This is a genomic window from Salmonella sp. WC3, assembly GCF_042932255.1.
Lineage (GTDB): Bacteria > Pseudomonadota > Gammaproteobacteria > Enterobacterales > Enterobacteriaceae > Salmonella > Salmonella enterica.
On sequence record NZ_CP170629.1, the window covers coordinates 800,707 to 858,377 of the forward strand.

Sequence of the window (57,671 nt, forward strand, 5' to 3'; positions counted from 1 at the left end):
GGCGAATTTCATCAGTTTGCGAAGTTCATATGGCGTTCCGGTTGCCGAGCCTGAGATACTGCGATCGCCGGCAATTAATGTAAACGCCGGTACGGGCAGCGGCTTCAATACGGCCCCAACGGTATGGAAGTTACCGCCATACGTCAGAGCTTCGAAGTAGGGCTGCCAGTCGAGATCGACGTTGACCGTGTTAATAATGAGATCGAACTGACCCGCCAGTGCTTTTAACGCTTCCGGATCGCGGCTGTTCACCACGTTATTGGCCCCCATCGCCAGCACCTCCTGCTCTTTCGATGGATTGGAGCTGAACGCGGTGACTTCGCAGCCCATTGCGTGTAACAGCTTTATGGCGATATGCCCAAGCCCGCCGATACCGATGACGCCAACGCGGCTGGTAGCAGTAATATGGTGCATCAGTAGCGGTTTAAAGACCGTAATGCCGCCACATAACAGCGGGCCTGCGGACGCCATATCCATATTCTCCGGAAGAGGAATTACCCACTGCCAGCCTGCGCGAAGCTTCTCGGCAAAACCGCCACGATTGAGGATAGTGGGCACTGCGCCTTCCTGGCAGTTAATTTGATTGCCGCTGATACAGGCATCGCAGTGTCCGCAGCTGCGCGCCGTCCAGCCGATTCCAACGCGCTGGCCGACTTTTAGCCCCTTATCCTGTGCCGCGCTGCCGAGCGCGGCTACCCGACCGATGACCTCATGTCCGGCAACCAGAGGGTATTGAGAGAACCCCCATTCATTGTCGATCATTGACAGATCGGAATGGCAGATCCCGCAGTAGTCGACCCGTACCTCGACATCTTCCGGTTGGAGTTCTCCCGCGTCATATTCATAGAGTTCGAGTTCGCCGCCCGCCTCTTTGGCGGCATAGCTTTTTATTATCGTCATTGTGCTTCCCTTAATGTGGTGTTGAACTGAAAAGTGTAGAGCATGGAGGCAAGGGACGCCCGGCGTTAATCTGCTGAAGAAGGCGGGAAGTAGCCTGATTATTCTATTTAATACTCAACGCTGCTGAAATTTTCAGCACTTAGCGAAACAGGTGTACGCTCGTGCTTGCATGGCGGCGTATGACAGGTATAATCCACAACGTTTTCCGCATACCTCTTCAGTGCCGAAGTGGCGAAATCGGTAGACGCAGTTGATTCAAAATCAACCGTAGAAATACGTGCCGGTTCGAGTCCGGCCTTCGGCACCATACAAAGCTTTTTTCAAGTCTACTTACGTCTACTTTAGTCCATAAAAACAGTAAGTTAAGCAGGTTTCTGGCTTTTCTTAGTCTGTCCACGTCTACTCAATTCCTTGAACATATACCAACTGATGATGGTATAACTGATGGTATTCCCGGTTCGATTGATTTTGGTACCAACACTGGAGGTATCAACTGATGGCTCTCACCGATATCAAAGTTAGGACTACCAAGCCCTCCGACAAACCCTTCAAACTCACCGATGGGCAGGGTATGCACCTGCTGATCAATCCCAATGGTTCAAAATACTGGCGACTCCAATACCGTTTCGATGGCAAACAGAAAGTTTTAGCATTGGGTGTTTATCCAATGGTCTCTCTTGGTGAAGCTCGCAGGAAACGAGATGAGGCCAAAAAGTTGGTATCTGATGGTATCGACCCTTCCGAGAAGAAAAAGGCCGACAAGATCGAGCAAAGTGAAGCTTTGACATTCGAGGCTGTCGCAAGGGATTGGCATACTGCCTGTAAAAGGAAATGGTCTGATTCCCACAGCGAGAGAGTTCTAAAAAGCATGGAAGATGGTCTCTTTACTGCCATTGGTAAAAGAAAAATATCCGAGCTTAATACCAGAGATCTTCTTGCCCCTATCAAGGCTGTTGAAGCTTCCGGGCGATTGGAAGTTGCTTCCCGCCTACAGCAAAGAACAACAGCAGTAATGCGATATGCTGTCCAGAACGGGCTGATAGATTACAACCCTGCTCAGGAGATGGCAGGAGCTATTGCCGTAGCCAAACGAACCCACAGGCCAGCTTTGCCATTCGAACGATTCTCAGAACTCTTAGAACGAATTGATAACTTCAAAGGTAGGAAACTCACGAAGTTAGCCGTAAAGCTGACATTGCTCATTTTCATTCGTTCCAGTGAACTCAGATTCGCAAGATGGTCGGAGATCGACTTTGAAAATGCGATGTGGACTATCCCTGGAGAACGCGAGCCATTGCCAGGGGTCAAACATTCGCACCGTGGTTCGAAAATGCGAACTCCACATCTTGTTCCTTTGAGTTGTCAGGCATTGGATGTGCTGACAGAAATCAAAGAGATCAGTGGTGACCATGAACTCGTGTTTATTGGCGATCATAATTTCCGCAAACCTATGAGCGAGAATACAGTTAATAAAGCTTTGCGAGCTATGGGCTACGACACTACTGTTGAAGTCTGTGGACATGGATTCAGGGCTATGGCTTGTAGTGCCTTGATTGAATCCGGCTTGTGGTCGAAAGATGCTGTTGAACGGCAAATGAGCCATCAGGAGCGGAACTCAGTTCGCGCTGCTTATATACATAAAGCAGAGCACCTTGATGAACGAAAGTTAATGCTTCAATGGTGGGCCGATTACCTTGACCTTCTTAGAATACGACAAGTTTCACCATTTGATTTTAAAAAGATTTAACTATGAATAAGTAGTTAATTAATCGCTCTCCCTTATCAATGTTGTTAAGGGAGAGTTAATTCAAATAAGTAGTGTTAACTCATTCAAGCTTTGAATACAGTGGAGGGATTAATGAAAGTGGTAAGTCCTTATGAGGAAATAAGAAACTGGTTTAGTCTCGATAACTATGATCAGGTAAAATCACTTACAATTAAAGAACTGCATAAAGAGCTTGTCTTTAGAGAAGTAATTTTCGATAGCATAAATTTTGAATGGGAAGTAGATAATCAAAATTTAAAAAACATCCTCGAAGGTAATCCCATTTTAAGCAGGAAAGAAAATTATTATGACCAATATGTTAGGGGGCAAAGGCATGTTGCACAGGTTAGTTTTGGTGATATAAAGAAATTAGAGAAAAAGTTAATAATGTTTAGTATGGATTTTTTTGAAGAGAATGGCGATTTCAAAAAGGAGTTGAACAAGAAACCTATAACAAAAACCATGAGAGACTTTTTCCTAAACCAAAATAGCAGCAAGATGTATGTATCCTTTGATTTGGGGTTATCAAGCGATGAAGAGATTATAACAGCTTTACAAACGATGCTACCAGATCTAAGGAAAGACTATGGGATTGATCCAGTAAAAACAGAAAAAATTGGACTGGCAAAAATAAGAAAACTTGTCGATTACAATATCATTCCAATGATGGATTTATTGATTTGGTCAAAATACAAAAAAGTAAAAATCTCAAATATGATCTTGTCTCGTGTGTTGTATCCTGATTTCACTAAGGAGATTAGAGGCGAAGATCACATTAAAGATACAGACAGACCCGTTGCAGAGAGGTCATTGAATGGAGAAACAACCCGTAGTCTGGAACATTTTATCAGCAAAAACAGCCATCTTCTCAACATACCGATTTCAGAACTCGGCTCTTTCTAGTTGTAAATCAGCATGTTAATTGTCAAGGGGAAGGTGATAATATTTTTCTTCCCCGGAATTTCTCTCAATTCTTCCCTCATCTAACGTTTCAGTTATCAGCACTCCCTTCATAGATACGAATCTGTGTGGCTAATATCTCCGTAACGGAAGCGGAGGAGACAGCCAAATGAATACAACCAATCAAAGCTTAATTCGTTTACCAGAAGTCTTGAAACGAACTGGTTTCGGCAAGGCCTGGATCTATCGTCTGATCAGTGAAGGTCGGTTTCCGGCACCAGTGAAGATCGGAGTTCGTGCCGTTGCTTTTGTCGAGAGTGAAGTTGACGAGTGGATTCAATCAGTTATCGAATCAAGCAGAATTAATATTGCTTAATTAAACCTGGGAGAGATTTTTATGAATATCGAAGAGTTTGTGAGTGAAGATAACCATATGTGCAATTTATGCGGAGATCTGTTTTACAAGATCTTTGACCCAGAAGTAATTTATGACTTACCCAATAACGAGTTTAATAAAGAAATCATTTACTGGCTCAGTCAGTACCTTGTAGGAAATTTGAGAGAACCTTTAGACTCGATCTCTGAGCTTAATGCTTACAAACAGATATATGTTTACGAGACCTGGTTCTCGTTAATTAAATGCCCTGATGAAATGAAACTCTTGGCGAAGCGGATAATTCTATATCTATTGGATTAAGAAATTTTTATGAAAATGTAAAGTTTAGCTGAATATTTTTGCTTAAAACTTTACAGAATAACTTACATTATTTTTAAGATCGTTTATTCGCAAGGCAGTGAGATAGTTTTCGAGGTATTAGGTGTACATAATAACAACTAGATCTACCAGATGATAATTTGACAGGAATAATCGTCTATCTCACTGTTTTAATTTAAATAAATATCTTAATCGATCCAAATAAATTTGTAAATCTACGAAATGCTTATTATTAATATATTGGAATTATACTTTTTGTAAGGTTTAGGAGGAAAATATGAGCAGTATTTGTGTAGATTCGTTTATGTTGGAAAATGGTGAGAGGTATTGTCATGTTGTAGATAAAAAAACTGGTGAGCCATTGTATTATCCAAATTTGTATATAACAACACAAGTCAGAAATCGGTCAGAGTCTATATCAACAATGAAAGTTATTGCCGGTAGCATTTCATTGTTATATCGATTCTTTATGAGGAAAGAGATCAATATTGATGAAAGAATTCAGAAATGGATATTTCTGGCTCCTCATGAAATTGATGATTTGATTGAGTTTGCTTCATTCAATTTTAAAAGTGGCGGAGATAATGATTTTCGTGTTTCGAATGTCAAAAAACCAACTAAGTATTTTCGGATTACAACGATAGCTAACTATCTGGAATGGTTATGTAAAATACTTCTTTCTCATACAGGTCAGAAAGATACAATCAAAGAGATACTTGTTTTCATTAACAACATAAAAAGAAAGAAACCAAGAAACAATGACAAATATATTATGGATATCGAAAAGAGCTTAGACAAAGCACAACTGGATTCTTTGTTTAGCATACTTTCGCCAGGGAGTAACTTGAACCCATTTACGGAAAAAGTGCAAAAAAGAAACAATCTAATATTTCTTCTATTACATTGCTTTGGTTTGAGAGCAGGTGAACTTTTGAATCTGCGTATTGGCGATATAGATTTTGCAGAATCAACAATCGCAATAAGAAGGAGAGCAAATGATAAAACAGAGCCACGAGTTTATCAGCCATTAGTGAAGACTTGCGAGAGAAAATTAATTGCTGACACAAAACTCATATATGAAATTTCAGATTATATTTTGAATGATCGTAGGAAAGTTAAAAATTCTAATAAGCATGATTTTCTGTTTATTACCTATAAGGAAGGGAAGACCCAAGGGCAACCTCTGTCATTTTCCTCATACCATAAGATAGTGAGTGTTGTTCGCCAATCATCCTCACTTCTAAGTGGATTAACAGGTCATAAACTACGACACACATGGAATTATGAGTTCTCAAAAACAATAGACAAGGCCCAAGATATATCCGATGAAAAAGAACAGCAAATCCGTTCTTATCTCATGGGATGGCGACCTGGTTCAGATACTTCAATAATTTATAATCGCAGGCATATTTTTGAACTATCGAAAAAAACTGCACTTGAACAACAAGAGCAACTATTCAAAGGAGGATTTGATGAATAATTTAATTAAATGTAACTCTGATAAAATGTCTTTGCATGAACATAAAATCGTCACTTCGATTGAAAACGATGGAATCAACATTAGAGAATTGATATGTGTCATGAATGAAAAATTGGTTTGTGGATTTGTATATACAGTACAATATTATTTTAATAGCAACAGCTATTTGTATGTAAAAAGTATCGTTAGAAATATGGAGAGTCTTATCCGTAAACTATCTCCTACTCATATTGATGATAAGGTTCTAATTGAATATCAAAATAAGCAATCATCAAAAGCCCCAGCATCATTTCGTGTTTTACGACCATTTTTGATTAAATGGTTTGAGTTTGGATATCCTGGAATAGATGAAAGTGCTGTAGAATTATTAAAGCATTTTGACCTAAAAATAAAAAAAGCTGGTCAGTCTGTGTTACAAGATGATCCAACAGGGGGCCCACTAACTAAAGAGGAACATACTTCCTTGATCAGGGCTATGAATCATGCATATAGAATAGGTGTACTGTCACTGTCAGATTATGCAATATCACTATTAATGAGTCTGACAGGTAGAAGACCTCAGCAGTTAGTTATGTTGAAACATAAAGACCTTCTTCAAAAGAACTTAGATAATGGTAAAGTGGAATATATAATTTCAGTACCACGAGTTAAACAAAGGGGTAAACAACTACAATATCGAAAAGTGCCAATAATCTCAGAGGTTGCATCAATTGTTCAACTTCAAGCTAATCATTCCGTGAGACTTGTTGAGCTAACCCTTGGCAAAACCCTTGATGATCATGCCAAAGGCAAGATTCCAGTTTTCTTGAACGAGGAAAAACTGCTTGATTTAGCCATAATAGATTCTAACTTTCTGGAGTCTAATAAAATATATGCAAAACCAACAATTGCAAATGTAGCACTAAAGAATATTGTTAATAATGGGAATGTAATTTCAAAACGTACAGGTTCTCTACTCAATGTCACTCCTCGCAGGCTTCGCTATACGATAGCAACTATGCTGGCTAGGGAGGGACATAATGCCAATACTATAGCTGAATTGTTGGATCATTCTTCTACTTCAAGTACGGGAATTTATATTAAAAATCTTGCCGAGAGTGTTGAAAGGATTGATTCCGCTGTTTCAGAACAATTGTCATTCGTCGCTGATATTTTTATGAATGGAATAAGATCTAATAAGATAAGGGATTTTAAATTTTGCTCTTCGAGAAAATGTCAAAGTCAGAATTTAAATGTAAATTTTCCTTGTAAAGAATGTGCTTTCTTTATGCCAGTTGATATTGATGAGGTGAATGCCCAATGAACAATGTTATTTTATTTAAGTCTAAAAAACAACTTACGGCAGAAAACAATTATAATGAATTCATACAATTTTGTCGCTATCAACTATCTGGGCTAACTCAAACTCAGGATTGGGAGCAATATGTTTGGAAAGGGTATGTAACTTTTAGAAAAATAGGGGTTGGACATAAAGTATTTAACTCCAAAGATGCAATGCATGAAGATTTTCTCGATTTTGCAAAAGCATATATTAGATATCAGCACTCATTGAAACCCTTGAAAAATTATGGGGCCATAATGATGGCTTTGAGATGTCTCGAACAGGCTCTTTTGCAGGTTCTGAGCAATGCTCTCATTTATAATGTTACAGCCGTTGTTTTTGATGAGGCTATGCAGATCGGAAGTAGATATTTTGAAGGTAATGTTCTCGCTCAATGTGGGATACAGCTTGAAAAATTATCAAAGTTTCTATGTGAACATAACCTTATAAAATTAGGGTACATATCCTGGAAAAATCATGTGAGGCAGAAGGTCAAAAACAACTATCTTCCTGAGATTGAGGACTATCACAGAAACGATAAGTTACCAGATGAAAAGGCATTACTTGCTATTGCTGATATTTTTTCTAAAAATGATGAGCTACTGAGTCCAAGGGATAAATTCACCAGTTCAGTATTTGCACTTCTGCTTTGTTGTCCGAGCAGAATTTCTGAGATTTTAGCCTTACCTGCTGATTGTGAGATTACACAAATAGATGGCAAGGGTATCGAAAGATATGGTCTGAGATTCTATTCGGTTAAGGGGTATGGCCCTAATATCAAGTGGATTCCACAGGTTATGATACCAGTTGCGAAGAAAGCGATTAGAAGATTGCTTTCCTTATCACAAAATGCAAGGGCATTTGCTCAATGGTGCGAAAAATACCCTGATAAGTTTTATCGACATGAATTCTGCCCAAAAGTTGATGAAAAGTTAAAGTTGACAGTCGAACAGGTTTGTCTTGCACTTGGATACCCTTTATATGATCATAAATCATGCGTTCTAAAAATTAAAAGAACTAGTTTGGATGGTGGGGAAAGTTTCTTAAACTCCAATGATTATAACTATTCCTTGAGTGATCTATGGGAAATGATTAGCTCAGGTTTTAGCAGAGACTTTCCTTGGTATGATGAAGAAAAATCTATAAGATTTAGCAATGCTTTATGTTTATTGAATCCTCGCCAATTTTCTTTATCACAAATGAGCGATATCTATTCATTTTATAAACCTACTAAAGGATTCTTTTTTAGAGACATACAAGATAAAACAAGCCATGAGTCTGGATTTAAAAATATTTTCGCCCGATACGGATATTATGATGATGAGGGTAAACCACTACTTATTCGCTCACACCAACCACGGCACCTATTAAATACAATAGCTCACTATGGTGAAATGTCTGAACTTGATATAGCTAAATGGTCTGGTCGTATCAATGCTAATCAGAACAGAGTTTATAACCATGTGTCGGAAGAAGATATATTAGATAAAATCAAAGCTATTAAATTGATCAAGAGTAATTATTGCCAAAAGGAGTCTATTCCCTCAATGGGATTGCCAGTTGACTTTGATAACCTTTATCAAGGGGCAATTCACTTAACAGAATTTGGTTACTGTGTGCATAACTATTTGGTTCAACCTTGTAATAAAATTAATCAGTTTGTGGAATGTGATAATGAAGCACTGGACATGAAATCAACTGATAGAATGAGGCTTGAATCTATCCGGGAAAAAGTAATACAACTGAAAAACATAACTCAACTCGCTTTTGAAAATGGTGACTATGGTGCTGATAAATGGTTGCAACACCACGAAAAAAATTTGGAAAGAATTAATAAACTTTTGAATAATTGAAACAGGAGATACAAATGGCAAAACATTTAAACAGGAGTGAAATAAAAACAATTACAAATATTATACTGACTTGGGACGGCAAAATCACATGGGATGATTTATGTGAATCAGTATATAAAAATATAAACAGAACCATCACAAGGCAATCTTTAAGTGCTCATAATGAAGTTGTTGATGCATATAGAACAAAGAAGAACTTGCTCAACTTGAAAGAATCAGGTTTAAAGAAACCAGCTAATTTAACGATTGCGGCACAACAAATATTAAATCTAAAAGCCGAAAATGAAATGCTTAAAAAACAGAACAATAGATACAAAGAGCAATTTACCTATTGGCAGTATAATGCTTATAGGCATGGTCTCACTATGGAACAATTGAATAGGCCATTTAATAAAAAATAATAATTGATAGGTTACACCTATTGACAAATTAAAGAAGTTCGATAAATTTAAGTATATGGTCAGGAAGACTATTTCAATTATGCAAGGATGCATTCTATGGACAAAAACAACTTCAATCCAGAGTTTACTCTGGAAGAGCAACTTATCATTATAATTGATAAATATATATCAAAACGATACCAGCCCGGAGATAAAAGTTTCTCATACAAACTATACCTGCTTTTTGTTGGCTATCATTTAAAGTATTTCTACCCAAGACAGCTATACACTCGTTCTAATCGTAACATAGACAACATTATGACGATGTTCAGTTCTGTATACAAATGCCTTACAAGTACTTTGTTGCAGCGATTGAACAATAAGGAGGCTGTTATCAGGGAGCTAAACTCTCTCGTGAACTATATTGATAACAATCAAGAAAAAGCAGAAGGAATTTATACGGTTGTAAGAACACAGTATGAAGTGAAGGTTATCGAGAAAGAGTTAACCCATGAAGTAGTCAGAGTAAGAAATGTTAGATTATAAAAGCTCCCTACGGGAGCTTCATTTCAGTAATCAATTTTAATTACCTACAAACTGCCAGTCATCATCTGTTTTTATTAATTTAATTGTTGATGCTTGTTTTAAATGATTATCAAATACGGTTATTACATTGCACTTATAACTTTTATCAGATTCTTTTGTGCAATCTACTTTTTTTACTGAAGTCAGTTGGTTTCCCGTCCATTTACTTAAAGCAGAATAAATATCTTTTTCTGATGGTTCACTGTTACATGCTGTTAGAAGAAATGCTGTAAGAAAAATAGTAACGATTGAGATTGTTTTCATTTTATTTTTCCAGAAATAATTAATTAAGAACACCAGATTTAGTGTTGCTATTATCAGAGGAGAAAGCCCATTTACTGACTTTTTCGCCATTAAACTCAATCTCAAGAGTTTTAGACTGGGTCTGCGAACCGCCAGTAAACAGCCCTACAACTGGAATGAAAGTTGTTGCATTGAACTGATTGTTATACATAAAGTATCTCCATTGTTCGTTGCCATCGTTAAGGGTCGTTCTCGTGTCAGGCTCCCCTAACTTAGTGAGTAACTCTGTCTTAGTTGTTTTGTTTTTAATGATCTTTGACTGGAGGCTTTGTACCGTTTCATTTTTTATTTTTTGATTGCCGGATGTAGAACAGCCAGAAATTGAAAAAATTGCAATGAAAAAGGAGGTGACAATAAATTTATTCATTTTATTTTCCTTATTACATTTGAACAGAGTTAGCTTTTATGTGTGAAAACGGCTCTGTGTGCAAATTTCTTACGTAAATAGAATCTTAAAGAAATTGCTGATGCAAAATAGATAACGACAGCAAATATAAAACTTTGACTGACAGCGAATATGAAGAAAGCTATCGCCAACAGCACAATTCCTATTAGTAAAGCTAACCAAGATGAAACGGCTCCATATTTGATGGTTGAATGACAGCCAGTGCAGACGCTAACTCCAAACTGGCTCTCTTTGAAGCAGAACGGGCACTTTATTGTTTCGTTTTTCATATCAACCTCAAGGTTGCAGATTAAATGGTGCGTTTACAGAGATTCTCGATGACCGACTCGCTTTAGTAAAATTGCTTGTACCGATCGATGATTGGTGCTTGATAGTCGGTGACTATCATAACTAGATTATCGATCTGTAATAACGATCAATATTTTCTTGACTAAACGCAAATTTGTTACTACAGATAGAGTGCGGTTACGAAAAGTATTTGTAATTAACTGTCTATAAACGAATTTTTCTTGCAGGTTTTAGATGATGTGTTGAATAGACTTCTGAGAAGTTTGTAGGGGTCTTATGAAGAATGCTCTTACCATAGCTTCGCAGAAGCTCTATGAACCTTCTGATAAATGGAATCCAGCCGATGAGCCTGAGATGCTTTTGCCTTTTGACGGCATTTTTTTGAAGAATCTTTTCTACGATTTCATTCCGTTTGTCTTCTCTGAGCCGTAGTTCCAGTTCGACAATTTTTTCACTTATGCTTTCCCTTGGAATATCCGTTGTTGCAACATCTTTTGCAGGAGCAGGAGCAGGAGCAGGAGCAGGAGCAGGAGCAGGAGCAGGAGCAGGAGCAGGAGCAGGAGCAGGAGCAGGAGCAGGGATAGCTTCCTTTATAGCCAGCATAGCTTCTAAGTGGTCGGGGTCGTAGTTAAGCCGATTACTGAGATTTGCCCAAGAATAGCTTTTACCCAATTGCGAAGCTTTGAAAGCAATATCGCGGTAAGAAAATGAGAAGCCGTTCATTTTCCCGGTAGAAGCGACATTCGCCGTCCAGCCGACTTCTGCTTCTTCCAGCCTCTTGATAAAAGTTAAAAGGTCAGGTGTATCTGCCAAAATTTTATCAATGATCTGTTGAAGGGATTTCTTGGGGCAGGGAACACCAGTTCGTTCTGATTGCATCTGTTCGTTGCGAGAGATTCCTTTCCGCTTCGGTTGCTTTGGTGTAATGGAATGGGCTGTCTTAGTCACTGTCAGACAGTGAGCGATTTCGAGTTCACTGATTATGCGGGTACTTATAAGGTTCTCATTCCTACCAAGGTAAAGCTTTCCTCCATTGAGGTCGATCCTGCTTGCGATAATGTGTATGTGCTGACCAGCAGAATCGTCATGTAGAACATAGCAACGGAGGTGAGTATCACTGAACCCCATTCTTTTCATGTAGTCATCTGCGATACTGGACCACTGTTCATCCGTTAGTGATTCACCATTGGGTAAGCGAAGCGAGTTGTGCCAAACGGCCTTCTGAACTTCAGGGCGAAGCTGTTTGCTGATATCAAATTCAGCGATCAGTTCAAGAGCTGAGTCACTCAGCATATTTCCCCCGATTACTACTGGATCGGATTTATGATGTGCTCCGAGCTTCAGTACATATCGGACCACACCAGAGAAGCATTTACCTCTCTTGATCTTTTGCATTCCTTTCATAAGATTAGATCTTATTTGTGAGAAGCTATAAGGCTTACACGAAACTCATGGAGAAGCTTTTTGACTGCAAAAGCTTCTGTCTTAGTCAGAGGACTATCGTTGCTTTTTGAATCCAAATGTACTAACAAACGATTAATCTTCTGCGATATCTCACCCAGCATCCTCCAAGCATCCTTATTTATCTCTGGGATAATCGGCGGTAGTTCTCTCAAAGACACTAGACGGAGCCATTCGCTTTTTCGGTAATGACCTCGCAGTTTTTCAACTTTTTCTAGCTCTTTTTTATTAAATCTTACACTTACACAATATAATCTCAATTCATCAGAGTGTGTTTTTGGTATGTTGCTGAAAGAACCTTGAACACCTTCCTCTCTTTTTAATAGGGTGTAGTTATCGCTAATTTTGTTTATCTTCATATAAACTCCTTTTTATATGCTTACAGTAAATTAACATTTACAGATATTTAATTCTCCAACATATAAATATAAGTTAAATATTTTTAGTGTCAATAGTTATGAGGTTGGTTTTATATTAATAAATCATTAGTAAATGGAGATGTTTGAAACCTGAAAAGTTACATATTGGTAGAAATGTCTTGCTTGTTGTAAAGGGTATGCAAACTATGTTATAAACAACAAAAGACAACTAAGGATTACTCAATAATGAAGCTTCTTAAGGACTTTTTATTAGCTCTATTTAAAACAAAATCTAAAAAACAAGCTGAAGTTTTTCTCGAAGCGGGAAATAATCCTAAACAAATAAACCAAGTATCTAGGGTTGGGAATAAAACAAACCCAAAATTCGTTGCTTCGGAAAAACAATTAAATCAACTTTTAATTATATGGATTGGTCTTGGGGCATTGTCAGAAACGTTAAATCCCAATCTAAACCTCTGGCATTCAGGAACTATTGGTTCTAAAGATATGATAAATAATTCCGAATTACTGTGGTGTACAAGAGATGAAAATTCAAAAGAATCTTATAATGCAGCGGCCAAACTTGATGCCCCACATATAAATAAATTGCCGTGTCTCACTCATTTTCAGACAGTTCGTGTACTCAAAATGGCTGATTTTAATTGTATGTCGTTAGGTGAATTTACCAGAAATTTTTGTGATCATAGCCATTGGAAAATGAAAGAAGTGTTGAGAGAATGGTGCCTGCAAAATGAATTTGATGGTGCAGTTAAAACTAATGGTGGCATCGATGAAGTGGTTTTATGTAAACCAGGAGATGACTTATTGATTATTAATGTTATTCACCTCTAATATTATTAGTCACTAAGCTACAAAATAATAATTATAGCTTTTTATTTTTTTTATTTTATATACTAAAGGACATTTGCATTACTAAATTCAGTCGTTATCATTAACTAAACCTTTCATCTAAAATATGTATAATAATCATCGAGGTGTAATTAAAGTACGCATTTGTCTTTTCAGGATGTTTAGCTAAGGTGTCATCATACCCCGGAAATATTTTTGTATACTCTTTGGTTTTAAATACTAGACTTTCTGGAAGATTTGGATTTTGATATAGGCTGCAAAAATTATTTATATGAAGGTAAAACTTCAGTTTTGAGATACTTATACATTTTCGTTCATTGTCACGATGCCAAACTAAAATCTCAAGAATGTGGCTCAACATTAGAAGTGCTCTAAAGTTCCAAATTTCATTTGAAATTCCATAAACATCTTTAATTTCATTCTCAAATATCTTTAGAATGCTTTCTGTTGTTCCATGAATAAACTCTTTTTTAAGCTTTTTTGAAAGTATTAGTTTCTTATATCGATATTTCCATATATTACATATTTTGAATTCCATTATGTTAGAGTGAATGAGGTTAAGGGTTTTATTTTTAATCACAATTGTTGTCCTCCTATGTTTTTGTGATAAAGTTACCTCGTTTATTATAATAGTCAACACGGAGGTTGTTATTAGTTAATATATAAAACACTTAATCATTCAATTAATTGTTTAACAGTTTTTCCATAGGGATTAAATGTTTAAGAATTACAATATAATGTGACTAATAAATATCTTCAAAGCAGATGATGACGAGTGTATTGTCTATTTGTCTGGGTATGAGTTTTGTGCATTTTCTGACTGAAAGGAAGAAAATCAAGGGAAACTTTAAGAAGCGGAGCTTCTAAGAGTTAGCCCTTGCTTATTTTAGGTGGCTTGAAAATTAATGCTTTCATGATAATAACGCTTACAGCGTTATATTAAATTTTATATTCTGCATTATTTTTCATCGGATGAAAAAGTAATGTCTATATAGCTAAACTCACTATATAAAGACTTTATTTTCTCTAATCTAAAAAGAGATATATCAGCAATGGTTTTGAATCCCAATTTATAAGCAAGGTGTTTTTCAGGAATAAGGGTATTATTTTCCATTAAAATTGTTTTCCTTTTACCACCGTCACTTTTATTTAACAATGCTGCTGCATGAGCAGTTGTAGCTGACCCTGCGAAGAAATCAAGTATAAGGGCATCTGAATCGGCCAGTGAATCTAAAATTTCTGAAATATAAGATAGTGGTTTTGGAGTATCGAAAACTTTATCTCCAAATATCTCTTTTATCTCATTTGTAGCTCTTTCCGTATAAAAAGATGTTTCATTCCACAATGTTCTTACTTTCTTTCTTTTTTTAACATTTGAGTAATTTTTTACATATATAACACCTTTATTGCTTGCATAAAGTTGCCAAGAACGTTCTTTTGCGGTGTCTCTTCCCCATAACCAACGTCTTTCAATTCCCTTAGAATCAATGGGATAAATTTCAACTAACTCTGATTTCGCCTCAGTTGATACATGTCCCGTTTTAGGATTGACATAAAGGGGATAGAACATATTTGGGCGATCTGATCGTAGGCTGGCTTCCCCCTTTTTTCTGAACAGTCCATCAATTTTATAATGTCCATATTCATCAGTTTTATTGTAAAGGGTATCATCATCTGGAAGACCGACAAGACATGCTTTGGATGATTTTCCATATATTAATAAATATTCATGGCTCGTAGCAATGTTTCGGTTGCTACCCTTACCATTTTTAGAGCGACAAACTACAATACACCCTATAAAATTATCTTCTCCAAATATTTGATCCATTAATATTTTTAAATAAGCATATTCATAGTCATCAATGCTAATAGCAATAATACCAGTTTTTTTTAAAAGTTCATGCGCACAAGCTAGGCGTGGAAGCATAAATGACATCCACTCACCATGCTTTCCAAAAATAGATGATGTTATTGCCTTTCTGTTGTCGTGATAAATAAATTTGTTGCCAGTATTATAAGGAGGGTCGATATAGCAAAGGTCGATTATATTTGGAGTGGTTTCGGCAAATGATCTAAGATATGATAAATTATCACCTATATATAAAGATGAGTCGAATGAAGAGTTCTGTTCCAGTGGATGAGGTAAAATTTCATCAATGTGAATATTTAATGTTGGGGTTAACCCAAGGGCCATCTCTAACTCATTGATCTTCAATTGCATTTTCGACTTCATGTTCACTCCTGTAAGTGAAGTGTATTATAGTATTTTGAAACCTAGATTGAAAGAAGGATCTATTGTGAAACTCCCTGAGGAATCAATCAGTACACAAGAGAAATTACTTGATTTTGATCAATGGCTTACGGCAAAGTTGGATCGAATCAAGGATAGTGAAAAATTTACCTCAGAAATTGAGGCTCTCTGCCAATGCATTAGACATATAGCTCCGTTTCTGAATGATTTTGATACATATGAAGATGCTAATATTGAAAATCTATGTGTAGCAGTTATGAGATCAGCAGAATCCTTCTTGAGTGGGGATTCATTTTTAGATGACGAAGATTATATATGCAAGTTTTTCGATGCTTTTTTTAATTTATTGTTCCTTTCTACTGGTGCTACAGATAATAACCTTAAAAATCATTTTCTCATTAAATTAAAAATTGACGGAATAACCCCTTTGTTTCCTAAGCGAGCAGCAGGGAAAAGAAATGTTAAATTTAAATTATCAACTATTCCAACAACAACGAAATCTGATTTTATAGCCCACTTATTAGCATCATGTTATGTAGCTTGTTCACAACCATACTTTGATACGGTAAAGACCGAACCGGTCTTTGATATTGAAATTTATTTAAGGGTCTTTCTGAAGGCTTATATCGAGTTAATTCTTGAGGATAAAGAGGATCTATATCAACTTTGGTCTGTGTGTCGTTCCTACTTGGAGTTAAACAAAATCTCTAAAGATGCTGATTTTGGACGATACCTTTTAAATTCATGTACGATCTTTAAAGTAAGAGGCAGTGTATCAGCTTCTGGTGGACATGCCCCAGAAAAGATTTTGAGAAATAAGCTCTATGATATTGGTTTAAGGCCTGATATTGATTTCAATATAGCTGATGTTAACATTGGCGAACAAGAAGTAGTAGAAGAAGGAAAAAGAAGAAAGAAAACTCGCGCATATGATTTTATCATACCATTTAGAATACCTTCTTGGGAACCAAAAGCGAAGCTATTTATACAATCTCAATTTTATGCTGGGGATTCTGGTAGTGTATCGCATAAAGTCGTAGATCAGACTCAAAGTTCGCGAGTATTTACACTATCTAAATATCCTAATGCTCGTTTTGTTGAATACTTAGATGGTGCCGGATACTATGCTTCATTGAGAGGTGACTTGGAACATATGTTATCTTTCAATGATACGGCATCTTTTTTTCAAGTTAAAAGCATTCTTTTGCGTTTACGACGTGAATTTCAAGTTATTAAATACCTGACCCCTATCGAGATTGAACATAGTATTCTAACTTGTACGGACAGAAAAATTGATACTTTCAAAGCTAATTTAATCTCTGATGGGTATCCTGATGATGAGGTGAATAGAGCAGTTAGTGTCTCATTAGATTTGGGGTTTATTGAAATCAATGAAGGTGTTGTAAGCATTTCAAGTAAAAGATTAGATATTTCTCGTAGGTTATTATTGCTTGATATTATAGCTATAAATTCTAGAAAAATAACTGATGACGAAAGAAGAAGCTTAAAATATCTGCTTGTGCCCGGATATGGAGAAAATATGGGGATGTTGGAATCTGACTTATCTAAAACTGTATCTGATATAATGAAATATCAGCAGATTACACTTACACAGTTTACAACAGACCTAGAATGGCTCTTGGACGAAAAAGTGGTTAAAAGAAACTAATCTCTGTTATTTTAATAAAAGACTAAATTAGTGAACAAGCTATTTTAAAGTAATCCTTCTCTTAAAATAGCTTGATTTAAGATATAATTAATTTTTTCTTAAATGAGGTGCTTAAAACGTTCCAGACAAAATTAATATTCCTTGATTCCTTAGTTTTTATCACCGCTCTGTTGTTTTATTTTTATTGTTAACTCAAGAACCTCTTTAAGATATTGAAAATGATTTGCTACATTTTTAAGTGCTAATGCTCCAAGTGATAGCCCTAAAAGAAAAGCCAGTCCAAATACGATTAATGTATTTGCTGTGCCTGAATTGAAGAGCCCTTTTGATATGGTATCACCCAATTTGTCTAACCCACCAAAACCTTGAACTGCAGAATATGCTAATCCAATTATTGATAAGACAGCAGTTTTTTCTCCAAAGAAATCATTTATCCTTGATTTTACTCTTTGTATCTTTATATTTAACAAATCTATTGAATAGTTTAATTCAGCCAACGAATAAGGCATCAGTTTTTCTATGTTTTGTTCATCATTGTCAATTTCACAAATTAGGTCATTGAAAATTTCCTTTTTGAAGTTGAGCATGAACTTCACGCCAGGTATTATAGGGGTAAATAAGTATATTATACCGGCAATTGAATTGAGGGCATACAGAACGAATGCAGGTAAAATAAATGGTTGTTTGGGAAGGTTAAAGACCTTGTAGATAACGGCCATTATGACCATTAAAATAAGAGAAAAGAGAGATGTAAGAAATGAATATACTTGAACCTTTCTAAGTAAGTTACTTTTTCTATTTATCTGATTATAGGGAGCATAAGAGTTCATGTTGCTTATAGTTTTGATGATTTGATTTACTCTATACATTGTTTATAATTCCATTAATAAACTATTGCTTAGGACAGTTGATTCCAGTATGTATAGATTTTACACTATCAAGTCGGAATAACTAATACAGTTTGTTCGATTATTACCAATCGGGACTGATGGTATCAATGATGGTATCATCGATAATGCGGGTTGCTTTAATTACTAAAGATCATAAGGATAGTTGCGATGTTCGAGTCCGGCCTTCGCACCAAAAGCATATAAATGGACCTCAACTGAGGTCTTTTTTATGCCTAAAATCCAGAAGTTACCTACCTTTCTCGGTTGAGCGCTGTGTTTTTTCCGTTGTTATCAGAATGCTAACTGTCAGTACAGAGATGATAGACAAAAAGTATGTCTGCAATAATGTCTTGAATGTACATATAGTTGCGAGCATCATCGCAACTATGTGCTCATGGATTCTTCAACGTAATGACCTCTGACAAAACCCTAAAGCAAGCGATATCAAATATTACTATTTGGCGCAAAGGCGAACAGCGAGCGCCGCATAAGCCGTTATTGCTGTTATATGTCCTCTCGCACTATCGGCAGGGTCACGATCGCCTGTTTGATTATGGTTCTGAAATTCATGAGCAATTGCTGGATTTGTTGGAGCGCTATGGGCCACAGCGCCGTGAACAGCGCCCGGATATGCCGTTCTGGCGTTTGAAGGGCGATGGTTTCTGGGAATTGCAAAACGTGGAATTCTGCTCAACCAGCGGTAGCCGCCAGCCACCTAAACGTGAATTCATTGAATATAATGTTGCTGGTGGGTTTGATACCGTCAATTTCGCGTTGGTAACAAAAAAACGTAAGCTAATCGACACGTTGGCGCAGCAGATCCTTGAGGCGCATTTTCCGACCAGTATTCAGGAAGACATCGCTGACGAGATGGGTTTTGATATTCGCACCTCTCTCCGTCAACGCGATCCGAAGTTCCGCCAGGCGGTGCTACGAGCTTACAATTATCAATGTGCGGTCTGCGGCTTCAATATGCGCCACGACAACGCCCCTATAGCCCTTGAAGCAGCCCATATCAGATGGAAGCAGCATCATGGTCCTTGTGAAGTACCTAATGGCCTGGCGTTGTGCGCAATTCATCATAAAGCGTTCGATCGTGGTTCGATTGGCCTGGATGAAAATATGCGCGTGGTGGTTTCCGACGCGGTGAATGGTAGCGGGGTGGTACAGGGGCTGTTCTGGGATTTTGCGGGGAAAGAGATCGCGTTGCCGCAGATGAAAGAAAATTATCCGGGTGAACGGTTTGTGGAATGGCACAAGAGGGAGGTGTTCAGAGGAGGGCATTGATCTGGGGGAGTATTTTGAGTGGGGTATACGTTATCTGTAAAAAATAGCTCCACATCAAAGGCATCAAAGTAATCGGCCACGGTTCTCGCACTATGGTCTGTAGCGCGCTGGTGGAGTCACACCTGTGGTCAATCGACGCGTAGAGCGCCAGATGAGCCATCATGAGCGCAAGCGGAATTTATGAGGCGCGGCACCTTAAAGAGCACAGGGAGATTGTAAGTAGCCCGATATTGCTGGCTTTTGCTTAGCTTGCTGACGGGATTCGTCGTATGAAGCATGAAAATTACCTCATGTTTTATATGAGGATTCAACACCATATCAAAACCGGTAACTCTCAATCTTTCAAGGCTATGTGTCAGATCAGGTCGTGATAAGACACATAAATTTAAAGAACTATATATCTGGCCAGATAGACTTTTTTATAACAGCTTTATAAATTAAACAAATCTGCCATAGAGACAGATTTGTTTAATTTATAATTAGAGGTTTGCAACGTTATGATATACTTTTTGCACATCATCATCATCTTCAAGGGCATCAACAAGTCCTTCAAAGATTTCTAAATCTTCTGGTGAAAGTTCAACTTCTGATTGAGCAATCATTTCTAATTCTGTTGTTGAAAATTCAGTAATTCCAGCTGCTTTTAGAGCTGCGATTCCTTCATGCAGGTCTGTAGCTTCAGTATAAATAACGATGTTTCCTTCTTCTTCGGTTACATCACGAACATCAACTTCAGCATCAAGCAAAATTTCAAAAATATGGTCAGGGTCTGTTCCTTTAAATACAATTACTCCAGTATTGTCAAACATATAGCTGACAGCACCTGCCGCTCCGATATTCCCGCCTTTTTTATTAAAAATTGTGCGGATATTAGCAATCGTACGGTTAACATTAGACGTCAACGTTTCAGCGATAACCATTGAACCATTTGGTCCAAAGCCTTCATAACGCCCTTGCACGAACGTTTCATCTCCGCCACCTTTGGCTTTATCAATGGCTTTATCAATAACATGTTTTGGAACCTGTGCCTGTTTCGCACGTTCAATAACGAATTTTAAAGCTGAGTTTGATTCCGGGTCTGGTTCACCTTGTTTAGCCGCAGCATAGATTTCTACACCAAATTTTGCATATACTTTAGACGTTGCACCGTCTTTAGCCGTTTTTTTAGCAACAATATTTGCCCATTTACGTCCCACTGGAAACATCTCCTCAAAAAATTATTTACATTAATGGCAGGTTAATAACCTGCATATTTTTCTATCGTATTATATCATAATATATAAATTCTCGTCTATGAGAAATAAAAACATCCAGCTTTTACGAGGGATTACTTTGATTTTAACAATAGCTAATATGGTGGATAAGTCCTTTTCTGATTTTCTTCCGGTTCTTTTTTTATTTTTAATAATTGAATCGCAGCAATAACGTCTTATTGATGGTGATTTCGCTCATCAGGTGAGGTGGAATGCTTGCACGTCTTGCGACATATTGTGGCAGAAACTTAATGGCGAAATTAAGAGCCTATCCCATTAGGGCTATTTTACTTGCCATTTTGGACCTGGGCAGTGCTCAAAATCCTCACGTACTACGTGTACGCTCCGGTTTTTGCGCGCTGTCCGTGTCCAAACTGGCTGCGCCAATAACGCCTATTGGGATAGTCTCTAAGACGATATATTCCCGCCTTGAGCCGTGTTAATTTGTTGCATACTTTTAAACGGAGGTATACCTCTTGTAGGCTATACCTCCTGCTTCACGTTATCGCGCGATTAACGCAAATACGCCCCAGCCAAAGTATTCTCGCGTCCAGGTGACGTGACGTTTGGGGGCTACCGTCAGTTCTGTTCGAACCTCTTGCGCAAACTCATCGTCAGGGTTTTCCTCCAGCCAGCGGCGCATGGTCATCCACTTCGCGGCTTCATATCTGTCCCAGCCTTGCGGGTCCGCCAGCACCATTTCCACTACGTCATAGCCGAGTTGGTCGAAAAAGGCGACCAGCTCGGGCAGGGGACGAAAATCGGCGACGGATGAGACGCCACAGGCGTGGGCGATCTCTTCCGTTGCGGGGATCCGACGCCAGTACGGTTCACCGATGAGAATGATCCCGCCAGGTTTGAGGCTTTTGGCCAGCAGATCTATTGTCCCCGCGACACCGCCCGCAATCCAGGTAGCGCCTACGCAGGCCGCCACGTCATATTTTTCCTCGTCGATATAACCGGCCGCGTCGTTATGAATAAAATGTACGTATTCACTGACGCCGAGCTCTTCTGCACGTTGTTTTGCCTGTGTGGTGAAGAGCGGGCTTATATCAATGCCAGTACCTGTAACACCGTAATCGCGAGCCCAGGTGCAGAGCATCTCACCCGAACCGCTACCGAGATCGAGAATCCGCGTGCCTGGTTTCATGCGTAACGCATGGCCCAGCGTGGCGTACTTTTCCGCTGTAAACGGATTATGGATACGGTGTTCGCTTTCGCTAATGGTAAAAATACGTGGGATATCCATTGGGTTATTCCTTTTACTGAGGGCGATTCCCTCAGCGGGAGGGGCTTTTTCAGCCAGCAGCGCAAACAGCTTGCCTGCAAAAGTCTCGCCGACCGGCCAGGTGTGACTGTCCGGGCGCTGCAACACAGTGAAGCCAGCATCACCAAGCAGGCTGATATATTCATCATCGCGCCAGGCCTTCATTTGACTGCCGAAACGGGTGGTACAGCCGTTTTCCGCTATCGCCCAGAACTGCGTTGAGCTGGTTTGGGCCTCTTCATCCCAGGCATTTTCCGTTAACAGAAGATGAGGCTCGGCAAGAAACAGGCCGTGCGGACAACGCTGCCAGCCTGGCTGCGCCATGCCCTGGCGTTTAACTTCATCGAAGGTATGCACTTCAACAAGCAGTTTGCCATCCGGTTTCAACCACTGAGCGCAATGACTGATGAGGCTTTGCGCATCAGCAGCGCTAAAGACATTCAGTTCCCCAAACGTCATCATAATGAAATCAAAAGGTTCCGTGGGGTGGTATGTACGAATATCCTGCTGAATGTAGTCAATATTCAGGTTTGCGGCTTGCGCCTGCTGGCGAGCCCATGTGATGGATGCCGGAGAGAAATCTACGCCTGTGCAGTGAAACCCACGCTCCGCTAACAGGCGGGTATAAAAACCGGGGCCACAGCCGAGATCCAGAATGCGGGCGCCAGCGGGTAACTGACGGGTAATCCATGTTACCTGTTGCTCAATCACGGTTAGCCGGCGGCTGGCCCAGTCGTGGTCCTGCGACAGATGATTTTCCAGCATGCGTTGGCTGAAGGCTGGCTCGTCCCAGGGGATTTTGCCTTCATCGGGTAATAGCCGAATGTGATGCGTTGCAAAAATAACGGTGCTGATATCCATCATCATCTCCTTAGCGATTGTCAGGCTGGGCGCGAACGTTGTTCAGCCCGGTTGTATTAATGCGGTAGGGCTGACCGTTAACGGATTTGATCAGCTTTTTGGTTTTGAGTTTTTTGAATACAGCGAGCGTGCAATCGGCGAGCAACAGCCCTTCGCGGCTATAGCACTCAACGGCGGTGACGCGGCCTGACGCATCGCGGATGTGCGTAATGCGTCCGCCTTTGGCGAGAACGTGTAAGGTACGTTGTTCCTGACGGGATAAATTCATACTGAAGAACCTGTTTAATCATCATAGGCAAAACGTGCAAACACACTGCGGTGTCCGCATTCGATTTCGGCACATTGATAATCAGTCCGGCCTGAAAAGGTCGGGGAACTGATTATCAGATGATGACATTCTCCAGCATCAAAGCCTCGGGTTGAGTTGAAAGGTATTTACGTCGTGAATGATAACACCTGATTTCTGTAAGTGAATAACCGGGAGCGAAAAGTGTGATCTCAAAGGGAGGATCATGCGTTTAGTAAGTCAGTTGAATAGATCCCGCCGCTACCATAATGAATATTGATTAAACTCATATACCCGATAATGGCCGCTTTGATAATCTCGGCGTATCTTTTGGCCATTGACTGGGTTGTAGCGTTGGTAATCTTTTTTTAACCCACTGAAAAATATCACTTAAATATTTTTCATACATAAACATTTATGGTCCGCTGAGTTCGGATCCGGTTTTGTATGGGTTAAAAAAGGTACGTTATAAAAGTCATATGGACTGTCACTCCTGTGGGGTATCAGCGCATAGCGAAACGTTGCCCTTCATGCAGCGTAAAACGGGACTTCACGCCTTCTGGGGCATTTCGGGTTAATTCGCAAAAGAAGGTACTCGATGTCTGGAGTATCTATAAATGCACACACTGCGATTACACCTGGAATATCTCCCTGTTCTCGCGCCTGCCAGTCAGCAAAATTAACCGCGATCTTTATGGCCGACTGATGGCGAATGATGCCGCCACGGTGCAATATTTTGCTTATGACAACGCGATCCTGAAGCGAAACAATGCTGAATTATCGGGGCAGCCTGATTTTCACATTCAGGAACGGTGGCTGGTCAGTATCGCCTCCCACAAGCAGGTCAGTGTTAGCGTCAGGATTTCCCGTTCTTTTCAGGTCAGCCTGCTGTCGATTTTGAAGAAGCAACTCCTGCTAAGCGCAGCCGAAATCAAGAGACGGATTGAAACAGGGCAAATAAGTGGCGTCACGATGAAAATGCTTAAATCGCGAAAAATGAAGAATGCGAAATATGATTTGCAGCTCTCAGTTGAAACACTGTATGACTGGCGAAGGATTGTTCTGACCCGTCGATAAAAATAATAAGCTCACCTTACGTTTAAGTGTGCTGGTATGGCAACGACGTAACGGAATGAAAGAAGGACTAAGGGACAGGTGAGCTTTAGTTGAATAACCCTTGTCTGTGGCATTCAGTGAAGGCTGAATGCCATGGATAATCCAGATTTTCGCACCAGTGATGATGTTGTATGGATTCTTTGCGCAAGCCAGCAGAATGACAAAGGGCGATGGGTTACAATTATCTGTAGAGTAAACAAAAGGAATATAATGTGGCGCTATACAATATCTCTGAGAAAATACTGACTACCCTTGAAAAAACATCTTTCACCATCGAAAGGCTGCAGGAACGCTATGATCTTCAGGAGGCTATCAAGAAGAATATTGATATTGTCGCGCCGGGCTGCCTTGTCATATCCGAAGAATTCTCTGATTGGGAGGATAGTCGGCGGAGGATTGATTTATTAGCGATTGACAAGCAGGCCAATTTGGTTGTCATTGAACTGAAACGTGATGAAATCGGCGCGCATATGGAACTGCAGGCGCTAAGGTATGCGGCAATGATTTCAACGATGAGTTTTGCGAAAGCATGCGAATATTATCAGGCATATCTTTGGAAGCATGGGATCGATGAGAATGCAAAAGAGAAGTTACTGGATTTTGTGGAGTTAGAAGAAAACGAACTCGCTGATTTTGGTAAAGATATTCGCATCGTTCTGGCATCAGCGGATTTCAGTAAAGAATTAACGACAACCGCAATATGGCTAAGAGATAAAGGTGTCGATATTCGCTGTGTTCGCTTAACGCCTTACAACTTTAAGGGTGAAGTGCTGATTAATGCTGAACAAATAATACCAGTCCCTGAACTGGAAGAATATCAGGTCAGATTCAGAGAGAAACGCACGGAACAAATTATTAGCAGTCAAAAGTCGGAGAGGGATTATTCCTTATATAAATATAAAGGAAAAACCTTCAATAAACGGAAGCTTGCACTTGAACTTTTCACTGACTGGATTAATAAACATAATCCTGCGAATATAGATGATCTCAAGAATAAATTGAGTGAAGACTTACAGAAAAGAACAGTAGCACTGGTTGAGCAGATTCCTGAAAAAAGGAAAAACAGATATCATATGCAGGAAGATGCGTTGATTGAGTTGCCGTCCGGTGAGCGTATTGCTATATCGAATCAATGGGGGTTGGGGACTATAGAACTGCTTATTGATTTTGTTCGTCAGGATAATTTTGTAGTTGAAAAAGTGGGTTGACAGGAAGTAATAATAAAACAGATCCCATTCATTAATGGGATCTCACGTTTCATCCGATACGAAGACCCTGATCTCTTTGTCAGTAGCGTCATAATTACGCAAGCCTCTTTACTTTGCTTATCATTTATATTTAATGTAAATATTCACGCAACACCATTAAAAAATAAGAAAAAATGGCTCACTGTTGAGCTGATATTAATACCTGAACCACTGAATTAGAGTAATGTGGCGCTATTCATAGAGTAATTTTTTCTGTTGCGGTTACAGGGGGAGGAATGCACACCTTTAGACCATACTCACTAAGGCATAGCGATCTGTTATATGAAGATATTCCGTTAGAAATACGCGAGCAAATAATCTTATTGATTATTAATACGTTAGGGAATTGCTCCTCTTTTTATGATATGACATTATACTGCTATCATAATAGTCATTCTGACGAAGTTTATCGAAGAATATGTAAAACGTTGCGCAAAGAGTATGGCTTATTCACCTTATATGCGCATTCAACGTCATATCTGGATGAAATGAGTAATCTGTTATTAAAAACAGATGATAAAAGAAAGCATATTGATACCATTGAGCTTGCTTTTAACTATATAGATACCTACCTTCGGACCTATGAAGTTACGCTTGGGTTAGAACCGGATAAGGCGATTAGTGAATTAAATAATATATTTCATGAGCATGGTTTAAAATATCGATATGAAAATGGTAGAATTGTAAGGTTGCGCAGAATAAAACGGCTTAAAAACATATGTTATTATTTGTACTCTCTTGGAGAGTATGGCTTTGTCGAATATGATCTTATGGAAGCGTATAATCGCCTGATGCTTAATGATTTTGCCTGTGTCGTAAAGGAATGTCATGCAGTCTTCAGAAGCGTTCTTCTCAGAATTCATGAGAGAAAAGGTATCGTATATCATGAACAAGATAGTTTAAATACCTTAATGACTAATCTGATGGCGAGAGGCGTTATATCTGCTGAATATGCACATAAATTTCATTTTTTAAGTAACGTGCTGGAGTCAGAAATATTTCTGCCGATGGCGCCAGAAAAATCGCATCATCACTACGCAATGATGCTCCGTATCTCTGAAGAGTTGGCCTGTAGTATTTATTATCTTACTGAGCGGAGTATATTTTTTCTTACCCAGCGGGCTGAAGAAGATAGTGTCTCGCCATAATAATGATCGCGCTGTCGCTCAGTCAGACTGGATCATCGTTATTTAAATTTGTTCAGACGTCGGAATTTTTTGTTCTGCCGTCTGTTTTTTTAGTGATGAGCTGTTCAGTGCAACAATAAGGGGTACAGTACGATGACTGATTTTTAAACTGCATATCATCTGTGTCGCATTTACTCATGGGTATTGGGTCAGGGAGAGAGAAGAATGAGTACTATTTTAAAGCCTTTTTTATTGGCGGTAACCCTGATGTTAATCTTAATAAGGCCTGGCTTTGCAACGGAGGATGGAGCGATAACCATGGTTAAAACCTACAGCGCTTATGACTATTTGCAGACCCGAGCGCGGTTGATGCACGCTGTCGCCGATCACGGTCTGGTGTTATTTGGGGAATTTGACCATGCCAGAGCGGCACAGAATGTTAACCTGAAAATGCCGCCGACAACGGTTCTGGTCTTTGGCAATCCTAAAGGCGGAACGCCTCTCATGCTGGCGCATCCCGAACTGGCGCTGGATTTACCGTTTCGGGTGCTCATTAGCCAGCAAGCCGATGGGCGAACGTTAGTCAGTTATCATCCCGCTGAAACGCTGCAACGTTATGGTCTTGATGCCGCAGACATACAGGCTTTGAAAAAACTGGAACAGCTCGTTGAAAAAAGTCTCCACTAAAGCTGAAAATCGGGCGATGTGTTTGCACAAGTGATGTCGCGAATAAATGCGGTCACATCGTCCATTACCTGATGCGATAAGGCGGCATCGAAGGTGGCGCTATCAGCATCACAGAACCCGTGCCGCGCATCGTACATTTTACACTGCACCCGGGGGCGTTTTTCTAGCGCCTGTCGCATGGCGAGGGGATCAAACGCTGGCTCATAACGCGCGACAATAACCAGTGCCGGACAGAGAGGCGCAAGATGAAGGTACTGGCGTATACGGGAACCGTAATAGCAAATGACGCCATCGCATAACCCACTGGCTGCACTTAGCCATGCGAGCGTTGCGCCGACGCTATACCCTACGACGATTAGCGTCTCGTACTGCGTTCTGAGATCGTGGAGTAATGTGGTAACGACGGCGGGATCAAAGCCGACATTTGCTGAAAAGTGACGGTAAGCCTCCTCCTGCTGTTCATAGCGAAAGGGGGTATGGTGAGGAAACAGCGCGGGAATATAGATGTCGAATCCACGCGTCATCCATTCATGGCCTGCGCGTTGGATATGAGCGTTAATACCATAAATTTCATGCAGAATAATCGCTGCCCGGCGATGGCGGCTCGACAAACTGGAGGCGTTGCTTCCCCCGGATACGCCTGGGGCGAAAAACACGGTGTCTTTTATCATAACGCGTTTTTGATACAAAGAGAGCGGCTGGATTTTCGCCGATCACGCTATGTCAGAGGCATTGTTCCTGTCAATGTACAGACACATTTTATGGCCTGATTTTTGGTTGATAAATTTTATATTGGTAAACCAATATGCTGTTCATATTCAGGCATCAGGGCTAAAGGTGGAACATCAGTCGTGTATTGTCTATTGCCTTTCCTTTCATCTGGCCTCACTAGCGAAACGGGGCGCATTATTATTTTGTTGGTTGACCAGTTTCGCGTTTTTGGTGTGCTACGCGTGCTATCCCTATTTACAAATGCTATAGTCTGATACCGGAAAATCGCATCGGACGGGCACGACCAATATGAAATCAAACACTTCTCAGCAAAGACCTTACCAGGAAGTGGGCGCAATGATACGGGATCTGATTGTTCAGACGCCGTACCGCCCCGGGGAGCGCTTGCCGCCGGAAAGAGAGATCGCTGAGAGGCTCAATGTGACGCGTACCGTCGTGCGTGAAGCGCTGATCATGCTGGAAATTAAAGGTCTGGTTGAAGTCCGCCGCGGCGCCGGGATCTACGTGCTCGACAGCGCGGATAATAACGAGATGGAAGGCGCTGACGTCAATCACTGTAATGACGCCGGGCCTTTTGAACTGTTGCAGGCGCGTCAGTTGCTGGAAAGCAATATCGCTGAATTTGCCGCTCTGCAGGCCACCCGCGAAGACATCATTAAAATGCGCCAGGCGTTACAACTGGAAGAGCGAGAGCTCGCCTCCAGCGCGCCGGGCGGCTCAGAAAGCGGCGATATGCAGTTTCATCTGGCCATTGCCGAAGCGACCCATAACAGTATGTTGGTAGAGCTCTTCCGTCAGTCCTGGCAATGGCGTGAAAATAATCCGATGTGGCTCCAGCTTCATAGCCATCTGGGCGATACGCTTTACCGTAAGGAGTGGCTGGTCGATCATAAGCAGATCCTCGCGGCGTTAATTAAGAAAGACGCCCGCGCAGCGAAGCTGGCGATGTGGCAGCACCTGGAAAACGTGAAGCAGCGTCTGCTGGAGTTTTCCAATGTTGATGACATCTACTTTGATGGCTATCTGTTTGAGTCATGGCCGCTGGACAACGTTGATGCCTGATTATACCTGGAATAGCGTGGGCAGACCCAGTCCACGTTTTACTTCCTGTAGCGTCTTTTGAGTGACCTCATGGGCCCGCTCGCTACCTTTTTTCAGTAATTCCATTAGCATTCCCTTATCTGCAATAAAGGTTGCCCGTCGTTCGCGTATGGGCGCGATCAGTTCTTGCAGGCAGGTCTCCAGCTCATTTTTACAGACACGGTCGCCTAATCCGCCTTGTTGATAATGTGCTTTCATCGCCGCGACTTTGGTTTTATCCGGATGGAACGCATCCAGCCACGTAAAGACGACGTTACCTTCTATTTTTCCCGGATCGCTAATTTTTAAATGATTGGGATCGGTGTACATCGCGCTGACCGCACGGTGGATGGTCTCTTCGCTGGCGGAAAGAAGCAGGGTATTGCCGAGCGATTTCGACATCTTGGCGCTGCCGTCAATGCCGGGCAGACGACCCGTATCGCTCAGGAGTGCCTGACAGGGTCGCAATACTGGCGAGGAGAATAGACTATTCATCTTATGAACGATCTCATTCGTTTGCTCAATCATGGGCAATTGGTCGTCGCCAACCGGTACCATTTCGGCCTTAAAGGCGGTGATATCTGCCGCCTGGCTAATGGGATACGCCATGAACCCGACCGGCAGGGAACGGGTAAAGCCTTTTTGGGCAATCTCATTTTTTACCGTAGGATTACGCTCCACTCGGGCGACGGTAACAATATTCATATACAGCACCGTTAATTCGGCGAGGGCGGGTAACGCGGATTGCAGGCAGATCGTCGTTAGCGCGGGATCGATGCCGACGGCCAGATAGTCAGCTAACACCTGCGGAATATTATCGCGGATTTTTTGCGGATTACTGCCGTTATCGGTGAGTCCCTGCAGGTCGGCAATCAGGACATACTGTTGGTGATCCTGCTGTAGCGCGACGCGCTGGCGCAGTGAACCGACATAATGGCCGAGGTGCAACGAGCCGGTGGGGCGATCGCCAGTCAGAATGATGGGAAGGGTGTTCATTAAGGACTCCTTTATGCTTACTGTAAAGCCGAAAGACGTCCCGAAACGCAGTAGCCGCCTTTCGGCGGCTACTTAAAAAGGGATAGTGATCCGTGCCGCCTTCAGGAAGGCAGCCACCAGCGGAGATGACGTTGCGTAGCGTTGGATCGTTTCGTGTTCATGTGCTCTAACGTATCACGACTAAACGTAAGGGTAAAGCGGCTGGCGTGTCGTCCGGGCATAAAGTCATATCGCCTGAACAGAGAACATGTTACTGACTTTGAAACGCGATTTTATAATTTGCTGCCCAAAAATACGTGGCGCTGAAAGGCGCATTTTTGATGCAAATCATTTATTACTGTGATAACACTGCGCGCGATAAAAACATTAAATATATTCACATAGTAAATATGTTCTATTGGAATGGTTGTTTTCGATATGACAAAAGTCTAAAAAACCCATTGATGTGAAAAGGAATAAGAATTGTCTATATTCCGATTCTGTGGAATTAAGTAATTTCTCGGATAAAAATAAGAAATGATATTGATATTTCTTTTTTGATATGGTTCTTATAGCGGCTATGGTTATTCAGGAAACGATGCTTGAATGCCTGGCGTAATAGATTTCAGGTCAGTAGCGCTATTGTAAAATGGATTGTTGATGGCAGAAGGTATTTAGCAAGAATCCAGTTATAGCAGATTGTCGGTATTTAATCTGGTATACAGAGACACCAACGAAATGGCTGGAAAATGGAACGTTCTTTCATTGTTGGCGTTCCGTCCTTGTCAGCCTGCTTTGCCGCATGATAATCACGGAGGGGGGATGGACGCCATCTATTTAAAACTGGACGGTATTGAAGGCGAAAGCCGGATCAAAGGTTTTGAAAACCAAATAAAACTTATTGCTTACAACCACAACCCGACGAAACGGGAGTCCGGCGAAGCGAGAGGGACATATATTGGAGGGTTGACGCTGACAAAGCCAGTCGATCTTGCTACACCAGGCCTCTATGAGCACTATTGTAACGGGAAAACGGTGAAAGGAGGCGTGCTGACATTATGCCGTCGTGATAAGGGCGCAATGCTGCCATTTATTATTTATACGCTCACCAATGTGCGAATTTCACGCATGAGCAATCATGGCGACGCCGAAGGCAGCGCCACGGAGACCGTGGATTTGGTTTATAGCCATATTCGCTGGGATATTCCCGCATTAGCGTCGAAAAGCAAAACACGGCGGCCCCTTCACCGACAGGCGCTGTGGCGATGAGAACAAAACAAGCTTGCGGACTCGCAGTGGGCGATGCTGTATAGCGAAATGGCATTTAGCGGCTTGCGAAGGCTGATGAGCGCTCATGTAACCAATCGATTGCCTGAAAAGGCGATAACGCATGGCCCTTACACCCGTTATGATTTTTACGCATAGCCGCTAATAAAACGGCATTTTTTATATACACATCAAGTTGATAGTGTGTTTCTGACCTTGACGTAAATAAGCGGGAAAAGCGATGAAACACACCATTGGGATACTGGGGGGGATGGGACCTGCGGCAACGGCGGATATGTTGGAAAAATTTGTTGAATTGCGACATGCCAGTTGTGATCAACAACACATCCCGCTCATTGTCAGCTCTATCCCTGATATTCCCGATCGTACAGCATGTCTGTTATCCGGCGGGCCTTCGCCATACCGTTATCTGGAGCGTTATCTGCATATGCTGGAAGACGCCGGGGCGGAGTGTATCGTTATCCCATGCAACACTGCGCATTATTGGTTTGATGATTTACAGAACGTCGCGAAAGCGCGAATGATCAGCATCCTGGACGCCACCTTGGGGGATATTCCGCCATCGGCGCGGCACGTTGGTCTGCTGGCGACCAATGCGACGCTGGCGACCGGGCTATATCAAAAGAAAGCGCTGGCGCGGGGGCTGACGCTAATTCAGCCAGAAGAAGCGGGGCAGGCGTTGGTAATGCAGGCTATTTATACGCTTAAACGTGGCGATAAAACTGCGGCGCAAGCGCTGCTGCTGCCGCAAATCGATAGCCTTATTGCCCGTGGCGCTCAGGCAATTATTATGGGGTGTACCGAAATTCCGCTTATTGTGGCCGGACATGAACGCGCGATAGCGTGCCCGATGATTGATTCCACAGCGTCGCTGGTGCGCGCGGCGATTCGTTGGTATGAGTCCTGGCCAGACACCCGCGCCTCTTTGACCGGGGAACAACGCCTTACCGCCTGAGGTGTTTACAGCGCGGCCTGAAGCCCACGCAGGTCGCGCCAAAATGTTTCGGCTACCTGACTCATGCGGGTATTCATGCGATAAGCATAAGCCTGGATCGGAATAACCAGTTCGTTGGCATCAAGCACGATCAGGCGCCCGTCGGTAATCTCCTGACGGATAGCATACTCGGGCAACCAGGCGATTCCGCAGCCGTCCATCGCAACCTGTTTTAACAATTCACTCATCGAAGAGACGAAAAATGTACTGAAACTCAGTTCAGCATGGCGAGTCAGAGTACGATTTATCAGCCGGCCCATATAGGAGTTTTGACTGTAATTAAGCAGGGGAAAGTGCGGCTGCTCAAGCGTATAGCGCGGCTCGCCCCGGCCATTGTTGGCGCAAACCGGAAACAGTCTCGACTCAAACAGACGGATATTATCAAACGGCGCTTGTTGCAGGTTTTCATCGTGATAAGAAAAGATAAAATCGCTTTGCCCCTCACGTAACATATCCACCGCCTGGTCGACATCTATCGCCTCAACGGCGTAGGTAAACTGCGTCGGCATCTGCTTAACGATGGTCGGCAACAGGCCGAGGGAGAGCGAATGGGCGGCGGCAATCTTGATTTTACGCAGCGTATAATCGCTGCCGCCGCGCAGTTCGGTCAGATTACTTTCCAGCTGCTGTAACAGGTGGCGAACCTGAGAGTGAAAGATTTTACCCTGTTCGGAAAGCTGTAGCGGTGAGACCTGCCGGTTAAACAGTTCAACGCCCACGGCATGTTCCAGGGCGCGAATCCGCCGGCTAAAAGCGGGTTGCGATACGTTGCGGATAATGGCGGCCTGAGAGAAATTGCGGCACTTTTCCAGCGTCAGAAAATCATATAGCCATTTTGTCTCAATATTGTGCAAACCTGCTCCAGTTACATCCATTTACCGTTATCCTGTCAGCCGCCCGAAGAGGCATTCTACGTCCATTCGGGCGGCTGACAACCGCTTATCCCGTCCTCTTTCAGGATGCCGCGATGGGGCAGCCTGAAACTAGCGGGAATTACGCCGGTTCAAAGGTACCTTTTACGCAGGCTTTCCCCTCATTGACCATGCGTTTGCCGCGCGCATACACCTGCTCAATGCGTAAATCTGCGCTAAAGACAAGCAGATCCGCATCGTTACCGGGACGGATTTCGCCTTTGCCGTCCAGACTGAGGAAGGCGGCTACGCTGGTCGTCAGCGGGCGCAGAGCATCGGTCAGGCTGAATCCGTAGTGATTAACCAGCGTCTGCAACGTCTCCAGCAAACTTTCGAAGCCCGCGACGCCGATGCCCGTCAGATTTCCGGCAGCGTCAAATAGCGGCTGGCTACCGTTACCGTCTGAACTGAGCGTCACCCGGGAAAGCGGGACGCCGGCTTTTACCGCTCTGGCAATGCCCTCCGCCGGCGCGACGGGATCCGGGATACTGGTGGTAATGTCGATTACGCCGCCTTTAAGCGCAAACGCCAGCGCCTGCTCGAAAAGCGATTCGCTACGGTTGACGTGGGTAGGCAGCAGTTTACCGATCGGCACGTCGCTGTTTTCCAGGATGTCATACAGCGGCTGTAACCCTTTTTTGCTGCTGCCCATATGAAAAACGCTGACACCGGGTTTACCGCCCAGCAGGCCGCCAACGCGTGATTCAGCGGCCATGCTGGCGAGTTGATTCCCGCTGGGCGCGGCGGAACGGTGGTCGGAGACTGCGCATTTCACGCCAATGACGCGATCGATCAGCGCGACGTCTTTTTCTACCGAGCCAGTAATGGTCGGCGACGGAACGTGATAAGCGCCCGTGAGCATCCAGGCGGTGATCCCCTCCTCATTTAGCGCTCGCGTTTTGGCTAACAGCGACGCGGGATGACGGCTGACGGAGTCGGTGCCAAGCAGGCCGACGACCGTTGTTATCCCGGCTTCCGTCAGGCGGCTCAGGGAGACTTCCGGCGTCCGCGTCGTCGGCCCCGCTTCGCCGCCGCCGATCAGATGAACGTGTTGGTCGATAAAGCCCGGGCACAGCATACGACCGCTAAGATTAATCACCGCACAGTCCGGTACGATATCGCTGGGGATGTCAGTGCCGACGGCAATAATTTTGCCATTCGCGAGCAGAACATCGCAGATGCCCCGGTCTTCTGGCGCAAACAGGTGCGCACCCTGTAATAAGGTAAACTCCGCGGCGGATAAATCAGGCATGATAACTCCTTATTAAACAATAAGCTGCATGATCCAGATCGACAGCAGCGCATTGATGGCGCAGACTGCGATAATATGCGGGTAATATTTGGCGTTGACTTCGGCAGTACCGAGACAGCGGCCGACATTCTGTACCGGGTTTCCCATCAGGTAAATGGCTGGCAGTAGTACGGTAACATCGTGGCCGCTTAGCGCGCCGGCGGTAGCCAGACTGGCCGCCACGCCAACGGCGCCGCCCATACTCATCAGCGAAGCCAGAAGCACCGTAGCCGCTTCGCCAGGAAGCCCCCACAACGCCATCACGGGCTGGCAGATATGGCCTACCCAGTCGAGCAGACCGGTAATTTTCAGCGCCTGAATAATGACAAATGCCATGACCACATTGGGTAACAGGTTGGTCGTGGCGATGGTAAAACCGCGGCGTGCGCCATCGATAAACATATCCATGACATTCTTACGTACCTGAGTCGTCATGATTGGGCTCCTTGAGCAGGGTGACGGCGTTCTTCGATGTTAATCCAGACGCGCAAAAGGTTTGCGCCGATAAATTTGAATAGCAGAATGACCACCAGCGGAATGATGACTGACGTCCCCAGAAAGGCGAATACCGCAACGCCGGAGGAGAAATAGTTGGTGATAATAGCGCTGCCGCTGGTCTGCCAGGCGGCAAAAATCACTTTATCGCGTTCGGTGATTTCGCCTTCCTGCGCCAGTTCTTTGGTCATACCCGCCGCGGCGTCGGTATTTTGCAGGTTGGCGATCAGCGCCAGTGAGCAAATACCGGGAATGCCAAGCAACGGTTTCAGGATGGGCGTCATCAGTTGCTGTGCCGCCCGCAGACCGCCCAGTCCATCCGTAATCGCGATGATACCCAGAGAAAGGATAACCGACGGTGCCAGCTCCAGCGCAAAAAGGAAGCCATCTTTCGCGCCCGTTCCGCCCGCGCCGCGAAAGGTCTGCGTACCGGTCACATGACCGAATGACCCGTTGAGTACGGTAAAATCAAAAACGCGCCACCAGCCTTCGCTTCCGGAAAATACGCCGGAAAAGAAAATAATGGTGAGAAAAAACGCCAGGTATCCCTTTATCCCGACCTTTTCTGTATCAAGCGGCATGGCCGCCCCGTCCACTTGTTGCGCCATAGCGATCCCCGAATTTTTTTGATGATGTGTTGGTTGTAGCCACAGGCCAAAAAGCCCGAAACAGAAAGACCTTATCAGTCATGAGGGTAAGGGCAAAATGCAAGTATGTATCGTGCTATGCGTTTCTTGCATAGCAGCGCGAAAAATCACCATCCTCGCTACTGCCGGAGGCGCGGGGAACCGTGGACGGTATAACGCGAGGTAAAAAAGCAAAGAAACAGGTGTTGACGCAGGCCGAAGCCGGGAGCAGGAAAAAGGAGAAATAAATTTGACGTTAGTCAATTTCACGCCACTTAATTATCGTTGTTAAAAAATAGGATTTTTTAACCTAAATTTTACTTTTTTACTGTAATTTTTCACGCCTTAAGAGGAATTGTCACGGTCAGGTCAGTAGCCGCTGATAGGTCAGCTTGCGCCCTAAGAATCCTACGGGCAGGTAATAAAAAACGAATAATCGAATTAATTTCATAATGTGATTTATTTATAATTGTGATGATTTGAGAGGGAGCGATAATCATCATAATGGAATATATAGCCAAAATAATTCGAGTTGCGTAAAGGCGGCAAGGGAGTGAGTCCCCAGGAGCATAGATAACGATGTGACTGGGGTGAGCAATGGCCCGTCAGGGCGAGGCCCATGGATGGGCCGGGTAATCCGTAGCCAACACAGAAGCCACTTGAAGTAGGAAGGGTATATAAAATAATAGGCAGATTGATAGCACTAAAAACCATAAAATAATTATAGTTTTTAGTGGCATCTTTACCCTGAAATAACGTGTTGAGAATGTGCTATTAAAAACAGATCCGCATTGCGCCGCGAACAGCGTTAAAGATACAACCCGGTGCGGAGAGCGCGGGTTTACTCTACCGCTTATTCACGTATCACAAACCGTTTTTGTTTTATCTGCTGCGCGGCGCTGATCAGCGCGGCAAAAAAGAGCGCCGCGGCGCCGCAAAGCGTGGCGTTGATAATTGCCGACGCGCCATTGCCTGACAGACTGGCGGCGAGCGGACCGAGAATTTGCCCAATACCATACGTTAGCGTCACCAGGCCTAACAAATTAATATTACCCGGCGCGCTGAGCTGTCGGGCAAGCGGCATCACCAGCGAGGTTGTGCCCATAAACGTGGCGCCAAAACCAATACTGCTCAGTATTAACAGCAACAACGAGTCGCTGGCGAGAGACAGCAGCACGCAGGCGCTCTGGATCAACAGATTCGCGGTCAGACATGGCAGGACGCCCCAATGTTTTGCCGCCCACAGCCAGCCGAAGCAGCCGGGAATGATCGCCAGGCCGACCAACGACCAAAGGTGCGCCGTGAGTAGCGGAGAGCCCGCGCTTTTCGCCATCAGCGGCAAATAGGTAGCGACAATGATGTAGCCGAATCCGGCGAAACCGTACAACAGCGCCAGTTGCCACCAGGGCATAGGCTGATTTTCGATTCTTGCTAAGGGCGCAGGCGGCAGCGCATGAGCGCGGGGGGGAATCAACATTGCCACGATTAATAGCAATATACCGGCGAGCGCTCCGGCCCCCAGCCATAGCGAATGGGCCGAAAGCGCATAATGTAAACCGCCAATGACATATTCGTTGCCCAGTGCAATCCCGGCCCCGACGCCGGAAAAGAGCGCGGCGATCACAAACGGATGGCGGGTATGATGCAACACAATCATTGATCCAAAAATCATCATTCCCGCACTCGCGACGCCTGCCAGGAAGCGTACCAACATGACGACCGCGGGCTGAGTAAATATCGCCATAGACAGAATAAGAATACCGGTGGCGACCGCCGAAGCCAGCAGCATGGGGCGTAGACGAGAGGGGAGATGAAAAAGGCCAAAGGAAAACAGTAAGCTTCCCGCCAGGTACCCTGCATAATTGGCGCTGGCAATCCAGGAGAGCTGATTAAACGTTAGCTGCTTTTCCGCCAGCATTACCGGCAGCATGGGCGTATACAGAAAGCGGCCAACTCCCATCCCCAGCGTCAATACCATCATACCGAAAAGCGCCGTAAAAATGGGATGGCGAGGTGAAGCGCTCTGAGCATGAACCATGGTTTTTCTCTTTGCTAAAGTAAGGCAAGAATGCCGGATTGTTGTTGCAAATGATAATAAAAAGTAAAATTAATGTTTCAAATTTGCAAGAAAAGAAAGTGAAGCGCAGGCGAATAACGGATTGAGCAGAGGGGCATCGGTGGGAAATGGCATTAAATTAATGCCTCCCACGTGCGGGGTTTGGCAGTTAATCTGAACGAGAATTGCGCCTTCCCCTTCTTAGATACTGAGCAGTGCCGGTATTTGCGACAGTAAATATAACACCAGACCGATAGCGCCGCCGACCAGCGTGCCGTTCACGCGGATAAACTGCAAATCTTTACCGATATTAAGCTCAATCTGCTGCGACATATCGCGCGCATCCCAGCCTTTTACGGTATCGCTGATGTGGCGCGTCAGGAAGGCGGCGAATTCCGGCGCGACGCGGTGCGCGGCCTGTTCCAGATGACCGTTAAGCGAGGCGCGTAATGCGTCGTCGGCGATCAGCGTCTCGCCAAACCATTGTCCGGCATGAGCGATGCGCTGCTTCACCTTCGAGTCTTCGGCGTTGATATCTGTTTTTAACCACTGGCGTAGATCCGCCCAGATCTCGCCGAGATAACGGTTAAATGCCTCATCTTCCTTCAGGTAACTTTTAATGTTTTCTGCCCGGGCAGCCATTTCCGGATCATGTTTAAGTTTATCGATCAGCTTATACGTCGCGCGATCGAAGGCATGACGAATCTGATGCGCGCGGTCGTGACTGATATCATCCAGCAGAGAATTTACCGCGTCGGAGACCAGTTCAGCGCTGTGTTCTCCCAGCCATTCGGTCGGCAGAATCTTCGCTTTTAACGGATGTTCGGTCTCCAGCCAGCGTATGATCTGTCTGGCGATAAATGTTCGGGAGCTGTCACGCTGTAACAGGGCGATAAGCTGGGCGATCAGCGTATCGAGTAACACCTGGTGACGATCGTTTTTGGTCATGCTTTCCAGCATCAGGGCGCTGGTGCCGGAAAGATCCACTTTATCAATCGCCTTATGTACCGCTCGCTTGAGCAGCCGCTGAATACGGGCGTCATCGGTCAGTTCCAGAAAGCCGCTCATAATTTGCAGCAGATGCTGCCCGACCCGGCTGGCGTTGTCCGGCTGGCTGAACCAGTTTCCGATAAGCAGCGCGGGTTCATGGCGGCGGATTAGCGCGATCAGCGACTGCGTATCAAGGAACTTCTCCTGCACAAATTGCCCAAGATTTTCGCCGATTCGGTCTTTATTACGGGGAATAATCGCCGTATGTCGTGAAATAAACGGAATGGGAATGCGGCGAAACAGCGCCACCACGGCAAACCAGTCCGCCAGCGCGCCAACCATCGCCGCTTCGGCAATAGCTTTTACGCCCAGCACCCAAAAACTGGGCGGCAGGAAAAGCGTGGTCACAAACGTCGCGGCGGCTATCAGCAACAGTGAGAGCGCCAGGCGTTTGGCGCGTTTGAGTTCGGCGATTTTATTCATAGGGTTAAGGATAGAGCCAGACGGCAGGAACGTGCAAAAAACATCAGGTTATCCTTTGCCGGATAAGCCTCTATCCGGCAGAGTGTTTACTTCTCAGCGGCCAGTTCTGCCGCCTCATGCTGGCGCACGCGCTGTAATAGTGTCGCCAGAGTGAAGACCACAATCACCCCGGCCACCGCTGCCAGCAGGTGAAACGGCAGTCTCCCGCCGTGAAACCACAGCCAGCGGCCAACTTCGACCGACACCGCCATCACCGTCAGAATCACCATGTTCAGCGAGGCTGAAACCGTCCCTTTTGGCAAGTTGTTGGAGAAAAGCGTGAAGCGAAACAGCGTCGGGAAAATCATGCCAATGCCGAACGCGTACAGGCTGGTGCCCAGCACAGACCAAAGCCAGACGTGCGGCAGAAGAAGATTACCGAGGAGTAATGTCGCCAGCCCGCTTAACTGGATTGGTACGGCGCGCCAGATAAAACGCGGTCGGGTTGGATCTTTCACCAGGCGCACAACGATCATATTGGCCACGATCACCGCGCCGAATACGGGCACCTGCGCCCAGGCGAATTGCGAAGTACTCATCCCGCCGGCATCGATCAGGATCACCGGCGACACCGCCACCCAGCTCATCATCGGGATGTAGCTCAACGACAGCGTCGCCGCCCCGGTGAGAAAAATCGGGTTGCGAAACACATTGCGAAAATCGCGCAGTACGCTCACCGCGCTGAACGGCACCGCGCCGCGTTGCACCGTTTCCGGCATCGCCAACAGCAGGCCGCACAACGCCAACAGTCCCATCACCGCAATAATACCGAACAGCACCTTCCAGTGAACGAAGTGCATCAGCGCGGCGCCGGAGAGCGGGCCGATAACCGGCGCGACCAGCACAATGGAGGTAATAATCGCCATCAGCTTAATGGCTTTGGTTTGACCGAAAGCCTCCTGTACCGTGACGTAGCCGACCGTTGCGATAAAGCAAATGCTGGTGCCCTGCACAAAACGGGCAACCAGAAACTGCGTCATTGAGGTCGTCAACAGCGTTGCCGCGCAGGCGAGAGTAAACATTAATGCCCCTGCAATCAGCACTGGCCGGCGGCCAATCCTGTCGGATAGCGGCCCCAGAAGCCATTGCAACGCCATTCCTCCCGCCAGATAGAGACTGACCGAGGCCGGCGCAAGACTGACGTCAGCATTAAAATCGCGCACGACGTTAATGATGCCAGGCTGAATCAGATCCGTCGTCAGATAGGCGGCAAAATCGTACAAAATCAGCGCCATCGGGAAAAATAACGTTGTGGCGCGTTGGGAGAAAAACTGAATAATCCGTTGCATAAAAAATGCGCTCCATGTCGGAGAACCCCATGATGGGACAGCGAAACTCAATACCGTCGTCGTGACGTCAGGCAGGCGATGGAAACAGCGGCTGCGGATGTACTGAATTTCATGTAATCAAAAATGCTGCCGGTGAAAACACAGACAGGAAGAGACGCGTTCTGAATCTCGTCAGAACGTGTGGCGATTACAGATAACAATCAGCACATCACACCTCGGGAAATTTACGTTGCACGGAAAATATACACATTAAGTGTAATTAAATTTTGATGTTAATCAAAAGAGTTTGTCTGGTTAATAAAGATAAAGGCAGGGCGCGCAGGATGGTATTTTGCGTGTTCAGTTCCGAAAATGCATGTGCATTACAGATAACAGGATTTATCTTTCGTCGCGCCTCGCAATGCTGAAAAGGTACGGATGAGAAAGGAATTTTCAGGAGGTAGAGTCGCAGCATTCTGGTTTGGGGTGACGGAGCGCCATGAAAAAATCGACGACCTCAACACCGCATGATGCGGTGTTTAAAACCTTTTTGCGCCACCCGGAAACCGCCCGCGATTTTATGGAGATTCATCTGCCGGTGTCGTTACGCCAGCTTTGCGACCTACGGACGCTAAAGCTGGAACCCGGCAGTTTTATTGAAAAAAATCTGCGAGCCTATTATTCCGATGTGCTTTGGTCGCTGAAAACGCGCGAGGGCGACGGTTATATTTACGTCGTGATTGAACATCAGAGTACGCCGGATGCGCATATGGCGTTTCGGCTGATGCGGTATGCGATGGCGGCAATGCAACAGCATCTGGATGCGGGGCATAAGTATCTTCCGCTGGTGGTGCCGATGCTGTTTTATCACGGTGTTGATAGCCCGTATCCTTTTTCGCTGTGCTGGCTGGATGAGTTTGCGAACCCGGAAGTGGCAAGAAGACTCTATGCCGCTGCCTTTCCGCTGGTCGACATTACGGTGGTATCGGATGATGACATTATGCAGCACCGCCGCATTGCGCTGCTGGAGCTCATCCAAAAACATATCCGCCAGCGCGACCTGCTGGGACTGGTTGAACGAATTGCTTCGCTGTTAGTTACTGGTTGCGCTAATGACAGGCAGCTTAAAGCGCTGTTTAATTATCTTATGATTCAGCACGGACATACGCCTCGTTTCACCACGTTTATTCGTGATGTGGTAGGGCATGTCCCGCACACTAAGGAGAGACTGATGACGCTGATAGAGAGGATCCGCGCAGCGGATCGCAGAAAAGGGGAACGGCAAGGAAGACAGGTTGGTCTGGAGGAAGGGCTGGAAAAAGGTCAGCGTGTTGCCGCATTGCGTATCGCCAGACAGATGCTGGCGGACGGACTTGACCGCGAGACTGTCCAGCGGTTCACCGGCCTTACGGCTGAAGAGCTTCAGGATGTTAGTCACTAACGCGGCTCCAGTCTGAATGTTGCAGGCCCGGTGCCCACCGGGCAACGCGCTCTATATTATCGTTGATAACCGCACGAATATACCGAACTTTACCGATAGCGCCAGCCATCTCTACTACCCTTATTGTTCTGAGCGGCATTTACGGCTGCCTTAATGACGATAACAAGGAGACATGTGATATGGCTTACCAGACAGTGAATCCTGCCAATAATCAGCTCATTAAAGAGTATCCCCCGCACACGGACGCGGATATTGAAGCCGCGCTGCAAAAAGCTGACGCGCTCTATCACTCCGACTGGTCTAAGGGAGAGATTGACCAACGTCTGCCGGTACTGCATAAGCTGGCTGACTTGATCGACAGCCGTGTTGAAGAACTGGCAAAAATCGCCAGCCAGGAGATGGGCAAGCTCATCGAGCAGAGCCGTGGCGAAGTCAAACTGTGTGCGCAGATCGCTCGCTATTATGCGGATAACGCGAAGCAGTTTCTTGCCCCGGTGCCTTATAAAACCGAGTTTGGCGACGCGTGGGTAGAACATCATCCGATTGGCGTCATCATGGCTGTTGAGCCGTGGAACTTCCCGTACTATCAGTTGATGCGTGTGCTGGCGCCGAACCTGGCCGCTGGTAACCCGGTGCTGGCGAAACATGCCAGCATCGTACCGAACTGCGCCGAGACATTTGCCCATCTGGTGCGTGAAGCCGGCGCGCCGGAAGGCGCATGGACCAACCTGTTTATTTCCTCCGATCAGGTGTCGAATATCATCGCCGACCCGCGCGTGCAGGGCGCGGCGCTGACCGGATCTGGAAAAGCGGGGAGCGCCGTGGCGGCACAGGCGGCGAAGCACATTAAAAAATCGACGCTGGAACTGGGCGGGAACGATGTGTTCGTCGTGCTGGACGATGCCGATCTTGAGAAAGCGGTGAAAATTGGCGTGCAGGCACGGCTCACTAATGCGGGGCAGGTATGTACGGCGGCGAAGCGCTTTATCCTGCATGAGAAAATCGCCGATCAATTCCTCAGCCAGTTCACCGAGGCGTTCAGGAAGGTGAAGGTGGGGGATCAGATGGACGCTTCTACCGAACTGGGGCCGCTGTCGTCGAAAGATGCGCTGGAAACATTGACCAGACAGGTCGAGGAAGCGGTAAAAAATGGCGCGACGCTGCACATTGGCGGCAAGCCGCTGGAAAGCAAAGGCAACTTCTTTGAGCCGACCATTCTGACCCACATTACGCGTGACAACCCGGCGTACTTTGAAGAGTTCTTCGGCCCGGTGGCGCAGATGTATGTGGTGAAAGACGATGACGAGGCGGTAAAACTCGCCAACGATTCCCACTACGGCCTGGGCGGTGCGGTGTTTAGTCAGGATATTGAGCGTGCTAAACGCATGGCCTCCCGGATTGAAACCGGGATGGTTTATATCAACTGGCTGACCGACACCGCAGCGGAGCTGCCGTTCGGCGGCGTTAAGCGTTCGGGCTTCGGACGCGAGCTATCGGATCTGGGGATTAAGGAGTTTGTGAACCAGAAGCTGGTAGTGGTGCGCCGCTAATCCCTGTTGCCCCTCTGAAAACGGGAGGGGCCTGGCTTTTTGCAGCGAAGGACGCGGATCTTAAATCAGAACGAAATAAGCGAACAAAACACCCTCAATTGCCCTCCTTATTTATCCACGTTGCACTAACCGTGCTTTTTATCCCGATATTGTTTGTACAGACATTCATGATGCCCGCATTTTCTGTTCTATGCGGAGGCCGGTATGGAATTTTACGAGAACCGCCCCAGACAACCATTCATTGGCTTTGTGCAGCTCAGACGGGCGCTAAAAAGGTGGTGGCTGCGTAAGCGGGCCTGTCAGGCGCTGCAACGAATGAGTGACGAGCAGTTAAAGGATATTGGGTTGGAAAGGAAGGATGTGGAATAACAGATAAGAGCCAGTAAAACTGGAAAGGCTGGATAATCTTATCTTAACCTCTCCAGTAGGCGGGTATCCTGGAGCGCTAATTTTCCTGCCAGGCTTTCTCGATCAGCAGTTTGGCTTTATCCAGATCATGTTCGTTACGCACAATCAATTCGACGTCGCCGGTTCCCCAGTGGCCAATGTTTGTGACGTCCCGGCTAAATCCTTCTTCAAGCTGGATATGCTGTGGATTGATTTTCAGCCACAGGCGTAGGTGTGGGTCGGTCACGGGATAAACGGCTACGCACAGAAAGTTGCGAATGAGGCGGAAGGCGTCATAGAGCTTAAGCTCTTTAAACTGAACCTCATCACTGAGTGACAGCACATAACTTTTTAGCTGTTCATATAATGAAAGCAGCGCGGGAGAGGCCGAAGAGAGCTGTTCGCGCTGCGTGCGGGTATGGCGTTTACCGCTGCTGACGGAACCGTTCGCGATGATGTACTGAGGGCTATTTTCGACCACGGCGTTAACCAGTTCCAGCATTAACAGGTCGTCGGCAAAAAGCTTGTAGCGAATCAGGTTGATATTGCGGTTGATTTGCTGAACGGCATGTTCGTCGTATTTATTAAAATCGGCGGCAATACAGATTAACCGTGTGCCGGACCAGTCAATGGCTTTGGCCGCGGTTTTACTTATTTTTTCCATCACCAGCAACTGAAATTCCGCTTTATGATCGAGTAGCCAGTCGAGATAAAAGAGCCCCTGGTTAATGACGTTTTCATTGCTGTGGCGTTTATATTCAATAATCACCGGGCAGTTATTTTCGTCGAGGCCGAGGGAATCAATTCGCCCACGATGGGTTTTACCCGTGCGGTATTCGGTCTCGAGAAAGCGGACGCCAAGGAATGTTTCCATATGGGATTCGATCAGCATTTGCAGATCTTTTTCAATGGCTGCGGCTTTGCCCGGCAGTTCTTGTACTTTCCCGCCACCGAGGCGGAAAAGCTGAATATCGCTCATGGATCCCTCCTGAATTTTCTGTGCACTATCATACGTTATGTGAAAAGAGATAAAAGCGGAAATCGGGCTTTTGGAGGTGAGATATGTTATAAGCCCGACAGCAGGTGGTTACCGGGCAGCGGGCCGTAGGTCGGATAAGCGTTAGCGCCATCCGACGCTAAAATTAATGCAGCGTATGACTATGGTGCTGCTTAAAATTCTCCGCCTGTGCCAGCACCCCCATATACACATCATCATTCGCCACTGGCGGGAACTTATGTTTGTGCAGCAGCAAGATCAACTCCACCTTCAGCTTGGCTTTAATATCATCACGCTTGCTCCAGTCTGGGTACTTTGACGTGTTATCCACGACGGCCTTCATCTCTTTCGCCAGCGCCAGCATTTTGTCTTCTTCATAGGTGAACTGATATTTATCACGCATATGCGCCAAAATGTCGTAGAAGGCTTTCTCTTCTATATCAATCCCCATTTCGGCATAAGTGCCCATTTCGGTTTTAATATCGTAGATAATATCGGTCATCTCCTGACTGAAGGAATCGAATTCCTCACCATTGAGAACATCATCCTCCCGGCGTTCGTTATATTTATCCATAATTGACTGGAAACGGCGGGTGAAGTTGATCCCCTGAAGCTGGTTGATCTGTTTAAAATCGCTGATGGCTTTTTCCAGCAGCTTTTGCAGCAGTTGGATCTTGGTTGCCGGCAGTTTGATCTTATTAATGCGCGCCAGATAATCGTCGTCGAAAATATCGATCGACTCCGCTTTCTTGTCGCCGAGGAAAAACAGCTCTTCCACACCGTCGGCTTTCAGCGCTTCGGCGATCATCTCGCGCACGCGGGCGTTCATTTGGGTCACGTCCGGGGCGTCGCCTTTGGTCAGCTTAAAGACGATGGAACGCACGGCAATATAAAAGTGAATAGCGTCGCGCTCGGCCTGCGAAAGCGCTTCGCTGCCGCAGCAGACGTCATAGGCCGCTTTCAGACGCTTCACCAGCCCCATAAAGCGGCGTTCTGTCTTCTGAGTGCGCATGACAAACTCTGCCGCCTGATTCAGGCACGCCAGCTGCGCCTGCGGTTCTCCTGTGAAGTAGGCCCGGCTGTCGAAATCGTGTAAAACCTGCGCCAGCAGATCGAGATGATTTTTCACCTCAATCACCGACTGCTGAATATCTTCAAAGTTGGTGGCATCGATGCGCGAATACATCGCCAGCGCCTGGTTCATCTGGCGCTTAATGCCGATATAGTCGACGACCAGCCCTTTGCTTTTGCCTTCCAGCTTGCGGTTAACGCGGGAGATGGTCTGGATCAGGTTATGCTTTTGCAGCGGCTTATCGATATAAATGGTGTCCAGCTCCGGCACGTCAAAACCGGTCAGCCACATGTCCACCACGATGGCGATTTTGAAATTCGACTTCGCGTTTTTGAACTGTTTATCCAGCTCTTTGCGGTACTCTTTACTGCCCAGCAGCTCGTACAGTCTGGCGTCATCGTCCTTACCGCGGGTCATGACCATCTTGACCATTTCGGACGGAGGCAGCTCTTTTTCCTCTTGCCTGGTCAGTTCAACCCCATTCGGGGCCTGCTTAACCTCAAACCACGCCGGACGAAAGTCTTTCAACTGACGATAGAAATCCCAGGCAATCTCGCGGCTGGCGCAGACAAACATCGCCTTGCCTTTCACCGTAGAGCCTTCGGTGACGCGTTTCTCATAGTGTTTAGCAAAGTCTTCCGCCAGTGCTTGAAGGCGATCGTCGTCGCCGAGAATGGCGTTCATGGTGGCGCTGGCTTTTTTGCTCTCGTCGATTTGCCACTCGTTGGTACCGGCGTCAGCGCACTCTGCGTAGTACTTTTCCACCTCTTCCAGCTTACCGGCATCGAGGATGACTTTCGCGGCGCGGCCTTCGTAGACGATGCGTACCGTGATTTCATCCTGTACGGATTCAGTCATGGTGTAGCTGTCCACGATAACGCCAAAGACTTCCATCGTGGCATCGATAGGGGTGCCGGTAAAACCGACGTAGGTCGCCTGCGGCAGCGAGTCGTGCAGATATTTAGCGAAACCGTAGGTTTTACGCACCTTACCGCTCTCTTTATCGACGATCACTTTCTGATCGAGGTTGACCTGGCTGCGGTGCGCTTCGTCGGAAATACAGATGATATTGCTGCGCCCGGAGAGCAGTTCAGTGTCTTCGGTAAATTTATGGATGGTGGTCAGGAAGACGCCGCCGCTGTTGCGACCGGCCAGCTTCTCCCGCAGATCCTCGCGGCTGGTGACGGGCACCACGGTGTCGTCGCCGATATAGTTTTTGGCATTGCACATCTGCGCCGAGAGCTGATCGTCGAGATCGGTACGGTCGGTGATCAGCACGATTGTCGGGCTGGCGAACTCGACGCTTTTCATCAGCAGACGGGTTAAGAACTGCATGGTGTAGCTCTTGCCGCAACCGGTCGCGCCAAAGTAGGTGCCGCCCTTGCCGTCGCCGAAAGGTTTACGCGCCCGTTCAATGCTGTAGTACAGCTTGCGCGCCGCATAGTACTGCGGGTAGCGGCAGCAGATTTTCACTTCGTGTTTGGCTTTATCCGGGAAGCAGATAAAGTTTTTGATCACGTCCAGCAGACGGACCGGGTGAAACAGCCCCTGAATCATCGAGTGCAGGGAAGGGATGCCGTCCTGCTCGCGGTTTTCATTGCCGGTGACTTTACGGCAGGAGTAGAAATACTCGTACGGCGCAAACAGGTTACCCATTCGGTTATTGACGCCATCGCTGATAATGCACAGCGCGTTATAGACAAACAGCTGCGGAATATCGCGGCGATAGCGGGTGCAGAGCTGTTTATACGCGTCGCCAATATTGGCTTCCTGCTCGCGCACCGCGCTTTTAAATTCAAACACCACTAACGGCAGGCCGTTGATATACAGAATGGAATCCGGAATGCGTGGCTGGTTTTCTTTGCCGGTGATGGTCAGCTGATTGACGATTTTTACCCGGTTCAGCGGCTGGATAAGATGATAACTTGCCGGCGTTTCTGCGGCCTGTTGCAGCGGCACATCTTCGGTATCGAACAGTTCACGCAGCGCGGCGGGCAGATGCCGGGTGTCGAGCAGTTCGATATAGAGATCTTTCTGCTGGCGATCGTCGCGTTTAAACAGGAAACCGTTGGCCAGCCAGGCGCAGAAGGTTTTGTTGCTTTCATAGAGATCGGAGGCGGGCAGGGTGGTGAACTGTTTGATCAGCCGCTGGATCTCCTCTTCGGTGATGCCGTCGGCCTGATAGCGTGCGGCGAGGTAGTGACGAAGATCGTCTTCGATAATCACCTGATCGAGGCTGGAACGCGGCACATTATCGCCGATCAGGTGCTGATAGCCCTGATCCTGTAACAGTTCAATTATCGCCTGTTCTAACTTCGCTTCACTGAATGAGAGATGCATATCTCGCTCCGGCCCTGGATGCTTTTCTGGTAAAGGTTCCTGTAACTGAAGAAAACCTTACCAGAAAGCCCCTGATTTAACAGGGGCAAAATGCATTAAGCGGGTTCGGTTTGGTTGACTAAGTTTGGTAGATCCTCCAGGGAGAGCTCACCGGAGATAAGTTTGGGGAGCAGGGTGTCGCGGAGGGTGGTAAGATGTTTACTTTCGTCATTGTTAAGTTGCCCTTTTGACCAATAATCTTTTAAGAGCAATTCAAATTTTTCTAAAATGTTTTTATTGGGTAAAACGATTCTATATTTAAGGAGGTCTTTAGCCTCTGCTCTCGGCATTCTTGTTCCTATAGAGCGTAAATTTGCATATGCTACAAACTCATCGGTAAATACATACATTGCCATTAAAGATTTATAATATTTCTCTTTGGCTCGAAAAACTAATATATCAGTTGAGCATATCCCTGAAAACGGAGTTATTGCCACTTTGTGGAAATAAGGACGTAACTTGCCGAATAGCAAATCACCTTTATTGAAAGCTGATTTGTTACTGGATACATCTCTACCATTCCCATAATTAGTAATAAAAATATGTTTACGTTCTAAATGTTCCAGTCCTACATAATGAACCTCAGAAGAGATATCTTCCGATTTGACATTTTCTTTTACTAATTGAGCAATTTCGGAAAAACTTTCAATGCGCCAGCCTTTAGGTACCCAACCCAACTCTGTTTCTTCAAATTCAGCCGGGAACAGTGTACGAATATCCGCCGGAAGTGGTTTGAAATCTGCACTGTTACGTACTTTTTGACGCAGTTCGGCGCGAGATTGTAGCGCTTCCGGGATTGGGTTTCCCGCATCCAGCGCGTTATCAATCACCGGGTCGAAATCCACAAACCAGGATTTGAACAGGGTTTGGGACATTTGTTCCAGGGTTTGGTTGATTTGGCGGTTTAGATTGATTTTGTTATCAATAGACTTGGAAACCTCAGAGATTCGCTTTTGCTCTGAAAGTGGAGGGAGTCTCAACTTAAATTCTTTCAAAATACCAAGGTTGATATGAGGAACTCCTCCAACAATAGCATTATTTTCAATCAATGCCTTGGCTTCATTAGTTCTGAAATATGTGTAGATAAAATATGCATCCGCTTGTTTCGGATTTACAGTCAACTTCATTTGGCTCTGTGACACAATATATTTTTCGTATAATGAGTCTTCAGGAATTAACGCTACTTGTCCCAACGTTCCCCGTTGTGTAAAGACAATGTCTCCACGAAAGGCCATATTACGTTGTAATTCATTTGCTTTATCTGGAGAAACAAAAACAAAGTCACTCTCTGAAAATATGTCTCCAGCTAAATTGGTGCCCCGGATAACAGGAACACCTGAATCGACATAATGTTTTTGTGAAAGAGAAGAACCGAACGGGCCTCCAACACAACTATATTTCTCAGGTAACTTAATATCGTTAATGCTAACGGTGGTCCACTTACTCCCCATAACCAAACGCCTCCAGGTTCTGGCGAATGGCTTTATTCAGTTCTTCCGCCTGCTTCATCTGCGCAAACAACGTCTGCGACAACTCGCGCATTTTGGTTTCAAACGCCACGCCGTCGTCTTCCTGCTCGGCGGCGCCGACGTAGCGGCCGGGCGTCAGCACATAGTCGTTAGCCTTCATCTCTGCAATAGTCGCGACCTTGCAGAACCCAGCCTGGTCTTCGTACTGCGCCAGCTTGCTGTCGCCGCGTTTAACGCGTGCGGCCAGCTCTTCCGGCGTGCTGCGCCAGGCATGGTAGGTGTCGGCGATGGTGGCGATATCGTCCGCCGTCAGCTCTTTAGTGGTACGGTTCATCATGGTGCCGAGATTACGCGCATCGATAAACAGCGTTTCGCCCTGACGGTTGCGGTAGCCCTTGGCCGGATCGGCTGCCTTCGATTTGGTCATAAACCACAGGCACACCGGGATCTGGGTGGTGAAGAACAGCTGGCCGGGTAGGGCAATCATGCAGTCGATCAGATCGTTTTCGATCATCTGCGCGCGGATCTCACCTTCGCCGCTGGTGTTAGAACTCATCGAGCCGTTCGCCAGCACAAAACCGGCGGTGCCGTTGGCCGACAGCTTGGAAAGCATATGCAGAATCCAGCCGTAGTTGGCGTTACCGGTCGGCGGCGTACGGTAGCCAGCAAAGCGCAGGTCTTTGGTCAGTTCGGCATCGTTGCGCCAGTCTTTCAGGTTAAACGGCGGGTTGGCCAGAATATAGTCGGCTTTCAGGTCCGGGTGCTGGTCGCTGAAGAAGGTGTCCGCCGGGCGCTCGCCTAGGTTGGCGGAAAGGCCACGAATCGCAAGGTTCATCTTCGCAAGTTTGTAGGTTGTCGCCGTCAGCTCCTGACCGTACAGGGCGATATCACGACTTTTGCCCTGATGGCTTTCAACAAACTTCACCGACTGCACAAACATCCCCGCCGAGCCGCAGCACGGGTCATAAATTTTGCCCTGGAACGGTTCCAGCATTTCGGTCAGCAGAGTGACCACGCATTTTGGCGTATAGAATTCACCGCCGCCTTTGCCCTCGGTGGTGGCAAACTTGCCGAGGAAGTATTCGTACACGCGACCGACCAGGTCTTCTTTCGACAGCGCTTCCACGTCGGTTTCGTGGGCCAGCGTTTCGATGTTGTCGATGGTATCGATAAGCGATGCCAGCTTCTTGGTTTCCAGATTCTGGCGGCTGAAGTAGTTGTCCGGCAGCGCGCCTTTCAGCGTCGGGTTGCGCTTCTCAATGGTGGAGAGGGCGGTATCAATGCGTACCGCAATGTCGTCCTGCTTGGCGTTTTGCTTGATAAACGACCAGCGCGCTTCCTCCGGCAGGTAGAAGATGTTGTCCTGCTGATAGAAGACTTCCATCTCAAGGAAATCGCCCTGTCCCTCGTCTTTCATCTTCTGACGGCGGGCTTCAAACTTATCGCTGATAAATTTGAGGAACACGAGGCTTAGCACCACGTGCTTGTACTCGGAGGATTCAACGCTGCCGCGAAGCTGGTTCGCGGTATCCCATAATGTGTCTTCAAAGCCTTTCTTTGCTTTGGCTTTTTTCGTTGGTGCTTTGGCCATGATGAACTCAATCAGGAAAAATAAGGTGGCTATTGTAACGGTAAAAGCGGTGAAGTTCGCCCTTTAGTCGATTTCCAGCTCATCAAACAGCTGTAAATCCACATCCAGCAGTTCCACCGCATTGCTGCGCCTGATCCCGACGTTATTTTCGATTAACAACTCCAACAGGCGATCGCCGTCGATCAATGTAATGGGCGCGGCCCCTGGAAACAGTGCGGCCTCTGCGCATTTGGCGGCAAACTTGTCGGTAGTGATTAGCGTACCGCGAATGGCTTTGTGGTAGGGTAGTGCACCGCGTAGCTGGTCAATATAGAGGCGGGTAATGGTGTTTTGCATCCGCTTCACCTGCACTACTTCGGTAATGGTGGTGATGCCGACCTGCACTTTACCGATGACATACACGCCTTTGTCACCAGAGGCTTTGTGACCTCCACCTGTTCATAACCCATCGCTTCCAGCAACTGGCCCACCAGATGTTCAAATTTGTACGGGTTCATGGTAGAGAGCTGTTCGCGCAACACCTCTTTTGGCTGCTCGTTATAGCGTTTTACGGCGTCAAGCAGCTCTTTGCGCGGATCGGTACGACGTTCAGGTAGCGTTTTGTTGAGCCATTTTCGGACTGCATCGGTAATTTTGTAGCTCATTCCTTCACGGGCAACCAGTCTTCGTTCGACCAGATTATAAAGCCGGGCATAGAGCGTAGTTTTAACCGAGCTAGGGGAGGCGAATTTAGAGTGCTGGTGCAAGGAAGTCTGCCATTCCGGCAACAGATCTGCACGTCTGGCCTGTTTACGGCCAGCCAGTAACGCCAGTAGCATGTAACATGCCTTCGATATCACCAAGTTTGTGTAGCGTGGCCTCATCGTGATCCATAAGTAGTCGCCCCTGTTCGCTGGGGTACCAGCCGCCGTCCTCGGCAGTTTGCATCAGATCGAACAGAGGGTTATTGATAAACATGTAGCAACCATAGCTGTGGCGTGGGTTCAGGATATAGTTATCCATATTCCAGATTTGCCAGGCTATGCTGGCATCTTCACCGCTGAGCCGTTCTTTAATCCAGTTATCCGGCTCGGACCAGTCAACCGGGTTCTGCGGGGGGCCGGTCTGCTCCTGAATGGCGGTGATCATATTTCGAACCGCTTTAACTGAGCATCTTGCGACGGCTTTCATCATGGCCAGGGTCATGTTCGTATGTTGGAAAAGCGGGGTAATCACTTTATAATTCTTCACGTCCATCCCTTAACGATTGCTGTGTCAATAGTTTGCTATAACAAGTACAAAATTCCTTGGGATGAATCACTTAACAGATAGAACGAGATGATTTTAGCATGCGGTAAAAGTGGAATATTTGTTCATGAATATGGAGAATATCCTTGGCAAACCATCTGTCTCATTCCTGGCAATCCTGATTGAGCCAGATATTGGTCTTGCCTGTAAAACGATGGTCATCTTCTTCCTGATTCAGTACCGTCAGTGGGCTATTGATTAATAGTGTCTGTAGGTAAAATATTCATATAACATTATAAATTCAACGAGGTGAGTTTGTGCTGGAAAGCATATTGTAATGAATGTAACTTCTCTTCAAGCTCCTTTTGTTTCATTATTAATTGCTTCAGATCAGTTTTTTTTACTTGTGGCCTGAAGTATAACGAGGCTGATAGATTGTAATCATGAGCAGATATTTCGTTTAGGGAAGTGAGTCTGGATATTTCAGTAGTGCTGCGTTTGGTAATTAACTCTAATAATAAATTTACATTCAGGTTGTTTTTTTTCCTCACATTTATCATTAAGATATCATTAGTTTTTTGCTTTTTCTTAAAAACTATAATATTTGTTGCGATTGCAGTAGTTTTGAACATACCTTTTGGTAGGTAGATAATTGCGGAAATATGGTTATTTTTAATTATTTTTTTTCTGATTTCGTATTCCTTGCCTTCTCGGAAAAGAATGCCATCAGGTAGGATAATCGCTGCCCGGCCATTATCTTTTAACATAAAAATGCAATACTGTAAAAAAGCAAAATCAGCATTTGATGCTGGTGGCTTACCATACATACAAAAGTGCATTTCCATATCAAATGGAATTTTTAAAGAAAACGGTGGGTTTGAAAGAATAATGTCAAAATTTTTTTTAAGATTATGCCCCTCAGTAAAGTAAGATGGGCTGATATTTGATGGAGATAGATCATTTACCAGCATCTTCATTTTTGAAATTTTCAATCTGTCTACGTCATATTCTGAACCTGATATAGCAACTTGGTTTTTTATGATTTCTGAGATAAACTCACCAGAGCCACAAGCAGGATCAAAAAAAGACTCGCCTTTTTGTGCCTGAATTATGTTACCCATGAACGTGACAATTTCGTGTGGAGTGTAATGTTTCTGTGTCGGGGGGCGGTTCTCTTCAATGAGAGATGTGAATAAGTCTAGAATACTATGGATAGATAAAGTATTAATGTATTCATTACAAACTTCTGTAATCCTTGAAATATAATTTTTGATATCACGGCTTTGTGAAAAATCATAGAGGGTAATGTTAGAGAATATTAGTTTAAACTCCTTTTGATTTAACTTAATATAACTATTATCGTTTATTGTTTTTTTTCATAAATTGAAAAGATGCTGGTAAAATCTGTATGGATAAGTTGCCTGCTGGCATTGTTAAGTAAATGGCACAGTACGGTAGTTTCAAGGCAAATCATCGTTTGAGTATATTTGTCAATACTATCACAACTGAGTGACTGTAGCATTGTTAAAAAATAATGTTCGCGCATAATATTAGCCACGGTAGATTAATCTATTAATTGCAGTATGGCATAGAGTCGTTCCATTTTCTATTAAATCCTCAAGAGTTTTTTTTTGTTCATTCCATATTTTACGAAGGCCGATAACCTCATCCTGTACAGGCCGCGATGGTATGGGTATTTCAAGTGTTAATAGCTTTTTTAAACTAAGATTCACGACTAATCCTCCACCTTGTAGAGCAGAAATTTTCTCATCTCCTTCTGGAGAATTAAAAAAATAATACAGATATTCAGGATTAATTAAAAGGCTGTTAACTCTTATTACAGCAATTTGGTTTGTCGTTGTTACAAGTGTACTCTGTTGGTTAACAATCATCATAGCCGGTATCCTTTCCCCTCTGAGTGGTAAAAGAATATCGTTAGTTTGAAGATTTATTTTCAGTTTCTCTGGCTGGATATCCGCAAAAGGAAGCGCTGAAAAATCAGTCAGAATACCTTCTTGTATGTCCTTAATCTGCAGGAGTCTTACATGACCTGATGCAGCCTCAGCTTTGGTTCGGAATGTGTGCCCGCCAGTAACCTCTGCGACCTCAGAAAGCAATTTAATCATCACTTTTTCTCTTGTTTGTTATCGATGTAGAGATTAACACTAATAACAGTTGTTGTATTCTCTGCTATGTAGGCGCTATGTGACTGAATATTTACATTAACCAAAACATTGTATGAAACAGCTATCAAAAAAACACACAATACTCCGCCAGTATCCCGTTTCCTTTTCATTTTGATCTCCGTTTTGGTAGCAAAACTCGTATAGAATAGTGTGTGCAGTAAGCTACCGTACTGCATAAGGGATTGTCACTTGGTTTTATGTCTTTTTTTTGTTTGTAGAATATTGGGGAATGAATTTGTATACACCGATGTTGTTAATATGTTGATATTAAAGATCATATTAAAATTGGTAGGTTACCAAGAGGCCTTCCCCTGATAAGACGGTTGTGTCTGGCCGTCGATTGTAGATTTTAGCTTAAAGTGGCTCCCTGTTGTTTCCACTAAGGCGACCGGTTACATGTTGTAAGAAAAAGGAGTACTAATAACTGTGCTGTGGCTGTTTGAAATCACCGCGCGGAAAATCTGCGGCAGGTTGCTGAAAAAAAGATTTTTATGGGAAGTTAACGGATAATACCAGTGTATTATCCGGCTTGGGGGAATGCCGACGTTACATCTATCGTGTTATCTGCTTATAGGTAGTGAGAAGATGCGCGCTGAGTGCATTTTCTCCATTCATAGTTATCAGCAGATTATAGCGAGCCCGTGTGAAACCAACGTAAAGCCTTTTGATATCATTGCTCAAGTCTTCTTCATTTTTGGATCTGGCTGCGTCCATGACAGCGACTGACTGAAATTCGAGTCCTTTACTGCTCGGCAGAGGCATAACACACAGCCGTTCTTGCTGCGGCGACCAGTTTTTTTTATCGGCAGAGGTAATAATCATTTGATAAGGGATATTGCGAGCCGTCAGTTGTGGTCCCAGCACGTCTTTAATGCTATAGGTTGATGGGCACAATATGGCAATATCAAACCACGGAATGCCCCGCTGGTGCTGTTCGATAACCCAGTTAAGGATATGCGTTATTTCCTCATCCTGGTTATCAAAACAGGTCAACTCAGGATAAGAACCCGCAATTCCGCCTGAGTCGGGCTGCTGATATTTAAGAGCATCCTCAATGTGATTATTGAGATAGTTAAATGCAATGCTACTAGCGAAATGTAATATTTGCTGAGTATCACGGTAATTAATATTCAGGATTGTCGTTCGCCCCTGAGCTTTAATGCCGACGCTGGATAAGGTGAAGTCGAGCGCTTTCTTTTTCTGATAAATTGATTGTGCATCATCATAAAGGAAAAGCAGTGTGTTATTTTTGGTGTCTGCCATTCGGGTAAGAATTCTTAGCCACTCAGGATTAAAATCGTGGCCTTCGTCGATCAGCACGGCGCTGTACTGCTCTGGCTGGATGATTCCATCCTCAAAGGCGATAGAAAGGGCATTTTCCATTAGCTCAACAAAGTTTTTGCTTTTTGGCGGTAGCCGTCCATAAGACTGTAATTGTTGATGACACCATAAATGAAAATGTGTGACCTCAACAGGAAGCCTGAGCGTATGTTTCTCAATAAGGGCTCTGAGTTTCCTGGCGAGCGTAATGTTGTAGCAAATGACCAAAACAGATTTTTCGTTTTCAATATTATTTGCAAGTTCGAGGCAACGGTGAAGTAATATCAGTGTTTTACCAGATCCTGCAACGCCATGAATCACCCGATGTCCGGACCCCATGCTTCTTGCAAGTTGTTCCTGTTGCCGGTCCATAATGGATATAATACTTGGTGTGTGGAGTGTGAAATTCTTTACATCAGCTTGCTTAATGGGTTTATGGATTCGAATATCAGGATAAAGATGCCATCTTATACGATCCAGCTGCTGAGGTGTAGTCTGGTGAGCAAAGTTGTATTTGGCAAGTAATGCGAGCCTGGCAGCTACTTTTTCCTGAGACATAAATTCATTGAGTTCATCCTTACATATCACCTTATCGGTAGGGAGTATGTCTGCAAGTTCGGTAGGTGAAAAGGCTTTCTCAAGCTGAGAGCGAGAAATATTGGCCAGATACACGCCGTATCCATACGGCATAACAAAACTGCCCTGATATTGGCCTTCTTGCTGGCGAAGTTGTGGATCTGTTTTGAGGCTATTAATGGTCTGGAAAGCATACTGACGAACTTGCTCAATAGGATTTTTTAAACTTTCTATACCATTTTTAGTTTCATACTGGACATATGTTTTATTAGCACCTTTGATTTTTGTAATAAACCAGTCCTTAACTTCAATGAATAATATACCTTTGTCAGGGGTCAGAATAACAAAGTCAGGATGACTATGTTGTTTGCCCATCGGCGTGTCGTACCAGCAGGTACAGCTATCGCTTAACCCTCTCTCCAGTAGCCTTGCCAGCCTTTTTTCGCCTGCTGTAATTTTCTCGCTACAGCTACTTACGGTGGGAATAATGATTGCCATATTACACCTATATATTCATGCGATTTATGCTATTCAAGCAAAATAACGCAAAGTCAAATAAATTAAAAACTTCGTTTTATTTTGATAATTTTAACAAATATTACTGAAATCATAAAGAAGAAGAATATTTATGATAAATTAATCATTCCCTTTTCGGAGGGGGAATGGACGGAGGCGATAGACGCCTAATGCCATTCTGCACGAAGCGATGCTGCGAGAGCAAA

At 44.7% G+C, this 57,671-nt stretch carries 51 protein-coding genes, 1 tRNA gene and 1 pseudogene (1 of these 53 running past the window's edge); 24 read left to right on the top strand and 29 right to left on the bottom strand.

The annotated features are described in order from the left end of the window. Nucleotides 1-900, bottom strand: the 5' portion of a protein-coding gene (locus tag ACFK9X_RS03795; protein ID WP_000152566.1) for an NAD(P)-dependent alcohol dehydrogenase. The gene continues 120 nt to the left of window position 1, outside the view; 900 of the gene's 1,020 nt are visible here — the first part of the coding sequence; its start codon is at nt 898-900; its stop codon lies beyond the left edge, outside the window. A gap of 222 nt (nt 901-1,122) precedes the next feature. Here ACFK9X_RS03795 and ACFK9X_RS03800 point away from each other — a divergent pair. The 10 genes from ACFK9X_RS03800 to ACFK9X_RS03845 all read left to right on the top strand — a co-directional run bounded on the left by ACFK9X_RS03800 (nt 1,123) and on the right by ACFK9X_RS03845 (nt 9,860). Beyond that, a tRNA-Leu gene (locus ACFK9X_RS03800) sits at nt 1,123-1,207 on the top strand. A gap of 189 nt (nt 1,208-1,396) precedes the next feature. Beyond that, a complete protein-coding gene (locus tag ACFK9X_RS03805) occupies nt 1,397-2,647 on the top strand; it encodes an integrase arm-type DNA-binding domain-containing protein (protein ID WP_151115576.1) in 1,251 nt (416 codons plus the stop codon). 111 nt (nt 2,648-2,758) lie between these two features. Beyond that, nucleotides 2,759-3,568: a DUF6387 family protein gene (locus tag ACFK9X_RS03810; RefSeq protein WP_151115578.1), complete on the top strand. Its 810-nt coding sequence runs from the start codon at nt 2,759-2,761 to the stop codon at nt 3,566-3,568. A 166-nt stretch (nt 3,569-3,734) separates the two neighbouring features. Further along, entirely contained in the window at nt 3,735-3,941 is a 207-nt protein-coding gene (locus ACFK9X_RS03815) for an AlpA family transcriptional regulator (protein ID WP_151115580.1), read from the top strand. A gap of 21 nt (nt 3,942-3,962) precedes the next feature. Next, nucleotides 3,963-4,262, top strand: coding sequence for a hypothetical protein (locus ACFK9X_RS03820; protein ID WP_151115582.1), 300 nt, complete (start codon nt 3,963-3,965; stop codon nt 4,260-4,262). 295 nt (nt 4,263-4,557) lie between these two features. Further along, complete coding sequence (locus ACFK9X_RS03825) at nt 4,558-5,760, top strand: tyrosine-type recombinase/integrase (protein WP_151115584.1); 1,203 nt, start codon at nt 4,558-4,560, stop codon at nt 5,758-5,760. Beyond that, the gene (locus ACFK9X_RS03830) at nt 5,753-7,063 is read left to right on the top strand and encodes a tyrosine-type recombinase/integrase (protein WP_151115586.1); all 1,311 of its coding nucleotides are present in this window, start codon (nt 5,753-5,755) and stop codon (nt 7,061-7,063) included. The genes ACFK9X_RS03825 and ACFK9X_RS03830 overlap by 8 nt, the downstream gene beginning before the upstream one ends. After that, complete coding sequence (locus tag ACFK9X_RS03835; RefSeq protein ID WP_151115588.1) at nt 7,060-8,934, top strand: DNA-binding protein; 1,875 nt, start codon at nt 7,060-7,062, stop codon at nt 8,932-8,934. Before ACFK9X_RS03830 ends, ACFK9X_RS03835 begins: the two co-directional genes overlap by 4 nt. Before the next feature lie 14 nt (nt 8,935-8,948). Further along, the gene (locus ACFK9X_RS03840) at nt 8,949-9,335 is read left to right on the top strand and encodes a hypothetical protein (protein WP_151115590.1); all 387 of its coding nucleotides are present in this window, start codon (nt 8,949-8,951) and stop codon (nt 9,333-9,335) included. A 96-nt stretch (nt 9,336-9,431) separates the two neighbouring features. Beyond that, entirely contained in the window at nt 9,432-9,860 is a 429-nt protein-coding gene (locus tag ACFK9X_RS03845; protein WP_151115591.1) for a hypothetical protein, read from the top strand. Nucleotides 9,861-9,896: 36 nt separating this feature from the next. Here the strand turns inward: ACFK9X_RS03845 and ACFK9X_RS03850 are convergent, their stop codons facing one another. The 4 genes from ACFK9X_RS03850 to ACFK9X_RS03865 all read right to left on the bottom strand — a co-directional run bounded on the left by ACFK9X_RS03850 (nt 9,897) and on the right by ACFK9X_RS03865 (nt 12,716). Further along, entirely contained in the window at nt 9,897-10,163 is a 267-nt protein-coding gene (locus ACFK9X_RS03850; protein WP_151115592.1) for a cell wall-binding protein, read from the bottom strand. A 19-nt stretch (nt 10,164-10,182) separates the two neighbouring features. Further along, nucleotides 10,183-10,569 (bottom strand): hypothetical protein, encoded by a 387-nt coding sequence (locus ACFK9X_RS03855; RefSeq protein ID WP_151115594.1) that lies wholly within the window; start codon nt 10,567-10,569, stop codon nt 10,183-10,185. Nucleotides 10,570-11,100: 531 nt separating this feature from the next. After that, the gene (locus ACFK9X_RS03860; protein ID WP_391027751.1) at nt 11,101-12,300 is read right to left on the bottom strand and encodes a relaxase/mobilization nuclease domain-containing protein; all 1,200 of its coding nucleotides are present in this window, start codon (nt 12,298-12,300) and stop codon (nt 11,101-11,103) included. 11 nt (nt 12,301-12,311) lie between these two features. Then, nucleotides 12,312-12,716, bottom strand: coding sequence for a hypothetical protein (locus ACFK9X_RS03865; protein WP_202441432.1), 405 nt, complete (start codon nt 12,714-12,716; stop codon nt 12,312-12,314). A 246-nt stretch (nt 12,717-12,962) separates the two neighbouring features. Here ACFK9X_RS03865 and ACFK9X_RS03870 point away from each other — a divergent pair, with 246 nt between their 5' ends. Beyond that, entirely contained in the window at nt 12,963-13,568 is a 606-nt protein-coding gene (locus tag ACFK9X_RS03870) for a hypothetical protein (protein ID WP_151115599.1), read from the top strand. A 100-nt stretch (nt 13,569-13,668) separates the two neighbouring features. Here the strand turns inward: ACFK9X_RS03870 and ACFK9X_RS03875 are convergent, their stop codons facing one another. Together ACFK9X_RS03875 and ACFK9X_RS03880 are read right to left on the bottom strand one after the other, a co-directional pair. Beyond that, on the bottom strand, nt 13,669-14,166 hold the full coding sequence (locus ACFK9X_RS03875; protein WP_151115601.1) for a hypothetical protein: 498 nt from the start codon (nt 14,164-14,166) through the stop codon (nt 13,669-13,671). Nucleotides 14,167-14,544: 378 nt separating this feature from the next. After that, nucleotides 14,545-15,819, bottom strand: a complete 1,275-nt coding sequence (locus ACFK9X_RS03880) for a site-specific DNA-methyltransferase (protein WP_151115603.1) — start codon at nt 15,817-15,819, stop codon at nt 14,545-14,547. Nucleotides 15,820-15,883: 64 nt separating this feature from the next. On the opposite strand from ACFK9X_RS03880, the gene ACFK9X_RS03885 reads away from it, so the two are divergent. Continuing rightward, on the top strand, nt 15,884-17,506 hold the full coding sequence (locus ACFK9X_RS03885; RefSeq protein ID WP_151115605.1) for a hypothetical protein: 1,623 nt from the start codon (nt 15,884-15,886) through the stop codon (nt 17,504-17,506). A 149-nt stretch (nt 17,507-17,655) separates the two neighbouring features. Here ACFK9X_RS03885 and ACFK9X_RS03890 read toward each other — a convergent pair whose 3' ends face one another. Then, nucleotides 17,656-18,375 carry a hypothetical protein gene (locus ACFK9X_RS03890; protein WP_151115607.1) on the bottom strand — a complete coding sequence of 240 codons (720 nt, stop codon included), beginning with the start codon at nt 18,373-18,375 and terminating at the stop codon, nt 17,656-17,658. A 432-nt stretch (nt 18,376-18,807) separates the two neighbouring features. Between ACFK9X_RS03890 and ACFK9X_RS03895 the strand changes: the two genes are divergently transcribed. Next, complete coding sequence (locus ACFK9X_RS03895; RefSeq protein WP_151115609.1) at nt 18,808-19,683, top strand: phosphorothioated DNA-binding restriction endonuclease; 876 nt, start codon at nt 18,808-18,810, stop codon at nt 19,681-19,683. Nucleotides 19,684-20,162: 479 nt separating this feature from the next. Here ACFK9X_RS03895 and ACFK9X_RS03900 read toward each other — a convergent pair whose 3' ends face one another. The 3 genes from ACFK9X_RS03900 to ACFK9X_RS03910 form a co-directional block, all read right to left on the bottom strand. Beyond that, the gene (locus ACFK9X_RS03900; protein WP_161126853.1) at nt 20,163-20,879 is read right to left on the bottom strand and encodes a YebC/PmpR family DNA-binding transcriptional regulator; all 717 of its coding nucleotides are present in this window, start codon (nt 20,877-20,879) and stop codon (nt 20,163-20,165) included. 559 nt (nt 20,880-21,438) lie between these two features. Beyond that, complete coding sequence (locus ACFK9X_RS03905; RefSeq protein WP_151115613.1) at nt 21,439-23,070, bottom strand: class I SAM-dependent methyltransferase; 1,632 nt, start codon at nt 23,068-23,070, stop codon at nt 21,439-21,441. A 4-nt stretch (nt 23,071-23,074) separates the two neighbouring features. Further along, entirely contained in the window at nt 23,075-23,332 is a 258-nt protein-coding gene (locus ACFK9X_RS03910; protein WP_001054380.1) for a YjhX family toxin, read from the bottom strand. Between the two features lie 486 nt (nt 23,333-23,818). Between ACFK9X_RS03910 and ACFK9X_RS03915 the strand changes: the two genes are divergently transcribed. The 4 genes from ACFK9X_RS03915 to ACFK9X_RS03930 all read left to right on the top strand — a co-directional run bounded on the left by ACFK9X_RS03915 (nt 23,819) and on the right by ACFK9X_RS03930 (nt 27,527). Next, nucleotides 23,819-24,427, top strand: coding sequence for a DUF1062 domain-containing protein (locus tag ACFK9X_RS03915; RefSeq protein WP_151115615.1), 609 nt, complete (start codon nt 23,819-23,821; stop codon nt 24,425-24,427). 251 nt (nt 24,428-24,678) lie between these two features. Further along, nucleotides 24,679-25,674, top strand: a complete 996-nt coding sequence (locus tag ACFK9X_RS03920; RefSeq protein ID WP_001240360.1) for a membrane protein — start codon at nt 24,679-24,681, stop codon at nt 25,672-25,674. Between the two features lie 275 nt (nt 25,675-25,949). After that, nucleotides 25,950-26,861 carry an STM4504/CBY_0614 family protein gene (locus tag ACFK9X_RS03925; RefSeq protein WP_151115617.1) on the top strand — a complete coding sequence of 304 codons (912 nt, stop codon included), beginning with the start codon at nt 25,950-25,952 and terminating at the stop codon, nt 26,859-26,861. 204 nt (nt 26,862-27,065) lie between these two features. Continuing rightward, the gene (locus tag ACFK9X_RS03930) at nt 27,066-27,527 is read left to right on the top strand and encodes a DUF302 domain-containing protein (RefSeq protein WP_001654330.1); all 462 of its coding nucleotides are present in this window, start codon (nt 27,066-27,068) and stop codon (nt 27,525-27,527) included. Here ACFK9X_RS03930 and ACFK9X_RS03935 read toward each other — a convergent pair. Beyond that, on the bottom strand, nt 27,524-28,198 hold the full coding sequence (locus ACFK9X_RS03935) for a dienelactone hydrolase family protein (protein ID WP_151115619.1): 675 nt from the start codon (nt 28,196-28,198) through the stop codon (nt 27,524-27,526). The two genes, ACFK9X_RS03930 and ACFK9X_RS03935, sit on opposite strands and share 4 nt — an antisense overlap. 349 nt (nt 28,199-28,547) lie before the next feature. Between ACFK9X_RS03935 and uxuR the strand changes: the two genes are divergently transcribed. Beyond that, nucleotides 28,548-29,321 (top strand): Uxu operon transcriptional regulator, encoded by a 774-nt coding sequence (gene uxuR / locus ACFK9X_RS03940; protein WP_000841654.1) that lies wholly within the window; start codon nt 28,548-28,550, stop codon nt 29,319-29,321. Here uxuR and trpS read toward each other — a convergent pair whose 3' ends face one another. Next, complete coding sequence (gene trpS, locus ACFK9X_RS03945; RefSeq protein ID WP_001094615.1) at nt 29,322-30,335, bottom strand: tryptophan--tRNA ligase; 1,014 nt, start codon at nt 30,333-30,335, stop codon at nt 29,322-29,324. Between the two features lie 717 nt (nt 30,336-31,052). Between trpS and ACFK9X_RS03950 the strand changes: the two genes are divergently transcribed. Both ACFK9X_RS03950 and ACFK9X_RS03955 read left to right on the top strand, forming a co-directional pair. Further along, nucleotides 31,053-31,583, top strand: a complete 531-nt coding sequence (locus tag ACFK9X_RS03950; protein ID WP_151115621.1) for an Hcp family type VI secretion system effector — start codon at nt 31,053-31,055, stop codon at nt 31,581-31,583. A 238-nt stretch (nt 31,584-31,821) separates the two neighbouring features. Beyond that, nucleotides 31,822-32,556 (top strand): aspartate/glutamate racemase family protein, encoded by a 735-nt coding sequence (locus tag ACFK9X_RS03955; protein ID WP_000683251.1) that lies wholly within the window; start codon nt 31,822-31,824, stop codon nt 32,554-32,556. A gap of 5 nt (nt 32,557-32,561) precedes the next feature. Here the strand turns inward: ACFK9X_RS03955 and hypT are convergent, their stop codons facing one another. The 7 genes from hypT to mdtM form a co-directional block, all read right to left on the bottom strand. Continuing rightward, nucleotides 32,562-33,470, bottom strand: a complete 909-nt coding sequence (gene hypT / locus ACFK9X_RS03960; RefSeq protein ID WP_151115623.1) for a hypochlorite stress DNA-binding transcriptional regulator HypT — start codon at nt 33,468-33,470, stop codon at nt 32,562-32,564. Between the two features lie 118 nt (nt 33,471-33,588). Next, nucleotides 33,589-34,758 carry a beta-aspartyl-peptidase gene (gene iadA / locus ACFK9X_RS03965; RefSeq protein WP_151115625.1) on the bottom strand — a complete coding sequence of 390 codons (1,170 nt, stop codon included), beginning with the start codon at nt 34,756-34,758 and terminating at the stop codon, nt 33,589-33,591. 12 nt (nt 34,759-34,770) lie between these two features. Then, nucleotides 34,771-35,232 (bottom strand): YjiG family protein, encoded by a 462-nt coding sequence (locus tag ACFK9X_RS03970; protein ID WP_151115627.1) that lies wholly within the window; start codon nt 35,230-35,232, stop codon nt 34,771-34,773. Then, on the bottom strand, nt 35,229-35,900 hold the full coding sequence (locus ACFK9X_RS03975; RefSeq protein WP_000068752.1) for a nucleoside recognition domain-containing protein: 672 nt from the start codon (nt 35,898-35,900) through the stop codon (nt 35,229-35,231). The genes ACFK9X_RS03970 and ACFK9X_RS03975 overlap by 4 nt, the downstream gene beginning before the upstream one ends. Before the next feature lie 871 nt (nt 35,901-36,771). Further along, a complete protein-coding gene (locus ACFK9X_RS03980; protein ID WP_000233266.1) occupies nt 36,772-37,956 on the bottom strand; it encodes an MFS transporter in 1,185 nt (394 codons plus the stop codon). 219 nt (nt 37,957-38,175) lie between these two features. Further along, entirely contained in the window at nt 38,176-39,447 is a 1,272-nt protein-coding gene (locus ACFK9X_RS03985; protein WP_001033033.1) for a DUF445 domain-containing protein, read from the bottom strand. A gap of 86 nt (nt 39,448-39,533) precedes the next feature. Next, entirely contained in the window at nt 39,534-40,775 is a 1,242-nt protein-coding gene (mdtM, locus tag ACFK9X_RS03990) for a multidrug efflux MFS transporter MdtM (protein WP_151115629.1), read from the bottom strand. 478 nt (nt 40,776-41,253) lie between these two features. On the opposite strand from mdtM, the gene ACFK9X_RS03995 reads away from it, so the two are divergent. Then, entirely contained in the window at nt 41,254-42,195 is a 942-nt protein-coding gene (locus ACFK9X_RS03995) for an Rpn family recombination-promoting nuclease/putative transposase (RefSeq protein WP_151115631.1), read from the top strand. A 179-nt stretch (nt 42,196-42,374) separates the two neighbouring features. Continuing rightward, complete coding sequence (locus tag ACFK9X_RS04000; RefSeq protein WP_151115633.1) at nt 42,375-43,745, top strand: NAD-dependent succinate-semialdehyde dehydrogenase; 1,371 nt, start codon at nt 42,375-42,377, stop codon at nt 43,743-43,745. A gap of 94 nt (nt 43,746-43,839) precedes the next feature. Here ACFK9X_RS04000 and ACFK9X_RS04005 read toward each other — a convergent pair whose 3' ends face one another. After that, nucleotides 43,840-43,983: a hypothetical protein gene (locus tag ACFK9X_RS04005; protein ID WP_031604638.1), complete on the bottom strand. Its 144-nt coding sequence runs from the start codon at nt 43,981-43,983 to the stop codon at nt 43,840-43,842. Between ACFK9X_RS04005 and yjiS the strand changes: the two genes are divergently transcribed. Beyond that, the gene (gene yjiS / locus ACFK9X_RS04010) at nt 43,950-44,114 is read left to right on the top strand and encodes a DUF1127 domain-containing protein YjiS (RefSeq protein ID WP_151115635.1); all 165 of its coding nucleotides are present in this window, start codon (nt 43,950-43,952) and stop codon (nt 44,112-44,114) included. The two genes, ACFK9X_RS04005 and yjiS, sit on opposite strands and share 34 nt — an antisense overlap. 76 nt (nt 44,115-44,190) lie before the next feature. On the opposite strand, the gene ACFK9X_RS04015 is transcribed toward yjiS, so the two are convergent. The 5 genes and pseudogenes from ACFK9X_RS04015 to ACFK9X_RS04035 all read right to left on the bottom strand — a co-directional run bounded on the left by ACFK9X_RS04015 (nt 44,191) and on the right by ACFK9X_RS04035 (nt 52,870). After that, a complete protein-coding gene (locus ACFK9X_RS04015; RefSeq protein ID WP_001280247.1) occupies nt 44,191-45,111 on the bottom strand; it encodes a DUF5655 domain-containing protein in 921 nt (306 codons plus the stop codon). A gap of 163 nt (nt 45,112-45,274) precedes the next feature. Beyond that, nucleotides 45,275-48,541 carry a type I restriction endonuclease subunit R gene (locus ACFK9X_RS04020; protein ID WP_151115637.1) on the bottom strand — a complete coding sequence of 1,089 codons (3,267 nt, stop codon included), beginning with the start codon at nt 48,539-48,541 and terminating at the stop codon, nt 45,275-45,277. Between the two features lie 95 nt (nt 48,542-48,636). Continuing rightward, entirely contained in the window at nt 48,637-50,031 is a 1,395-nt protein-coding gene (locus tag ACFK9X_RS04025; protein WP_020839639.1) for a restriction endonuclease subunit S, read from the bottom strand. Beyond that, nucleotides 50,021-51,640: a class I SAM-dependent DNA methyltransferase gene (locus ACFK9X_RS04030; RefSeq protein WP_151115639.1), complete on the bottom strand. Its 1,620-nt coding sequence runs from the start codon at nt 51,638-51,640 to the stop codon at nt 50,021-50,023. Before ACFK9X_RS04030 ends, ACFK9X_RS04025 begins: the two co-directional genes overlap by 11 nt. 63 nt (nt 51,641-51,703) lie before the next feature. After that, nucleotides 51,704-52,870: pseudogene (locus ACFK9X_RS04035) on the bottom strand (restriction endonuclease). Nucleotides 52,871-52,994: 124 nt separating this feature from the next. Between ACFK9X_RS04035 and ACFK9X_RS04040 the strand changes: the two are divergent. After that, entirely contained in the window at nt 52,995-53,129 is a 135-nt protein-coding gene (locus ACFK9X_RS04040; RefSeq protein WP_263641779.1) for a hypothetical protein, read from the top strand. A 31-nt stretch (nt 53,130-53,160) separates the two neighbouring features. Here the strand turns inward: ACFK9X_RS04040 and ACFK9X_RS04045 are convergent, their stop codons facing one another. From ACFK9X_RS04045 to ACFK9X_RS04055, 3 genes are all read right to left on the bottom strand, one after another. Further along, the gene (locus ACFK9X_RS04045; RefSeq protein ID WP_000526843.1) at nt 53,161-53,988 is read right to left on the bottom strand and encodes a class I SAM-dependent DNA methyltransferase; all 828 of its coding nucleotides are present in this window, start codon (nt 53,986-53,988) and stop codon (nt 53,161-53,163) included. Between the two features lie 429 nt (nt 53,989-54,417). Continuing rightward, nucleotides 54,418-54,993, bottom strand: coding sequence for a restriction endonuclease subunit S (locus ACFK9X_RS04050; RefSeq protein ID WP_000593785.1), 576 nt, complete (start codon nt 54,991-54,993; stop codon nt 54,418-54,420). A gap of 612 nt (nt 54,994-55,605) precedes the next feature. Continuing rightward, on the bottom strand, nt 55,606-57,447 hold the full coding sequence (locus ACFK9X_RS04055) for a 3'-5' exonuclease (RefSeq protein ID WP_151115641.1): 1,842 nt from the start codon (nt 57,445-57,447) through the stop codon (nt 55,606-55,608). Nucleotides 57,448-57,671: the final 224 nt, after the last annotated feature.

Coding starts and splice junctions, on each gene's coding strand:
- ACFK9X_RS03845 (WP_151115591.1), top strand. CDS start 9,432: ATGGACAAAAACAACTTCAATCCAGAGTTTACTCTGGAAGAGCAACTT.
- ACFK9X_RS03815 (WP_151115580.1), top strand. CDS start 3,735: ATGAATACAACCAATCAAAGCTTAATTCGTTTACCAGAAGTCTTGAAA.
- ACFK9X_RS04000 (WP_151115633.1), top strand. CDS start 42,375: ATGGCTTACCAGACAGTGAATCCTGCCAATAATCAGCTCATTAAAGAG.
- ACFK9X_RS03870 (WP_151115599.1), top strand. CDS start 12,963: ATGAAGCTTCTTAAGGACTTTTTATTAGCTCTATTTAAAACAAAATCT.
- ACFK9X_RS04025 (WP_020839639.1), bottom strand. CDS start 50,031: ATGGGGAGTAAGTGGACCACCGTTAGCATTAACGATATTAAGTTACCT.
- ACFK9X_RS03840 (WP_151115590.1), top strand. CDS start 8,949: ATGGCAAAACATTTAAACAGGAGTGAAATAAAAACAATTACAAATATT.
- ACFK9X_RS03935 (WP_151115619.1), bottom strand. CDS start 28,198: ATGATAAAAGACACCGTGTTTTTCGCCCCAGGCGTATCCGGGGGAAGC.
- yjiS (WP_151115635.1), top strand. CDS start 43,950: ATGGAATTTTACGAGAACCGCCCCAGACAACCATTCATTGGCTTTGTG.
- ACFK9X_RS03835 (WP_151115588.1), top strand. CDS start 7,060: ATGAACAATGTTATTTTATTTAAGTCTAAAAAACAACTTACGGCAGAA.
- ACFK9X_RS04005 (WP_031604638.1), bottom strand. CDS start 43,983: ATGGTTGTCTGGGGCGGTTCTCGTAAAATTCCATACCGGCCTCCGCAT.
- hypT (WP_151115623.1), bottom strand. CDS start 33,470: ATGGATGTAACTGGAGCAGGTTTGCACAATATTGAGACAAAATGGCTA.
- ACFK9X_RS03925 (WP_151115617.1), top strand. CDS start 25,950: ATGCACACCTTTAGACCATACTCACTAAGGCATAGCGATCTGTTATAT.
- ACFK9X_RS04045 (WP_000526843.1), bottom strand. CDS start 53,988: ATGGGTAACATAATTCAGGCACAAAAAGGCGAGTCTTTTTTTGATCCT.
- ACFK9X_RS03955 (WP_000683251.1), top strand. CDS start 31,822: ATGAAACACACCATTGGGATACTGGGGGGGATGGGACCTGCGGCAACG.
- ACFK9X_RS03810 (WP_151115578.1), top strand. CDS start 2,759: ATGAAAGTGGTAAGTCCTTATGAGGAAATAAGAAACTGGTTTAGTCTC.
- ACFK9X_RS04015 (WP_001280247.1), bottom strand. CDS start 45,111: ATGAGCGATATTCAGCTTTTCCGCCTCGGTGGCGGGAAAGTACAAGAA.
- ACFK9X_RS03950 (WP_151115621.1), top strand. CDS start 31,053: ATGGCTGGAAAATGGAACGTTCTTTCATTGTTGGCGTTCCGTCCTTGT.
- iadA (WP_151115625.1), bottom strand. CDS start 34,758: ATGCCTGATTTATCCGCCGCGGAGTTTACCTTATTACAGGGTGCGCAC.
- mdtM (WP_151115629.1), bottom strand. CDS start 40,775: ATGCAACGGATTATTCAGTTTTTCTCCCAACGCGCCACAACGTTATTT.
- ACFK9X_RS04055 (WP_151115641.1), bottom strand. CDS start 57,447: ATGGCAATCATTATTCCCACCGTAAGTAGCTGTAGCGAGAAAATTACA.
- ACFK9X_RS03930 (WP_001654330.1), top strand. CDS start 27,066: ATGAGTACTATTTTAAAGCCTTTTTTATTGGCGGTAACCCTGATGTTA.
- ACFK9X_RS04020 (WP_151115637.1), bottom strand. CDS start 48,541: ATGCATCTCTCATTCAGTGAAGCGAAGTTAGAACAGGCGATAATTGAA.
- ACFK9X_RS03880 (WP_151115603.1), bottom strand. CDS start 15,819: ATGAAGTCGAAAATGCAATTGAAGATCAATGAGTTAGAGATGGCCCTT.
- ACFK9X_RS03995 (WP_151115631.1), top strand. CDS start 41,254: ATGAAAAAATCGACGACCTCAACACCGCATGATGCGGTGTTTAAAACC.
- ACFK9X_RS03910 (WP_001054380.1), bottom strand. CDS start 23,332: ATGAATTTATCCCGTCAGGAACAACGTACCTTACACGTTCTCGCCAAA.
- ACFK9X_RS03855 (WP_151115594.1), bottom strand. CDS start 10,569: ATGAATAAATTTATTGTCACCTCCTTTTTCATTGCAATTTTTTCAATT.
- ACFK9X_RS03970 (WP_151115627.1), bottom strand. CDS start 35,232: ATGACGACTCAGGTACGTAAGAATGTCATGGATATGTTTATCGATGGC.
- ACFK9X_RS03820 (WP_151115582.1), top strand. CDS start 3,963: ATGAATATCGAAGAGTTTGTGAGTGAAGATAACCATATGTGCAATTTA.
- ACFK9X_RS03825 (WP_151115584.1), top strand. CDS start 4,558: ATGAGCAGTATTTGTGTAGATTCGTTTATGTTGGAAAATGGTGAGAGG.
- ACFK9X_RS03860 (WP_391027751.1), bottom strand. CDS start 12,300: ATGAAAGGAATGCAAAAGATCAAGAGAGGTAAATGCTTCTCTGGTGTG.
- ACFK9X_RS03895 (WP_151115609.1), top strand. CDS start 18,808: ATGACCTCTGACAAAACCCTAAAGCAAGCGATATCAAATATTACTATT.
- trpS (WP_001094615.1), bottom strand. CDS start 30,335: ATGAACACCCTTCCCATCATTCTGACTGGCGATCGCCCCACCGGCTCG.
- ACFK9X_RS03905 (WP_151115613.1), bottom strand. CDS start 23,070: ATGATGATGGATATCAGCACCGTTATTTTTGCAACGCATCACATTCGG.
- ACFK9X_RS03850 (WP_151115592.1), bottom strand. CDS start 10,163: ATGAAAACAATCTCAATCGTTACTATTTTTCTTACAGCATTTCTTCTA.
- ACFK9X_RS03865 (WP_202441432.1), bottom strand. CDS start 12,716: ATGAAGATAAACAAAATTAGCGATAACTACACCCTATTAAAAAGAGAG.
- ACFK9X_RS03830 (WP_151115586.1), top strand. CDS start 5,753: ATGAATAATTTAATTAAATGTAACTCTGATAAAATGTCTTTGCATGAA.
- ACFK9X_RS04040 (WP_263641779.1), top strand. CDS start 52,995: ATGAATATGGAGAATATCCTTGGCAAACCATCTGTCTCATTCCTGGCA.
- ACFK9X_RS03985 (WP_001033033.1), bottom strand. CDS start 39,447: ATGAATAAAATCGCCGAACTCAAACGCGCCAAACGCCTGGCGCTCTCA.
- ACFK9X_RS03980 (WP_000233266.1), bottom strand. CDS start 37,956: ATGGTTCATGCTCAGAGCGCTTCACCTCGCCATCCCATTTTTACGGCG.
- ACFK9X_RS03975 (WP_000068752.1), bottom strand. CDS start 35,900: ATGGCGCAACAAGTGGACGGGGCGGCCATGCCGCTTGATACAGAAAAG.
- ACFK9X_RS03805 (WP_151115576.1), top strand. CDS start 1,397: ATGGCTCTCACCGATATCAAAGTTAGGACTACCAAGCCCTCCGACAAA.
- ACFK9X_RS03890 (WP_151115607.1), bottom strand. CDS start 18,375: ATGTATAGAGTAAATCAAATCATCAAAACTATAAGCAACATGAACTCT.
- uxuR (WP_000841654.1), top strand. CDS start 28,548: ATGAAATCAAACACTTCTCAGCAAAGACCTTACCAGGAAGTGGGCGCA.
- ACFK9X_RS04030 (WP_151115639.1), bottom strand. CDS start 51,640: ATGGCCAAAGCACCAACGAAAAAAGCCAAAGCAAAGAAAGGCTTTGAA.
- ACFK9X_RS04050 (WP_000593785.1), bottom strand. CDS start 54,993: ATGATTAAATTGCTTTCTGAGGTCGCAGAGGTTACTGGCGGGCACACA.